At 38.3% G+C, this 57,671-nt stretch carries 54 protein-coding genes, 5 tRNA genes and 1 pseudogene (1 of these 60 running past the window's edge); 26 read left to right on the top strand and 34 right to left on the bottom strand.

The features are described 5' to 3' along the window. A protein-coding gene (locus tag AC1M9K_RS06685) for a GNAT family acetyltransferase (protein ID WP_179999046.1) crosses the window boundary here: on the top strand, window positions 1-223 show its 3' portion. It extends 200 nt beyond the left edge of the window; 223 of the gene's 423 nt are visible here — the last part of the coding sequence; the start codon falls outside the window, past its left edge; it ends in the stop codon at window positions 221-223. A 6-nt stretch (window positions 224-229) separates the two neighbouring features. On the opposite strand, the gene AC1M9K_RS06680 is transcribed toward AC1M9K_RS06685, so the two are convergent. The 4 genes from AC1M9K_RS06680 to AC1M9K_RS06665 form a co-directional block, all read right to left on the bottom strand. Next, entirely contained in the window at window positions 230-1,006 is a 777-nt protein-coding gene (locus tag AC1M9K_RS06680) for a class I SAM-dependent methyltransferase (protein WP_481588833.1), read from the bottom strand. Window positions 1,007-1,138: 132 nt separating this feature from the next. Continuing rightward, a tRNA-Phe gene (locus AC1M9K_RS06675) sits at window positions 1,139-1,214 on the bottom strand. 135 nt (window positions 1,215-1,349) lie between these two features. Then, a tRNA-Phe gene (locus tag AC1M9K_RS06670) sits at window positions 1,350-1,425 on the bottom strand. A gap of 172 nt (window positions 1,426-1,597) precedes the next feature. Next, a complete protein-coding gene (locus tag AC1M9K_RS06665; protein WP_481588832.1) occupies window positions 1,598-1,975 on the bottom strand; it encodes a GNAT family N-acetyltransferase in 378 nt (125 codons plus the stop codon). Between the two features lie 93 nt (window positions 1,976-2,068). Here AC1M9K_RS06665 and hisB point away from each other — a divergent pair, with 93 nt between their 5' ends. Both hisB and hisH read left to right on the top strand, forming a co-directional pair. Continuing rightward, window positions 2,069-2,662: an imidazoleglycerol-phosphate dehydratase HisB gene (hisB, locus tag AC1M9K_RS06660; protein WP_035267557.1), complete on the top strand. Its 594-nt coding sequence runs from the start codon at window positions 2,069-2,071 to the stop codon at window positions 2,660-2,662. Next, window positions 2,662-3,279 (top strand): imidazole glycerol phosphate synthase subunit HisH, encoded by a 618-nt coding sequence (hisH, locus tag AC1M9K_RS06655; RefSeq protein ID WP_035267559.1) that lies wholly within the window; start codon window positions 2,662-2,664, stop codon window positions 3,277-3,279. Before hisB ends, hisH begins: the two co-directional genes overlap by 1 nt. A 50-nt stretch (window positions 3,280-3,329) precedes the next feature. Here the strand turns inward: hisH and AC1M9K_RS06650 are convergent, their stop codons facing one another. Next, entirely contained in the window at window positions 3,330-3,758 is a 429-nt protein-coding gene (locus AC1M9K_RS06650) for a helix-turn-helix domain-containing protein (protein ID WP_228133253.1), read from the bottom strand. A 556-nt stretch (window positions 3,759-4,314) separates the two neighbouring features. Between AC1M9K_RS06650 and AC1M9K_RS06645 the strand changes: the two genes are divergently transcribed. From AC1M9K_RS06645 to AC1M9K_RS06635, 3 genes are all read left to right on the top strand, one after another. Beyond that, entirely contained in the window at window positions 4,315-5,076 is a 762-nt protein-coding gene (locus AC1M9K_RS06645) for a hypothetical protein (RefSeq protein ID WP_179999052.1), read from the top strand. A gap of 129 nt (window positions 5,077-5,205) precedes the next feature. Beyond that, on the top strand, window positions 5,206-5,937 hold the full coding sequence (gene hisA, locus AC1M9K_RS06640; RefSeq protein ID WP_035267561.1) for a 1-(5-phosphoribosyl)-5-[(5-phosphoribosylamino)methylideneamino]imidazole-4-carboxamide isomerase: 732 nt from the start codon (window positions 5,206-5,208) through the stop codon (window positions 5,935-5,937). A 52-nt stretch (window positions 5,938-5,989) separates the two neighbouring features. Further along, a complete protein-coding gene (locus AC1M9K_RS06635; protein WP_481588831.1) occupies window positions 5,990-6,877 on the top strand; it encodes a DMT family transporter in 888 nt (295 codons plus the stop codon). A gap of 2 nt (window positions 6,878-6,879) precedes the next feature. Here the strand turns inward: AC1M9K_RS06635 and AC1M9K_RS06630 are convergent, their stop codons facing one another. From AC1M9K_RS06630 to AC1M9K_RS06615, 4 genes are read right to left on the bottom strand one after another with little or no spacing between them, the layout of a single operon-like run. Next, window positions 6,880-7,194 carry an antibiotic biosynthesis monooxygenase family protein gene (locus AC1M9K_RS06630; RefSeq protein ID WP_481588830.1) on the bottom strand — a complete coding sequence of 105 codons (315 nt, stop codon included), beginning with the start codon at window positions 7,192-7,194 and terminating at the stop codon, window positions 6,880-6,882. Window positions 7,195-7,220: 26 nt separating this feature from the next. After that, on the bottom strand, window positions 7,221-7,613 hold the full coding sequence (locus tag AC1M9K_RS06625; protein ID WP_481588829.1) for a DUF4870 family protein: 393 nt from the start codon (window positions 7,611-7,613) through the stop codon (window positions 7,221-7,223). 29 nt (window positions 7,614-7,642) lie between these two features. Continuing rightward, entirely contained in the window at window positions 7,643-8,266 is a 624-nt protein-coding gene (locus AC1M9K_RS06620; RefSeq protein ID WP_481588828.1) for a DUF1294 domain-containing protein, read from the bottom strand. 24 nt (window positions 8,267-8,290) lie between these two features. Next, window positions 8,291-9,241, bottom strand: coding sequence for a homoserine kinase (locus AC1M9K_RS06615; protein WP_481588827.1), 951 nt, complete (start codon window positions 9,239-9,241; stop codon window positions 8,291-8,293). Between the two features lie 114 nt (window positions 9,242-9,355). Here AC1M9K_RS06615 and hisF point away from each other — a divergent pair, with 114 nt between their 5' ends. Beyond that, the gene (hisF, locus tag AC1M9K_RS06610) at window positions 9,356-10,114 is read left to right on the top strand and encodes an imidazole glycerol phosphate synthase subunit HisF (protein ID WP_035267573.1); all 759 of its coding nucleotides are present in this window, start codon (window positions 9,356-9,358) and stop codon (window positions 10,112-10,114) included. A gap of 268 nt (window positions 10,115-10,382) precedes the next feature. Here hisF and AC1M9K_RS06605 read toward each other — a convergent pair whose 3' ends face one another. Next, a complete protein-coding gene (locus AC1M9K_RS06605; protein ID WP_180028773.1) occupies window positions 10,383-11,018 on the bottom strand; it encodes a sterol desaturase family protein in 636 nt (211 codons plus the stop codon). A 199-nt stretch (window positions 11,019-11,217) separates the two neighbouring features. Between AC1M9K_RS06605 and AC1M9K_RS06600 the strand changes: the two genes are divergently transcribed. Beyond that, the gene (locus AC1M9K_RS06600) at window positions 11,218-12,225 is read left to right on the top strand and encodes an AraC family transcriptional regulator (RefSeq protein WP_035267577.1); all 1,008 of its coding nucleotides are present in this window, start codon (window positions 11,218-11,220) and stop codon (window positions 12,223-12,225) included. A 42-nt stretch (window positions 12,226-12,267) separates the two neighbouring features. Here the strand turns inward: AC1M9K_RS06600 and AC1M9K_RS06595 are convergent, their stop codons facing one another. Both AC1M9K_RS06595 and AC1M9K_RS06590 read right to left on the bottom strand, forming a co-directional pair. Beyond that, the gene (locus AC1M9K_RS06595; protein ID WP_179999072.1) at window positions 12,268-12,513 is read right to left on the bottom strand and encodes a hypothetical protein; all 246 of its coding nucleotides are present in this window, start codon (window positions 12,511-12,513) and stop codon (window positions 12,268-12,270) included. A gap of 72 nt (window positions 12,514-12,585) precedes the next feature. Continuing rightward, complete coding sequence (locus AC1M9K_RS06590; protein ID WP_481588826.1) at window positions 12,586-13,629, bottom strand: DNA/RNA non-specific endonuclease; 1,044 nt, start codon at window positions 13,627-13,629, stop codon at window positions 12,586-12,588. A gap of 300 nt (window positions 13,630-13,929) precedes the next feature. On the opposite strand from AC1M9K_RS06590, the gene AC1M9K_RS06585 reads away from it, so the two are divergent. After that, complete coding sequence (locus AC1M9K_RS06585) at window positions 13,930-14,292, top strand: hypothetical protein (protein ID WP_228133254.1); 363 nt, start codon at window positions 13,930-13,932, stop codon at window positions 14,290-14,292. A 70-nt stretch (window positions 14,293-14,362) separates the two neighbouring features. Here AC1M9K_RS06585 and AC1M9K_RS06580 read toward each other — a convergent pair whose 3' ends face one another. Next, the gene (locus tag AC1M9K_RS06580; protein ID WP_481588825.1) at window positions 14,363-16,243 is read right to left on the bottom strand and encodes a potassium transporter Kup; all 1,881 of its coding nucleotides are present in this window, start codon (window positions 16,241-16,243) and stop codon (window positions 14,363-14,365) included. Between the two features lie 123 nt (window positions 16,244-16,366). Between AC1M9K_RS06580 and AC1M9K_RS06575 the strand changes: the two genes are divergently transcribed. From AC1M9K_RS06575 to AC1M9K_RS06565, 3 genes are all read left to right on the top strand, one after another. Beyond that, a tRNA-Ser gene (locus AC1M9K_RS06575) sits at window positions 16,367-16,457 on the top strand. A 206-nt stretch (window positions 16,458-16,663) separates the two neighbouring features. Continuing rightward, a complete protein-coding gene (locus tag AC1M9K_RS06570; protein WP_035267585.1) occupies window positions 16,664-16,891 on the top strand; it encodes a hypothetical protein in 228 nt (75 codons plus the stop codon). A gap of 177 nt (window positions 16,892-17,068) precedes the next feature. Further along, window positions 17,069-17,144 (top strand) — tRNA-Thr (locus AC1M9K_RS06565). 49 nt (window positions 17,145-17,193) lie between these two features. On the opposite strand, the gene AC1M9K_RS06560 is transcribed toward AC1M9K_RS06565, so the two are convergent. The 3 genes from AC1M9K_RS06560 to AC1M9K_RS06550 form a co-directional block, all read right to left on the bottom strand. After that, a complete protein-coding gene (locus AC1M9K_RS06560; protein ID WP_481588824.1) occupies window positions 17,194-18,033 on the bottom strand; it encodes a class I SAM-dependent methyltransferase in 840 nt (279 codons plus the stop codon). 8 nt (window positions 18,034-18,041) lie between these two features. Further along, complete coding sequence (locus AC1M9K_RS06555; RefSeq protein ID WP_035267588.1) at window positions 18,042-19,340, bottom strand: FAD-dependent oxidoreductase; 1,299 nt, start codon at window positions 19,338-19,340, stop codon at window positions 18,042-18,044. 448 nt (window positions 19,341-19,788) lie between these two features. Continuing rightward, window positions 19,789-20,658: a pirin family protein gene (locus AC1M9K_RS06550; RefSeq protein WP_481588823.1), complete on the bottom strand. Its 870-nt coding sequence runs from the start codon at window positions 20,656-20,658 to the stop codon at window positions 19,789-19,791. 300 nt (window positions 20,659-20,958) lie between these two features. On the opposite strand from AC1M9K_RS06550, the gene ycaC reads away from it, so the two are divergent. Together ycaC and AC1M9K_RS06540 are read left to right on the top strand one after the other, a co-directional pair. Next, window positions 20,959-21,585 carry an isochorismate family cysteine hydrolase YcaC gene (gene ycaC, locus AC1M9K_RS06545; protein WP_035267592.1) on the top strand — a complete coding sequence of 209 codons (627 nt, stop codon included), beginning with the start codon at window positions 20,959-20,961 and terminating at the stop codon, window positions 21,583-21,585. A 122-nt stretch (window positions 21,586-21,707) separates the two neighbouring features. Continuing rightward, window positions 21,708-22,631 carry a LysR substrate-binding domain-containing protein gene (locus AC1M9K_RS06540; protein ID WP_035267593.1) on the top strand — a complete coding sequence of 308 codons (924 nt, stop codon included), beginning with the start codon at window positions 21,708-21,710 and terminating at the stop codon, window positions 22,629-22,631. Window positions 22,632-22,676: 45 nt separating this feature from the next. Here AC1M9K_RS06540 and ahpC read toward each other — a convergent pair whose 3' ends face one another. From ahpC to gigD, 7 genes and pseudogenes are all read right to left on the bottom strand, one after another. After that, on the bottom strand, window positions 22,677-23,240 hold the full coding sequence (gene ahpC / locus AC1M9K_RS06535) for an alkyl hydroperoxide reductase subunit C (protein WP_035267594.1): 564 nt from the start codon (window positions 23,238-23,240) through the stop codon (window positions 22,677-22,679). Window positions 23,241-23,657: 417 nt separating this feature from the next. Further along, on the bottom strand, window positions 23,658-24,152 hold the full coding sequence (locus AC1M9K_RS06530; RefSeq protein WP_035267597.1) for a flavin reductase family protein: 495 nt from the start codon (window positions 24,150-24,152) through the stop codon (window positions 23,658-23,660). A gap of 112 nt (window positions 24,153-24,264) precedes the next feature. After that, a pseudogene (locus AC1M9K_RS06525) lies at window positions 24,265-24,698 on the bottom strand (uroporphyrinogen decarboxylase/cobalamine-independent methonine synthase family protein); the annotation flags it as partial. A gap of 365 nt (window positions 24,699-25,063) precedes the next feature. Beyond that, complete coding sequence (locus tag AC1M9K_RS06520) at window positions 25,064-25,285, bottom strand: hypothetical protein (RefSeq protein ID WP_035267598.1); 222 nt, start codon at window positions 25,283-25,285, stop codon at window positions 25,064-25,066. A 542-nt stretch (window positions 25,286-25,827) separates the two neighbouring features. Then, on the bottom strand, window positions 25,828-26,040 hold the full coding sequence (locus AC1M9K_RS06515) for a cold-shock protein (RefSeq protein ID WP_035267602.1): 213 nt from the start codon (window positions 26,038-26,040) through the stop codon (window positions 25,828-25,830). A gap of 233 nt (window positions 26,041-26,273) precedes the next feature. Beyond that, window positions 26,274-26,350: transfer RNA gene (locus AC1M9K_RS06510), tRNA-Met, on the bottom strand. Between the two features lie 514 nt (window positions 26,351-26,864). After that, on the bottom strand, window positions 26,865-27,317 hold the full coding sequence (gene gigD, locus AC1M9K_RS06505) for an Lrp/AsnC family transcriptional regulator GigD (protein WP_092766480.1): 453 nt from the start codon (window positions 27,315-27,317) through the stop codon (window positions 26,865-26,867). A gap of 141 nt (window positions 27,318-27,458) precedes the next feature. On the opposite strand from gigD, the gene kynU reads away from it, so the two are divergent. The 4 genes from kynU (at window position 27,459) to AC1M9K_RS06485 (ending at window position 32,146) form a co-directional block, all read left to right on the top strand. Then, window positions 27,459-28,712 (top strand): kynureninase, encoded by a 1,254-nt coding sequence (gene kynU, locus AC1M9K_RS06500; RefSeq protein WP_481588822.1) that lies wholly within the window; start codon window positions 27,459-27,461, stop codon window positions 28,710-28,712. Window positions 28,713-28,752: 40 nt separating this feature from the next. Beyond that, on the top strand, window positions 28,753-30,153 hold the full coding sequence (locus AC1M9K_RS06495) for an amino acid permease (RefSeq protein WP_180028467.1): 1,401 nt from the start codon (window positions 28,753-28,755) through the stop codon (window positions 30,151-30,153). Window positions 30,154-30,167: 14 nt separating this feature from the next. Continuing rightward, on the top strand, window positions 30,168-30,920 hold the full coding sequence (locus AC1M9K_RS06490) for an alpha/beta hydrolase (RefSeq protein ID WP_180028498.1): 753 nt from the start codon (window positions 30,168-30,170) through the stop codon (window positions 30,918-30,920). 113 nt (window positions 30,921-31,033) lie between these two features. Beyond that, on the top strand, window positions 31,034-32,146 hold the full coding sequence (locus AC1M9K_RS06485; protein ID WP_228143081.1) for a porin: 1,113 nt from the start codon (window positions 31,034-31,036) through the stop codon (window positions 32,144-32,146). Window positions 32,147-32,268: 122 nt separating this feature from the next. Here AC1M9K_RS06485 and AC1M9K_RS06480 read toward each other — a convergent pair whose 3' ends face one another. From AC1M9K_RS06480 to AC1M9K_RS06465, 4 genes are all read right to left on the bottom strand, one after another. After that, the gene (locus AC1M9K_RS06480; RefSeq protein ID WP_481588821.1) at window positions 32,269-32,673 is read right to left on the bottom strand and encodes a hypothetical protein; all 405 of its coding nucleotides are present in this window, start codon (window positions 32,671-32,673) and stop codon (window positions 32,269-32,271) included. Between the two features lie 157 nt (window positions 32,674-32,830). After that, complete coding sequence (gene ssb / locus AC1M9K_RS06475; protein ID WP_092766486.1) at window positions 32,831-33,406, bottom strand: single-stranded DNA-binding protein; 576 nt, start codon at window positions 33,404-33,406, stop codon at window positions 32,831-32,833. 51 nt (window positions 33,407-33,457) lie between these two features. Further along, window positions 33,458-34,822 carry an MFS transporter gene (locus AC1M9K_RS06470; protein ID WP_035265762.1) on the bottom strand — a complete coding sequence of 455 codons (1,365 nt, stop codon included), beginning with the start codon at window positions 34,820-34,822 and terminating at the stop codon, window positions 33,458-33,460. Between the two features lie 173 nt (window positions 34,823-34,995). Beyond that, window positions 34,996-36,081, bottom strand: a complete 1,086-nt coding sequence (locus AC1M9K_RS06465) for a DUF475 domain-containing protein (RefSeq protein ID WP_481588820.1) — start codon at window positions 36,079-36,081, stop codon at window positions 34,996-34,998. Between the two features lie 317 nt (window positions 36,082-36,398). On the opposite strand from AC1M9K_RS06465, the gene tenA reads away from it, so the two are divergent. The 5 genes from tenA to AC1M9K_RS06440 all read left to right on the top strand — a co-directional run bounded on the left by tenA (window position 36,399) and on the right by AC1M9K_RS06440 (window position 41,698). Beyond that, a complete protein-coding gene (gene tenA, locus AC1M9K_RS06460) occupies window positions 36,399-37,073 on the top strand; it encodes a thiaminase II (RefSeq protein WP_035265765.1) in 675 nt (224 codons plus the stop codon). 172 nt (window positions 37,074-37,245) lie between these two features. Beyond that, window positions 37,246-37,617 (top strand): hypothetical protein, encoded by a 372-nt coding sequence (locus tag AC1M9K_RS06455; protein ID WP_180028470.1) that lies wholly within the window; start codon window positions 37,246-37,248, stop codon window positions 37,615-37,617. A 255-nt stretch (window positions 37,618-37,872) separates the two neighbouring features. Further along, a complete protein-coding gene (gene uvrA / locus AC1M9K_RS06450; protein ID WP_481588819.1) occupies window positions 37,873-40,704 on the top strand; it encodes an excinuclease ABC subunit UvrA in 2,832 nt (943 codons plus the stop codon). 51 nt (window positions 40,705-40,755) lie between these two features. Continuing rightward, window positions 40,756-41,274, top strand: coding sequence for a hypothetical protein (locus tag AC1M9K_RS06445; RefSeq protein ID WP_481588818.1), 519 nt, complete (start codon window positions 40,756-40,758; stop codon window positions 41,272-41,274). After that, entirely contained in the window at window positions 41,264-41,698 is a 435-nt protein-coding gene (locus AC1M9K_RS06440) for a hypothetical protein (RefSeq protein ID WP_481588817.1), read from the top strand. The genes AC1M9K_RS06445 and AC1M9K_RS06440 overlap by 11 nt, the downstream gene beginning before the upstream one ends. A 104-nt stretch (window positions 41,699-41,802) precedes the next feature. Here AC1M9K_RS06440 and AC1M9K_RS06435 read toward each other — a convergent pair whose 3' ends face one another. Continuing rightward, window positions 41,803-43,509, bottom strand: a complete 1,707-nt coding sequence (locus AC1M9K_RS06435; RefSeq protein WP_481588816.1) for a GGDEF domain-containing protein — start codon at window positions 43,507-43,509, stop codon at window positions 41,803-41,805. A 487-nt stretch (window positions 43,510-43,996) separates the two neighbouring features. Then, window positions 43,997-44,890, bottom strand: a complete 894-nt coding sequence (blaOXA, locus tag AC1M9K_RS06430) for a class D beta-lactamase (RefSeq protein WP_481588815.1) — start codon at window positions 44,888-44,890, stop codon at window positions 43,997-43,999. Between the two features lie 820 nt (window positions 44,891-45,710). On the opposite strand from blaOXA, the gene omp33-36 reads away from it, so the two are divergent. Beyond that, window positions 45,711-46,646, top strand: a complete 936-nt coding sequence (omp33-36, locus tag AC1M9K_RS06425; protein ID WP_180028475.1) for a porin Omp33-36 — start codon at window positions 45,711-45,713, stop codon at window positions 46,644-46,646. 63 nt (window positions 46,647-46,709) lie between these two features. Here the strand turns inward: omp33-36 and betT are convergent, their stop codons facing one another. The 4 genes from betT to AC1M9K_RS06405 form a co-directional block, all read right to left on the bottom strand. Then, window positions 46,710-48,680, bottom strand: coding sequence for a choline BCCT transporter BetT (gene betT / locus AC1M9K_RS06420; protein WP_481588814.1), 1,971 nt, complete (start codon window positions 48,678-48,680; stop codon window positions 46,710-46,712). A 226-nt stretch (window positions 48,681-48,906) separates the two neighbouring features. Continuing rightward, window positions 48,907-49,596: an ion channel gene (locus tag AC1M9K_RS06415; protein WP_481588813.1), complete on the bottom strand. Its 690-nt coding sequence runs from the start codon at window positions 49,594-49,596 to the stop codon at window positions 48,907-48,909. Window positions 49,597-49,731: 135 nt separating this feature from the next. After that, entirely contained in the window at window positions 49,732-51,438 is a 1,707-nt protein-coding gene (locus tag AC1M9K_RS06410) for a cation acetate symporter (protein ID WP_180028478.1), read from the bottom strand. Between the two features lies 1 nt (window position 51,439). Beyond that, window positions 51,440-51,772: a DUF485 domain-containing protein gene (locus AC1M9K_RS06405; RefSeq protein WP_035265779.1), complete on the bottom strand. Its 333-nt coding sequence runs from the start codon at window positions 51,770-51,772 to the stop codon at window positions 51,440-51,442. A 183-nt stretch (window positions 51,773-51,955) separates the two neighbouring features. Between AC1M9K_RS06405 and AC1M9K_RS06400 the strand changes: the two genes are divergently transcribed. Then, window positions 51,956-55,447 carry a hybrid sensor histidine kinase/response regulator gene (locus AC1M9K_RS06400; RefSeq protein WP_481588812.1) on the top strand — a complete coding sequence of 1,164 codons (3,492 nt, stop codon included), beginning with the start codon at window positions 51,956-51,958 and terminating at the stop codon, window positions 55,445-55,447. Between the two features lie 425 nt (window positions 55,448-55,872). Then, the gene (locus AC1M9K_RS06395) at window positions 55,873-56,640 is read left to right on the top strand and encodes a hypothetical protein (protein ID WP_035265786.1); all 768 of its coding nucleotides are present in this window, start codon (window positions 55,873-55,875) and stop codon (window positions 56,638-56,640) included. Between the two features lie 61 nt (window positions 56,641-56,701). Here AC1M9K_RS06395 and AC1M9K_RS06390 read toward each other — a convergent pair whose 3' ends face one another. Continuing rightward, entirely contained in the window at window positions 56,702-57,352 is a 651-nt protein-coding gene (locus AC1M9K_RS06390) for a response regulator (protein WP_035265788.1), read from the bottom strand. Window positions 57,353-57,671 lie beyond the last annotated feature (319 nt).

Genomic DNA, 57,671 nt, shown 5'->3' with positions numbered 1-57,671 from the left:
CGGGTGGATCAATTACCTCGCGGTACATCCCAATCATCAACGGAATGGTGTTGCTACAGCGTTGATTCAACATTTGGAAAAAAGATTGATTGCACTTGGTTGTCCAGAAGTTCAGCTTTTAGTGCAAAAAGAATTTATTGATATTCAAAACTTTTATGAACAATTGGGATATGACGAAAAAGAAGTTGTATGCCTTGCTAAAAGACTCATTCACGACCATTAAGAAATTTTATAAAACAGGAGCATTTATCAATTTACCGATCCGTAAAAATATTGGGAATCGAATATTAAATTTATGACCGGTATCATTATTCAAAGTTAAGGCATATTGGCTCATCTGATTTAAGATTTGTGTCGCCTGATTATTGGCTTGCGTATTTTGTTTAAGATATTTCTTTAAAGCTGACCATGTATTTAAATAATCAATCAATTGATCAATCCGCCATTTACAATGCATGTGCTGCTCACAGGTCGGGATTTCTTCAAAAGGAAATGGAATCGTTTGATATTTCAGATCAATATAGTGACGCTCACTCTCCCAATATGTTTTCAATACTTGGTGATATAGCTTTTCAATACAGCTTTGAAGCTCCTCATTCTCCACTTCAATAAGCCCATATCCAATCACTGCAAAGACACCCTGGGGCTTCAGTGTTCGATAGACCTCTTGAAAAAATAACTCGAAGTCAAACCAATGAATGGCTTGGGCAACTGTAATCAGGTCAAAACATTGTGCTTTAAAATTGCTATGTTCAGCATTATCAATTCGGTAAATTACATTATCTATTGCTGGGGCTTGCTGAAGTTGTGATGCGCTTATATCCGTTGCAATGACTTGATTAAAATGCGGAGCCAATAAGCGGGTGAATTGTCCTGAACCTGCCCCGCAATCCCAAGCCATTTCATAGTTCTGAACATATTTGAAGATTTCGTCAATCACACTTTGTGGATAACTTGGACGAGCTTGTTGATAAAGCTCACTTTGATCAGAAAATAGGTCTTTCATTTTTTATTCTGAATTTGATCGAGGAATCAACCTTAGCACATCAAAAAAAATGGATGATGAATGACTTCGATTCATTTTGTATTATTTTATAAGCAAAAAAAATCCTCAACATTGTTGAGGATTTTTCGAATATGGTGGCGAGACCCAGGATCGAACTGGGGACACACGGATTTTCAATCCGTTGCTCTACCAACTGAGCTATCACGCCGATGGGGTGTATTAAGCCGTAACTGAGCTCAATAGTCAATAAAAATCATGCATTTTTTATTTGTTCGAGTAAATTTTACCCAAAAAAAATCTCTGATGGGATCAGAGATTGAAAATACAAATTCTTAAAAGAATATGGTGGCGAGACCCAGGATCGAACTGGGGACACACGGATTTTCAATCCGTTGCTCTACCAACTGAGCTATCACGCCGATGTCGCGTATTAAACAGTTTCATCTCGATATAGTCAAGCAAGTTTTTGGGATATTTAAACAAATGGATGTTTTTACAACAACATTTAGATTATTCGATGTAAATACATACAAATCCAATAAAAAAAGCCAGTATTGACTGACTTTTAATATTTAAAATCGAACAATAGTTTTAAATTTTTTCCAAACTACTTAAACAACGATGTATTGCACCACATCCAGGCTCAAAATGATTAACGCCTTTCTCTTCTTCCATTCGACATGCTTCACTCACTAAGCGCTCTGCGACACCACGTCCACGGTTAGCCGGATGAACTACGATATTTTCAAGCGTTCGACTTTCACCTTGTCCAGTTGACCAAATGGCCCCAATGATCTTTGTATTAAATTCTGCCGTGTAAAGTAAGGTATACTGAGTTAAGTTTTGCTCAAGTTGTTCAATGGCATCTTGTCCGTCACTAAATTCTGGACTGGTGTCATATAAGCGCTCAAGCTGTTCACGAACTTCAACATTATCAAGCGAAGTTATTGCATGTACGGTTATAGGCATTGATTAACCCTCCTGAGCAATCTAATATGCTGTCACTTTCGTGACATCGAAAATCTACATTCATCATTTTTAACGTTTTTGAGGAACGTGTCTATGACGCAACGTATCAGTGAAGTGGTAAGAAACACAAACGAAACCAAAATTCGTGTTCGCGTGAATCTTGATGGTACTGGTCAAGGCACCCTCAATACAGGTGTTCCATTTTTAGACCATATGATCGACCAAATCAAGCGTCATGGTTTATTTGATATCGATATTCATTGCGACGGCGATTTAGAAATTGATGATCACCATACAGTAGAAGACTGTGGTATTACCCTTGGTCAGGCATTTGCACAGGCTTTAGGTGACAAAAAAGGTTTACGTCGCTATGGTCACTTCTATGCACCACTTGATGAGTCCTTGAGTCGTGTCGTTGTTGACCTATCAGGCCGCCCTGGCTTATGGATGGACATTCCATTTACGCGCGCGCGCATTGGTACTTTTGATGTCGACCTATTCTCTGAGTTTTTCCAAGGCTTTGTGAATCACGCATTAATGACACTCCACATAGACAATTTGAAAGGTAAAAATAGCCATCACCAAATTGAAAGTGTATTTAAAGCATTTGCACGAGCACTTCGTATGGCTTGTGAAGTAGATCCACGTGCAGAAAATACTGTAGCTTCAACCAAAGGTACTTTGTAATGACCCGTATTGCCCTTCTTGATTATGGCATGGGAAATCTTCACTCAGCAGCAAAAGCACTTGAGCATGTTGGTGCAACCGTTGATGTGACCAATGATCCTAAGCTGATTGCTCAAGCAGATAAAATTGTGTTCCCAGGCGTTGGTGCAATGCGTGATTGCATGCAAGGTATGCACGAGGCTGGCATTGACGAGGTTGTACGCAATGCCGTTTTCAACAAGCCTGTCCTTGCGATTTGTGTCGGCATGCAAGCTCTGCTGCAACACTCTGAAGAAAATGGTGGTGCAGATGCATTAGGCATTTTTGATGGTGCTGTTAAACGCTTTCCAGATATTGAAGGTTTAAAAGTTCCCCATATGGGTTGGAATCAGGTACACCAAGCAGATCCAAGCCATCCAATGTGGAACAACATTGATCAAGATGCTCGTTTCTATTTCGTACATAGTTTCTATGTTGAACCGAAACAATCTGAGATCATTGCTGCGACATGTAACTACGGTTTGGAATTCTGCACCGCAATCCATAAAGATAATTTGTTTGCTACGCAGTTCCATCCAGAAAAAAGTCATACAGCTGGCTTACAGTTGTTGAAAAATTTTGTAGAGTGGAAAATTTAAAGCCATAATAAAGCTCACTGTTTTCAGTGAGCTTTTTTTCAGACTTTACTCTAAATATCTTTTACGACAAAGCCACCTTCAATTGGCTCAACAGTTACTTTAATTTCTGCTTTTAGATTCAGCGCAGCATAACGACTTTTAAGTTCTGAAATTAATTGTTCTGGCGTTGCATCTTTTAAAGCCAACTCATCCTTCAAAGGATACTGTTTAAAACTTTCTGATTTTTTACCATCTTTAGCGTCTGAAACCCATCGTTCTGCAGCACTCAGTACTTTCGCTAATTCAACTAGATGTTGAGCATTGGCAGGAGTTGACTCTTGCACCCATTTCGACAGCGTTTCCTTAGAGACTCCCAATGCATTCACCACATCAGTCGGTTTAATGTTTTTCTCTTTGATCAATTTTCTAAGTTTTTTAGCACCTTCGCTAAATAAATCATCTTCTTGAACTGCCATCGCTTCTGTCCAAATCTTATTCACTGTCTGCAGTTTCAATTTAACATTAAGCCTATGCAGTTGAGTCTAATATTGCCAAACAAATCAGATGAAATTGAAATTATTTTCAATATAGATAATTCACAAATAAAAGTGTGATCTAATTTTTCTCATTACTCAGTTTGAATTAAAAAGAAAAATAAATTGACCCAATGATTAATTGTTAACTTATGTAAAGACAATGAGCACCAATTTTAATCATTAAAAAAATACACAAAATTCACAAAATCAATCAACGAATCGAACAAGTTGGCATTTTAGGTATTTACACCATGCTACTCGATAATATTCATGCATTATAAGTGTACATTTATTCTATCAAGCACCAAATTAAACCACAATAAATAATTGATTTTGTTAACATTTTTAAACATTACCCTTGTGTTGTATTAAGTTGCTGTTTTTACGGCATATCTTCAAAATTATTCCACTTATATTGTTTTTTTTCGATTTGTCTGAAATTTTTTTCTTTGTTAATTATGAACTTGCTGAAACAACAAAGATCCAACACTAACCACATATATTTTGGAGCAATCTGCACATGTTTAAACTTTTTACTGGAAAAATCAGTGGCGTTCTAAGCCTTGCTTTACAGGGAATTACGAAAGCAGTTGGTTTTATTCTAGAAACCGTAACGACAGTTGTAGATACCGTTGTTGACACAGTAGGGACGCTGACCAAACCATTAACGGATAAGTTAACAGAATTGCCACTGATCGGAGATACAGTGGAATCGGTACTCAATCTTGAAAATAATTTACTAGGAAATTTAAGCGGAGGCTTACACGCTATCGCTGATGATTTTTCGAAGGGAGATCTATTAGGGGGCATTAATACTGCATTGAATGGCACTACTGCAACTGTAGGCCAAACCATCAAAGATGTTTCAAATGTTGTAGGTGAAGTCGCTGGTTTAGCCGATCCCGTGACCGACCTGCTAAGCCAAGTGCCAGGTTTAGGTGCTGTCGTAGATGTTGTCGGAGAAACCTCTTCAAATCTTTTGGGATTCGTGAGTGAAACGGGAGATTATGTCGCAAGTACCAAACCTCTTGATCTCGTGACTGGTCTCATTGATGATCCTTTAGGCAGTGTCACAGGAACATTAGGAGATGTCTCAGGAACATTAGATAATTTACTGGATGATTTAGCACCTGTTACAGATGCTCTGTCATCGATTCCTGTCGTGGGTGATCTTGTAGGATTCACGGGAGAGATCACAAATGCTTTAGGTGCAATCCCAACCAGTATCACACCAACTAGCTTTGATCTAATCTCTAACTTAGATACAACACCATACATTTAATTCAAAGTTCGTCTAAAAAACCGTCAACATTGTTCTGACGGTTTTTTTTCATTGTTACTTCGCTCATTTGATGTTTCTTTGCTAAGATTGCTGCGAATAAACTCCAGAATACTGGCAAGGAGCGAAAGCATGCTGATTATCCCTGCAATTGACCTTAAAGATGGTAAATGTGTCCGTTTAAAACAAGGTCGTATGGAAGACGATACCGTTTTCTCTGATGATCCTGTGGCAACAGCACAACATTGGGTAGACGCTGGCGCTCGCCGTTTACATTTAGTTGATCTAAATGGTGCTTTCGCTGGTACACCTATTCACAAACCTGTTGTGGAAGCGATTGCAAAAGCACAACCTGAACTGCCAATTCAAATTGGTGGTGGCATCCGTTCTCTTGAAACCATCGAACACTACTTAGATGCAGGTGTATCATTCGTCATTATTGGTACAAAAGCAGTCAAAGAACCTGAGTTTGTTGAGGAAGCTTGTAGAAAATTCGCAGGCCACATCATTGTCGGTATTGATGCAATCAATGGCATGGTCGCCACTGATGGCTGGGCAAATGTAACTGACGTAAAAGCAACTGATTTAGCTAAACGCTTTGCAGATGCTGGTGTATCTAGTATCGTGTATACCGATATTGCACGTGATGGCATGATGCAAGGTGTGAATATCGAACAAACAGTTAATCTTGCGACTTATTCAGGTTTACCTGTGATCGCTTCAGGCGGTGTGACCAATCTAGACGACGTTCGCAACTTAAAAGGTCAGCCTGGTATTTTAGGTGCGATTACTGGTCGTGCAATTTATGAAGGCACTTTAAATCTTCGTGAAGCTCAATTATTACTTGATGAACAAGCGCTCTAATAGCGCATGTTTCTAAAGAGGTCTTAGGACCTCTTTTTCTTACTTAAAAAATATGTTGAATTTATCTCCTACCCTCAAAACCAAAACACCACAACTTGCCCTTATTGCAATTACGATGATTTGGGGTGCCAGTTTCATAACAGTCAAATATGGATTGAACTTCAGCACACCAGTTCTTTTCGTTGCCTTTCGATTTGCAGCAGCTGCGCTGGCTGTTGGTCTCATCTCACTTCAATATTGTAAAAATTTTAGTGCCAAAGATATTTGGGCAGGATTTTGCATTGGAACAGTGATTGCAATTGGCTATGGAACGCAAACCATTGGCTTACAGACCATCACCAGTAGCGAGTCTGCCTTTTTGACAGCACTTTATGTGCCGTTGGTTCCCATCTTATTGTGGTTGCTCTTTAAAAAAAGGCCACATGTTATGACATGGATAGGGGCAGGACTCGCCTTTGTAGGTTTAGTTTTCTTAACAGGCAATGGGTTTGGTGCTATTCGGCTTGAATTTGGTCAGATCATTACCTTGATAGGATCAATTGCGATTGCACTTGAAATTATTCTCATTAGTTACTTTGCACCTCGAGTCAATTTACGCCGAGTGACGATATTACAACTCATTTTTGCATCGTTAATTTGTTTTCTAATGGCACCATTGGTGGGTGAAACACAACTCCCTGAGTTTAACTGGATCTTCGTTGCGATTATTGGAGGATTAGGACTTGCAAGTGCAATCATTCAGTTAGTCATGAACTGGGCTCAACGCGTGGTTGATCCTTCACAGGCTGCCATTATTTATTCTGGCGAACCTGTTTGGGCGGCTTTGATTGGGAGATTAGCAGGTGAGCGTTTAGCTATGCTCTCAATTTTAGGTGGCGTGTTGGTTGTGCTCGGTGTAATTACCAGTGAGTGGAGACCAAAATTTAAGAAGAAAGAATAAGCTTATTGGGGCTCTTTTAGCTTTAACATCATACATGGTTGAAAATACTGTACTTCAGGCATAGGCGCATAAAAGGGATACAAGAGTTCCTTCCATTTTAAATACGCCTCTGACTGCCTAAAACCTTCCGTATGATCTTCAAGTTTGTTCCAGTAAATCAGTAAAATATAAGCATGTTCATTATTCGTATTTTTAATCAGCTGAACCGCATTTAGCCCCTTAATTGGTGAAATAATGTCTTTAGCTAATTTAAAAGCATTTTCGAATGCCTCACTCTGGTTCATTTTGATATTTAAATGAACATGCTCAATAATCATGACACCACCCCATTCATGAGTTTTAATTATTGATACATTGGCTCGTTATCATTGACCTTAATAATTCCTTTGATCGCACGATAAACAATCCAAACCCATGACAAACCAATCACTGCGATACAGAATGTTGTTGCACCCAGTGCTACACCAGCAAAGGCATTAGGATTGTCACCCGTGAAGAATAAGAACAAAAACGGCAGGAACGCGATGATATTCCAAATTAAATACCACCAAAAAGTACGAATTTGCCAAGTAAAATGACTTTCAAAAATTGAGCCCTGTACCTTTGATCGTTTCCAATAGTTAATAATTAGCGCAATAACCGCCAAAATACCTGCTGAAAAAATAGCGATGATATACAGGATGTAAAGTAAAATCGTTAAGCTGCGGTTTGGATTTTGATCAGCTGTATAATTCATAAAGTCACCTTTTTAATTTTTTTGAGGCTTTATAATTTCAAACCATTAAATGGTGAAATTATCCATAAAATAATCAGTATATTAAACGCTATAGTACAGAAATAAATTTTTCGAAATGGTTGTTTTTGTGTTTTATGACGCAAGCGTTGCTGAGCAAGCCAAGCACTCGGCCATCCACCTAATAGAGAAACCACATGTAATGTATTTTCTGGTACACGTTGACTCCCCTGTTGAGCCGCCGCTTTATCGTGTGCATATAAGCCATAGGTGATCAGGTTCATCAATAAAATGACCAACATCACCATCATACTCAATAGCCCTAATAGGACTAATGTAGCAAGCGTTAAGATATAAGCAATAATCGCCACTTGCATCGGTTGCATTTTTTGTTGAGTAACTGGTGAATGACGCGGCTTCGTTTTTACTTTTTTTGCCTGAGTCGCTTTTAAGTATGCTACTTGTTTCGCTTTAAATCGACCTTGACCATCCAATTGAACGATATACTCCAAAGCACAACCTGGAATCGGTCTTGGGCCTGGTTTGGCAAAATCTTTAATGTGAAGGAAAACGCGATCTTTGGATGAATCATTGGGTTGAATAAATCCATAGCCTTTTTCATCAAACCATTCAACTAGACGACCTTGATCACGCATATTTCCCCCTGATTTTTTAAATTTTTAAGCTGTGACAAATTTTAATCGTTCAACCAGCATATTGCGCATTTCTAAAGGATTTTTTTGCAAAATATCCTCGCCAACACGCCCCATTTCTTTGTTCTTTTGAGCCACTAGCAAACGCATCATCCAGAAACGCCCAGCTGCCATCGCTAAATAGAGTTCTAGACATGATTTTTCATCACTGGTCATTTCACGTACACTTTGATAAGCCTCCAAGAATGCTAAGGCCTTTTCCTCATTCAAACGAACACTTGGATATTCCGTACAGAAATCATTCATCGTAATGGCGATATCAAACAAAAGTTCATCTTTATTCAACTCATAAAAATCGAGTATCCCTTTTAAAGTAGCCCCTTCAAATAAAGTGTTATCTCTAAATAGGTCAGAATGGATAAAACCTCGTGGACGATCAGGGTACATTGCGGTAAGAGCGTCATATAAACCTAACAAACTATTTAATAATACTTGATCGGCTGGATTTAACGTAGGTCGAAGCTGCTGAGCCACACTTAACCAATAATCATGATTACGATACTCTGCGCGCTCTAAGGGAAAGTTATCGAGAGCCACATGTATTTGAGCCTGTGCAATAGCAATGGACTGAACCTGTTCAAGTGATGAAGGCATAGGATGCTTGCCACGCATTCTAGGCGCAATTTGTGCAGGTTTATTTTTTAAGATCTGAATCGAACGTCCTGAATGTTTCAAAGGTACAGGCACAGGCAGACCTGCATGACCCAGATGCTCAAGTACAGGGACGAGTTCACCTGCGCCTTGCTTATCCATATCTTCAAAAATTGTTAAAACAAATTCGGTTTGATCTGCACAAACTAGAAAATAGTTCGTATTTTGAATACCTCCTTGAATCGGAATCAGGTCAATCACCTCTAATCCATAAGGCGTAGCAAAATCCTGAACTTCCTTTAAAGTCAAAGTGGTATAAACCGACATAAAAAAACCTGCGAAAAAACTTACATTATTTTGATAGAATACCTGCTCCGACTACCAAGGTGTAGCACCAAAGTCTGTAAGTTTCATAATCGGCTGTTATTTTTGGAAAAAATTATGCTTGCTAAACGTATTATTCCTTGCCTCGACGTAGATAACGGTCGAGTTGTAAAAGGTGTTCAATTCCTTGATATTCGTGATGCAGGCGACCCAGTTGAAGTAGCACGTCGTTATAACGAACAAGGTGCAGATGAGATTACTTTTCTCGATATCACTGCAACATCTAATGGGCGTGACACCACTTACCGTACGGTTGAGCGTATGGCTGAAACTGTATTTGTACCACTGACCGTAGGTGGCGGTGTTCGTAAAGTTGAAGATATTCGTTTATTGCTTAACGCTGGTGCAGACAAAGTCAGTATTAACTCAGCTGCTGTCTTTAATCCTGAATTCGTTCAAGAAGCCTCTCAACGTTTTGGTGCACAATGTATTGTAGTTGCGATTGATGCAAAAAAAACGGGTGAAAATAAGTGGGAAATTTTCACACATGGTGGTCGCAAACCAACGGGTATCGATGCGATTGAATGGTCTGTGAAAATGGCAGAATACGGCGCAGGCGAATTGCTCATTACGTCAATGGATGCAGATGGTACAAAAGCTGGTTATGACTTAGCATTGATGCGTCAAATTAATGATCGTGTAACGATTCCAACGATTGCTTCAGGCGGTGTGGGTAATCTTCAACATCTAGCAGACGGTATTTTACAAGGGGGGGCTGATGCGGTGCTTGCAGCCTCTATCTTCCACTTTGGTCAACACACCATCCCGGAAGCAAAACAATATTTAGCTGAACAAGGCATTGAAATGCGTCTTTAATCAGGCCCATAAAAAAGAGGCAAATGCCTCTTTTTTTTTTGCAAAAAAAAAGAGCCCGAAGGCTCTAAAAACCAAGAAAAAACAGCGCTTGGTTCGTTATGCAAAGCGATAAACTGGAGAGTTCTACCATCAGATTTTCATTCTCCGATTTATTCATCTCATATCATAAATGACAGATCTGCACGAAATCTTGACAAAAGCTACATATTTTATTGACCAATCATGACAAACCAGATGTCAATTCAGCCAATTCCATATCTAATCTGACTTACTCCACTATAGCCAAAGCTTTTTTTGAAATATCGGAGCGCGCTGCTTTCTGCTCAACCCACTTTGCGGGGAAATATTGTTCAACAATATGATTGACTCGTTTTGAAATAAAAGACGGTAACTGCACCCCTAAAGGGTTATCTTCCTTCAAATCTGGCGTTGAAATGACACGTGTCCCTAAAATGTAATCAAACCAAGGCTTAGTGACACACCAATTTGCATCTTGATTGGCGTTCATATGGTGGTCATAATGCCAAGGAATTTTCTTTTTTGCCCAATGAGGTTCGAGGTGAGCTCTGCGATGCGTGTAGTAGTAGTTACAAGCACTATAAAGCACGGATAAACTCATGCCTTTCGAGATTGGATAAAATGCTGTTCCAAATACAGCAGCAACAATCCCCAATGATACGATTTCATTTTTTGTTCGCCAATTTGAGATTCCCTCTACATAACCCTCATCATGGAAATCTTGTGTTCTAACTTCACGGTGATGTGCCCAATGAGATTCCATATTTTTAGGCACAGGACTAAACCTCGCTTTACCCGGACGGTGTACACCATGTAGAACATATTTATGCGCGACCCATTCAAATCCATTGGCAATGATTAAGCCTGCAACAAAACCTTTAATCATGTTCAAAATCCCTGTTTCTTTTCTTTCAATATATCTAACTCAAGCTCTCAACCATTGACGCAAGATAAAATTTTCATTGACAAATCACGACATATTTTTCAATGTCGTATGGTAGAAAAAGCGCTTGTATGGCACTGTAAAAACAGGCTTAATAACTCATCGTGATTTCAATTGATAAAACAAGAAAAGTATTAATCACATGCAGCAGATAAAGGATTATTCAGGCTCGGTTCATGGTGGACTTGGACATCTCTTACATAATTATTGTGAAGAGAGCGGTCTCCCTATTTCTGCAAAATTGGCAAGTATTCAGCAAGCCGAACGCTTTGACTTTAGCATTTGGCGTGAAATATTAAATGAAATTTATGAAGTACACCCACAACCTGCGTTAGGGTTAGAAATTGCTCAATGGGTCAAACCGCAACATTTAGGCATTATCGCGTATATCGCTTTATCATGCGATAACCTAGCAGAAGCACTCACCCGTTATCATGAATATCATCGTTTAATTTATGATGGTACACCTCTCGCCGTTGATCTGGAGCAAGGCGTATTTAGCGTACGTTGGGAAGATTTGCCAATGCATTTGTCGACACAAATCACGGATGAAATTGCGATGGCATTATTGGTTGAATTTCTAAAACGTTATGCGGGTATTGAGCATTTACATATTCAAGAAATTCACTTTCGCTTTCCAGCACCAAAAAATATTGCGATTTATGAGCGTTTTTTTCAGAGCAAAGTAAAATTCTCTCAGCCTCATGTCAAGCTTACTTTTCCAAGCCAGCTCCTACAAGCACCGATTAAACAAGCTGATCAAACTTTACAAAAACTCCTGATGCAACAAGCTCAAGATTTGTTAAGTCGACTCCCCAACAACACACAAATCGATGAGCGGTTACAGCAAGCCATTCTGATTGGAATCCAAAGACACAATTATCAAATTCAAACTGTCGCAGAACAAGTGGGAATGTCAGTCAGACAACTTCAGCGCCATTTACAAAATCAAGGTGATACCTATCAGCAGCGCGTTCAAGAAGTTCGCAAACTTCTAGCGATTCAATATTTACAAGATCCTTATCTCAGCTTACACGAGATTTCGTTATTGCTCAGTTATTCTGAACAAAGTGCATTCCAACGCGCATTTCGTCAGTGGATGAAGATGACACCCCAACAGTGGCGTATTCAACATCATATTCGCACTTGATGATTGTGAATTTAAGTCTTCAGTCTAAAGATGATTGATGAATCACAAGAAAGGATTTTCTATTTCATTCTCAGCCGTCGTTTCTATTTTTTCTGCTAAATTTTTTTGATCTTCTAAGTAGATGACCATTGCATCTAAATATTGTTTTAACGCTTTCGCAGCGGCTAAACCGGCTTGATCTTTGGTGATTTGCAAGTTGCCATAAATACTCACACGATCAAGATCGTTTTCAAGCGTCAAGTCATGAATGGAATGTGACTCAGTCCCATTTTCAAAAGGCTTAAACATGGCAAATCTCTTTAAGTTTATAAATATCAATCCCTGAAGATAAATGAATCTTCAGGGCGAATTCGAGCTTTTTTATTTAAGGATTTGTAATAAATATTGCAACAACGCTTGAACCAACTCTTTCACGATTGCATCTTGTGCTTGTTCATCGATCTTAGCCTCTTGATTCGTTGCGGTTGTATTGACAGGTACGCTTTGACTACTAAACTCTTTTTGCAGCGCTTTGAGTTGATCTGTTGAGATATCAACTGCACATTGGCTTTCGGCATCCCAGTGCGAATACTCTATCGCTTTTTGGGCTTTGACCTGATTGGCTTTTAATGGCAATTTATAAGTATTACGCTTTTGCTCAGATGTAAGTTGAGGAAACAGATTCATGCCAAGCACTTCTTCTAACTGGCATACACTGACCACTTGCATCTGTAGTGAATTATTGTTGGGAGCGTAATATGCGCCAATAGCACCTGTTTTAGGTATATATACGGCTTTAAACACCGCTGTTGGAACAATAACACCGCGTCCAATGGTTTTCAATTTTTTGCCACTATATACAGGCCCGGTAATCACATACACATCATGTTTCTGCTTCGTAACGATTGCACGTGTCGCTTCCTCAATTTCTCGCCAGATTTGTTGGTTATTCTGCGGAGCTTGAGGAACCATATTGGCTAAAGAAAAACTGTCGTACTGTGCAGCTTTATTTGGCATATCAGCATTTGGAGCCATATGACCACGGTCATATCCCGACCCACGATAATCTGATAATAATGCTCGATGCTTTTCTGCTACACGAGTCTCCTCATGGAAACTGTCTTCTCTTTTTATTTTTTGGCTCAGCCGATCTGGATTCAGATATTCAGCTACCCATAATGGTGTTTTTGAGACACCAGAATACATAGTGGTGAATCCATTAAAGCATAATGGGTAGCGATCTTTATTTAAGCTCTCTTTGATTAAATAAGGTGGCTCTTGGCGATAAAATTGATTTAGACAAGCTGTATTATTAACCGAACCTGAAAATGGCAGATATGAAGACAACTTTTCTTGACCGAAAGCAATTGCAAAGCTTCCTGCTGCAACAATACCTAATACAGCTTTTACCACAATATTATTCAAACTCAGATTACCTATTCATTCCGTGTTCAACTTCTGGCCCAATGCGTGGGCTTTATTCAAAACCGGCCACAGCTTAACAAGCTATGAATTTGAAGTACATCAAGTGAATTTTCAAGTGAATAAAGGATCTTCGCATTCCGTTCAAATATCACTCAAAATAAGTAACAAATTGTTGTTTTTATAGAATAGTTTTTTAATACTCTTTAAGGTTTTACGTGTATTTGATTGAATTACATCAATTACTTGTGAGATGGTATAAAAGTTATTTAGTAAATTAAAAGAATTGAAAGTGAGGACACTATGAAATTAGCACATACTTCTTTGACAGCATTAGTAATGGGTTTATCTTTAGCAAGTGCAAGTGCATTTGCTGAGCCACCAGTTCAAGCTGGCGAAACTTTGGAAAGCCTTTCTAAAGCTAAAGTCGTAACAACAGTGAATGGTCAGCCTGGTACTTTACAAGAAGTATTAGCTAATGGTCAGATGAAAGTTATTTCTGAAGGTGCTACAACACAAGCGCCTGCTGATGCGAAAGCGCCTATTGGAAACTTACCACCTGCTGAAGCAGAAGAAACTGCTCCTCAAGCACAAACTGCAGTTCCAGCTCAACCTGAAGTAAATGCAACTGAAGAAGCCCCTGTAGAAGCACCAGCGGCTGAGTAAGGTATTAGACTTAATAAAAAAACCGCCTTGAGGCGGTTTTTTTATATCCAAAATTTTAGCAAACGCTTACTCAGATTTCGATCTGGCTTCCCATTTCGACTACGCGATTTGGTGGAATTAAATAGAAATCACTCACAGGACTGGTATTCCGCTGCATTGATATAAATAATTTTTCACGCCATGGCGCCATTCCTTCTCCCACGGTATGAATCAGACGATCACGTGAAATAAAGAAACTAATTTGCATCATATCAAATTCAAAATTTAACTGCTCATATGCCGCTTTCAGCGCAACTGGAATGTTGGGTTGGTCTTTAAACCCATAATATACAAAAATCCTAAAGAATCGATTATCCATCTTTTCTACACGAATTCTCTCAATATCAGGTACATATGGTACATCTTTAGTAATGACCGTAATCATCATATTACGTTCGTGTAGAACCTTATTATGCTTAATATTGTGCAACATCGCATGTGGAACGATATTAGGTGTTCCTGTGAGGAAAATTGCATCCCCAGGAACGATCAGCGTTTCATCACTCATCTTGACACTTTGAATAAAGAGATCAATAGGTAACGCATCAGACTCAAGCTTATTAAGTACGATTTGACGGCCATCTTTCCACGTCATTAAAACGGTAAATACAATTGCACCAATCAAGATCGGCACCCATCCACCACCAACAATTTTTAAAGAAGTCGAAGCAACAAAAATGAGGTCGATGATCAATAAAGGCACAGCAAAAAGGGCTACTTTCCAAACAGGCCAGCGCCAAACGCCATAAGCTAAAATCGAAATTAAAATCGTACCACACAGCATAGTCATGGTCACTGCTACACCATAGGCACTGGCAAGATTCGCACTATTTTCAAATAATAAAATGAGAATAATGACTGAAATAAATAATACCCAGTTGATGAATGGGACATAGATTTGTCCTTGTTCAATATCAGAGGTGTGTTGCACGGTTAAACGCGGTAAATAGCGTAATTGGATCGCTTGATTGACCATTGAGAATACACCCGTAATCACCGCTTGTGAGGCAATCACAGCAGCAGCGGTTGCAAGACCAATCATTGGAAATAAAGCCCAATCAGGGACCAACAGGTAAAATGGGTTCTCAATTGCATTTGGGTCTCGTAAAAGTAGAGCACCTTGACCCGCATAGTTAAAAACTAGACTTGGCAATACAATCACAAACCAAGCAAGCTTAATGGGCATGCGACCAAAATGTCCCATATCTGCATATAGTGCTTCACCCCCCGTCATCGTTAAAATGACGGCACCCATCGTGAGGAATGCAACAAAAGGTTGGTTGATGATAAAGCCAAACGCCCAGTGCGGACTGATCATTGCCAACACGAACGGTGTTTGCATAACACTCCGTAAGCCTAATAGTCCAATAGATGCAAACCACAATAATGTGATTGGTCCAAAGAACTTACCCATGGTCGCCGTGCCGTGGCGCTGAATTAAAAACAGTGCTGTTAAAATACCGACGGCCAATGGTAATAACCATTGATTAAACATCGGAGTCGCAATACTTAAACCTTCAATCGCAGATAAAATAGAAATTGCTGGGGTAATAATGCCATCACCAAAAAACAGTGATGCACCGATAAAGCCCAAGGCAATGAGATAAATTTTGCGCTGATCTGCAATACGAGTTGAACGTAGATTTAAGGCAAGAAGCGACATAATACCGCCTTCACCATTGTTATCTGCCTTCATAATGACTGAGACATATTTAAAGCTGATGGTGAGCATCATGCACCAGAAAATGAGCGACAAAATGCCCAGAACGGTTGCCTCAGTAATTGCAATATGAGCCGTAAGGAAGCATTGACGCAATGCATACAGAGGACTGGTTCCAATGTCACCAAACACCACCCCTAATGCTGCCAATGTTACCGCAGGAAGTGCGGCTTTTTTTGCAGTGCTTTGCATATTTTAGTCTTCATGCATTCGACAGAATTTTTCGGCAATCATATCACTGGCTAAAAACTTTTTCTTTAAATCAATTGTTTCAACTTGGCATCTGCTTTTTTTTTAGTTATCATCGCACGCCTTGGTGAAGTGTCCGAGTGGCTGAAGGAGCACGCCTGGAAAGTGTGTATACGTTAATAGCGTATCGAGGGTTCGAATCCCTCTTTCACCGCCAGAATTTAAAAAACCGAATCATGAGATTCGGTTTTTTTTCGCCTAAAACTTCGCTTTTGGCACGTATCTCGCTTCATTTTACTGTCATCAACATCATGTTAAGTTAATAAAAACAATACTTAAGGAGCTGAACAACCTAACAACGTTATTCAAATAGATGATTTTTGCACACCTATAAAATAGAGAACCTGCTATTCCGGAGATAATATGAATAACAGCGCCAACTATGTAAAACAAATTAAAAATGCAAAACGTGGTGGCTACACACCCACTATCGCTAAAGATGTGAATAAACACAAAATTCAAAAAGCGCTAAGATTAATTGAGCAATGGAGAAAATTAGCACAAGAGTTAAAACCTCAAATGCAATTTGATATGGCTTATACTCTTGAAGAGTGTGCACAAGACCTTGATCGTATTCTAAAAAACAAATAGCTGATCCTATAAAATTTTCTCAAGATGCCTGTACACGCTATGACGGGCATCACTATAAAATGAGGAGAAAAGACGATCAAAAATAAAGCAAAAACAATTCATCCTGCTCAATTTTAATTAATCGATTAATTTTTGACTTGCGTTTTAGTGAAAAAACGCTATTATTCTCTCCACGTTGCCGGCATAGCTCAGTTGGTAGAGCAACTGACTTGTAATCAGTAGGTCCACAGTTCGAATCCGTGTGCCGGCACCATTTTATACTTAGCCTCGCTTTTTAGTGAGGCTTTGTTGTTTTTGATGATTTATTTTTTACTTGCACTCACTTGTACATATCGTACGATTCCCTCTTGATAAAGTTTCGCACACAACTTTGCTGTCATCTTAATTTTTGCCAAATCTAAAACGTGATACGAATGAGCTTGGATGTTCTTTTTAAAAATATCACTCTGAATATACGTTGCAAATCCTGCAAATACCTCGCGACTCAAATCTTGAATATGTATATCTCTAAAGCCCGCTTGCGCTAAGATTGATTGCATTTCATCGAATGAGTGCAAATGGTTCAGTTGAACGTCAGCTGCTTTTAATAATAATTTAACTTTCAATTGCGCTAGAGGACTCAAAGTATAGAACTTTGAATTCAAAGCAAGATAATGAAATGCTAAGCGTCCTTTTGAATTCAAAACCCCATCTATAGAACGAAGAAATAAATTCAAATTACTGTGATAAGCAGCATCGATGCAAATTGCCGCATCAAATTTAAATTCAAATGATCTAGATTCTAAATTTAAAAATGTTCCCTGCGAGATCCGATTGACATGAGGTAAAAACTTACGCGTATGATTTACATAATATTCTTGTAATTCAATTCCTTCCAAGTATTCGATTTGAAATTTTTCTTTCCATAAAATTAAGCTAGCACCTTGCCCACAACCTAAATCAATTAATTTATCTTTTGAATTTAAATCGATAGATTGAGCAAGGGTTATTGCGAGTAACTCGCAGGCTTGTGGATAATTCAGCTGGTCAGTTTTCCACAGACCTAAATTACTCCAAGCACAATTACGGTAATCCCCCAATAAAGCTGCATTGATCGCATATTTATGTCGAGGTGCTTTCATCCATGCTTGGAGCTTCTTCATTCAATCCCTTAATATCCTAACTCTGGTGCAACCTGTACCTTAGGCTTTAAACCTAAAAATGGTAACGGCGCATCAAGTAATTTTGCTATATCCATTGCTGAAGTCACCGCTGACTCCAAAATTGGCAATCCATCACATGACCAAGAACCACAATAAAATACTTTGCGACCTTGTTGTTGGTGACGAGCACTCAACTCATGGGTTAGTGGTAAAGTATGACGGTCTACAACAGCTCTAGTGAGCTTCACTTTATGTATTACTTTTTTAGGATCAATCTCAATTACTGGATTCCAAGTTTGAAAAACAGGAGATTTACCCACTAATGTTGGCTCAATCGAATTCAGCCAAACAGTGAAATGCTGTTTAGTAAATTTACGATCCATCATATAACTCAATACGCACCAATCTTTACGCTTCACAGGCATTACCACTGAATCAGTATGAATGACCAGCTCACCATCAACAAACTTAAATTGTTTGAGAAGTGCAATATCATCCGCAAACTGTTCAGCATCTAAAAACTCATGAACTTTTGTTGTTGGTGTCGCGACTATCACACGATCAAATAAGTCAGATTCACCTGCTTCATTTTCCACATAGACTAAATCACCCTGCTCTTGTACACGAGTAATGGGCTGCCCACTTCTTAAATCGATATCTTCCAGCAATTTATCTACGAAAGCTGGAGTCCCACCTTGAATTCGAAGAAGTGCATCTCCATCCGTCAGTTGGCGTAAGAAAATCAACAATGGTTTCGCTGGCCATTCACCAATGGTTTTTGCATCACATGTACAAATGGTAAATAGGACAGGCATGACTGCCCCATTCCAAAATACTTCTTCTATTTGGTTATATTTAACGAACTCATCTAAAGTGATATCTTGATTTTTAGATTTAAAAAACTGCTTCAATGCAGATCTAAGTTGTAACATCCCTTTCACTAAACGGATGCCATATTGCTTTAATCCTTTTCGATTATTAATGATTGGAAAGTTGCCTATGCGTGAACGTGATGTTGTCAACCAAGTATCGATTTTATCTTCAAATAACCAGCTACATGACATATAGGTACGTACTGGAAAAGTATTGAGACCCAAATGTGTGGCAAGACTCAATGTATTTTTCCAGAGCATTGGATTCATGACACGTAATGGCGAATCAATAATCCCACCTTCATACTCAAGACTATAACTATCCATACCACGCCCTGGAAGCGCCTCGAAAACTGTGATCTGGTGACCAGCATCCTTGAGAATTCTCGCAGTTGCCAACCCTGCCATACCACTTCCAATCACTGCAATTTTCAAAATTATGATCCAAGCATTAAAAATTTTTTTAATTATGCGATAGAACACTTTGAAACTTGCTATTAAAAACTTCCAGATTTTATTTGTTTTTGATTAATTTTTAATCAAATAAATTTGCGTAAAATTCTTGCTACACTATTCGTCATACGCTAAATATTTAATACACTTGTATTTTTTAAGAAATCAAAAAAAATGTTTAAAAACAAAATAGATATTTTCACCAATAATTTAATTTTTTAGTTTACAGCTTAAAAAAAATGCATTATCATTGTTTTGAAAATGAGAACTACATCACATTAATAAGAAGCACAAATAGAATGTGATCTAGAAAATAAATATAAATTACAGCGTATAAGGACCTCTGTTGTGTGGGATAGAGGTCCTTTATTTTTTTAAAATGATGATCACAAAAAAAGCGGAAATGATATTTCCGCTTTTCTCGTTCCAATTAACGTGCAATTTCACCAAATTTACCATTATTGAAATCATGAAAAGCTTGAATGATTTCTTCTTTGGTGTTCATGACGAATGGTCCATGCCCTTGAATTGGCTCATTTAGTGGCTCACCTGTAAGCACTAAAAATTGTGTATCTTTATATGCTTGCAATTGAATTGCTGCCTCACCATCACGAGCAAACATCACAATTGAACTGTCTAGAACTTTTCGAGTCCCATTAATTACGAGTTCACCATTCAACACTACAACCAATACGTTGTGATCTACAGGAACATGTATGAATGTTTCATACTCAGCTTTAAGCTGACCATCCCACACATTTATTGGAGTAAATGTTTCAGCAGGACCATAATGACCACCAAACTCACCCGCAATTACACGGATGTGACCAGCATCATCATCCATGGTAATTGTTGGAATATCATGAGATGTGATCGCTTGATAACGTGGTTGAGTCATTTTATCTTTGGCTGGTAGATTGACCCAAAGCTGTGCCATTTCAAGAATTCCACCTTTTTGAGCAAATTCAGGAGAATGAAACTCTTCGTGAACCAATCCGGCCCCAGCAGTCATCCATTGCACATCTCCTGCCTCAATAACACCACCACCACCACTGGAATCCTTATGTGCTAAACCACCTTGGTAGGCGATAGTCACTGTTTCAAATCCGCGATGAGGATGAGATCCGACACCTAACTGACGTGTCGTTGGCTCAAAGTGATGTGGTGCACCGTAATCTAATAACAAAAAAGGACTAAGTGCTTGACCTAAGCGATCATAAGAAAATAAGTTACGCACTGGCAGACCATCACCAACCCAATGTGTATGTTGGTTACGATAAACCCCAATTACTCTTTTCATCTTTTACTCCTATATTCGATAGGATGAACATGCGCTCATTTTAGACTTTGCACAGAAAATAAAAAGAGCTTTACTGCCACACAGATTCCTATTTTTATGATTATAATAATCTAAATTAATTCATATATGTGACTATTCACTGAAATTTGAAATTCATGATTACAATATTCCTATTAATAAGACTAATTATCCTAGAAATGGTCACAAATTTATCTCATTTTCAGTCTAATATAACTAGTGACTGAATACGAGTTCATTGATACGTATTCACACTTACTAACATCATAGAGGCTAATAATAATGGGCAAACCTTACGTTCGTTTAGATAAAGATAATGCAGTAGTGCTTTTAGTCGATCACCAAACAGGTCTTCTTTCTCTTGTACGTGATATCGATCCTGATAAGTTTAAAAACAATGTTTTAGCACTCGCAGCAGCAGCAAAATACTTTAACTTGCCGACAATTTTAACAACAAGTTTTGAAGATGGTCCTAATGGTCCACTCGTTCCAGAATTAGTTGAAATGTTCCCTGATGCTCCATATATCGCGCGTCCAGGTCAAATCAATGCTTGGGATAACGAAGATTTTGTAAATGCTGTTAAAGCGACAGGTAAAAAACAACTGATCATCGCTGGTGTTGTGACTGAAGTATGTGTTGCATTCCCTACACTTTCAGCTCTTGCTGAAGACTTTGATGTATTCGTGATTACTGATGCATCTGGTACATTCAACCAAATTACGCGCGATGCTGCATGGAACCGCATGTCTCAAGCAGGTGCTCAACTTATGACATGGTTTGGTGCTGCAGGTGAGTTACATCGTGACTGGCGTAATGATATCGAAGGTTTAGGTGCTTTATTCGGTGAGCATATTCCTGACTATAAAAACTTAATGGTTAGCTATGTAAAGAACACCACTAAAAAATAATATTTAATAAAAGCGACCTTTGGGTCGCTTTTTTTTACCATATTCAAAACCCAAGATGATTTCTTGAACGGCTTAGTTTAACCTATGCTTAAACTTTATCGGATCAGGCGTCGAGGTGAAAATTGCATTCATTTGATGACTATTACTATTTTTATTTGGTCGTTAAATACGGCGGTTTCAGTGCTGCTAGTGACGCGTCAAATATAACTAAATCAAAGCTTAGTCGACGTATTTTAGAACTCGAAGCAAAATTTAATGTCACACTCATTCAACGTTCTACTCGCCATTTCAAAGTAACGCCTTTAGGTCAAGAATTTTTTCAAGAATGTGAAAAAGTAATCAACCAAGTTGATTGCGCTCATAATGTTTTACTTAAACAGAAAAGTGAACCTCAGGGTCTAGTTAAAATTAGTTGCCCACCCGTAATGATGCGTTATCAAATTCGCTCTTTACTCAATGATTTTTTGAAGCGCTATCCAAAAGTTCAAGTCGAGATGGAATTAACCAGCCGACGCGTAGATGTATTGCACGATGATATTGACTTGGCGATCAGAACTAATTTTTCTGCCAATGAAGACTCCACCATCGTGGTTCGTGATGTCATCAAAACCACTCATTGTTTAGTGGCAACCCCTGAGCTTTTACAGGGTCGCGTTTTAGAATATCCAACTGAAATCAATGATTTTCCAACAATTGTTTTAGGAACTCAAAAAACACACTATCAATGGAATTTGCACCGAATTGAAGGGCATGATCTCATTGAAATTCCATTACAACCACGTATTAAAAGTAATGATTTGGCTGGTGTGTATTATTCAGTGATGGATGGATTAGGTATTGCAGATCTACCTTATCTTACAGTGCAAAAGGATTTGGCAGCAGGACGGCTTATACACATCTTACCTGACTGGTGCTCAAATATAGGGACTGTGCAACTCGTTTATGCATCACGTAAAGGACAACGACTCGTGATGGAAAAACTCATCGACCACTTGGTTGAAGGTTTACGACAAGCAGCACAAAATCAAGAAGGTTATGCCTCTTAATAAAAAACCAGCACATCGTGCTGGTTCTTTACTTTTCAACTTAATTTAGATCTTACCTACAAGATCGATTGATGGTGCAAGTGTAGCATCACCTTCTTTCCATTTCGCAGGACATACTTCGCCTGGGTGGGCATGAACATATTGAGCCGCTTTCACTTTGCGAAGAAGTTCTTGAGCATCACGACCAATACCACCTGCATTAATCTCTACAATTTGAATTTTTCCTTCAGGATCAATTACAAATGTACCACGATCTGCCAAACCTTCAGATTCAATCAATACATCAAAGTTTTTAGACAATGTCCACGTTGGGTCACCAATAAGTGGATACTGAATTTTACCAATCACATCTGAAGTATCATGCCAAGCTTTATGTGTGAAATGAGTATCTGTAGATACACCATAAATTTCTACACCTAACTTTTGGAATTCAGCATAGTTATCAGCAAGATCGCCTAATTCTGTTGGACATACAAATGTAAAATCTGCAGGATAGAAAAAGACAACAGACCATTTACCTTTAAAATCTTGCTCAGAAACTTCAATGAACTCACCATTTTGATAAGCAGTTGCATTGAATGGTTTGACTTCAGTATTGATTAAACTCATGTGTTTTCCTCTATTTCTTTGTGAGAGTGTTGCTTCGTTGAAATAGAGAATACAAAAGATGATTGGATTGGTAAAACCGAAAGTATTTATAAAAACAATCGAATTTCCAGATTTAAAAGTTAATATATTTCTTTAAGAGAATAAATTAAATATAAAACACTGATTTTTTAAAACTTATTTAATTGGTTTCAAATTTTTGAAAATAATACTTTTCTTTTTTCATCCCAAAGAGAAAGATCATTCACTCTGTATGACCATAAACGATTCGAGTAATATCCATTGGGTTTAACCTCACACTATGAAAGCTCACTGTTCGAGGCTTACGATTCACCATCTTTCCCAAGATCATTAATCAAACGCTGATCTATTTCTATAATCATTATAAGAAACGATTGAAAATCTTGCTGCTCTAGCTCATTAAACTTCCTCTTCTGCACTCACCTGATGATAAGATCGATTAAAATAGACAAGACTTTCCTCTTGCGAGCTTTGTTGAATGGCTACAACTCGGCAAATAAAAATACTGTGTGTGCCCACTCGTTGAATTTGCTCAATCTCACAATCAAAACTGACTAAAGCGTCCTTTAAGACCGGGCAACCTGTTTTCAATTTACCCCATTGGGCTAATCCAAAACGTTGTTCTGCACTTAATTGACTCGATGCAAAAGCATTTGAAAGAGACTCATGTTGAGAACTGAGCACATTGACAGATAAAACTTTGTTCTCAATAAAATACTGATGAGATCGGGATGATTGATTCATACACACCAAAAGCGTAGCAGGTGAATCAGTAACGCTACATACAGCAGAAGCCGTGAAACCATGCTGTCCTGTTTCACCAGCTGTTGTAATAATATTGACTGCAGTGGTTAATAAAGACATTGCGTTTCTGTAGTCTGAAGCTTCAACCATTTTTCTCTTCTCAAATATAAATTGCTAAACTCGTGCGAACCTAGGATATAGGTGATTGCACAGATGATCCATCTTGAATGTAGAAAATAAACTCAGCTAAAGCACTAACTTCTTAGTTTAAGATCGCTGAACCCATACTTAAGGCTTCAAGTTTGTCACGTCCCACGTGACGAGACAGTGGTATCATTCCACAGTGGGTTGAAGGGTATAGCTTATCAGCATCGACAAATTGCAAAACTTTACGCAAAGTGTTCACCATTTCGTCAAGTGTTTCAATTTGATTGGTTGCCACATCGATTACACCGATCATGACTTTCTTCCACGAATCAGTTCAATAAGATCCATGGATATATGTGAGTTTTGCACTCTAGAGAAATGATGCCCCAACTTAGATTTTTGTAGTATCGGGAGTGACGTTTCAAAAGGACACCGTTCATTACTCAAAGTTTGTTTCCCATTTTTATTATCTTTCATAGAATTACTTTTACAAATATGTATGGCGGTTTCACATTTCAAATTTTCAAGCGCTAGCTCAAGAATAGCAATTCTCTAGACAAATCAAAATTAACTTTGTATCAAATTACTCAAGGTCATCAATAGAAATAAATCAAGTAGCGATCTAACGTCGCTCGAATTACGAGTCTAAAAGCTCTATGATGAACTGTGCTCAGATTTTTCACGGTATATTTACTTAAGACCAATCAAAATAATTCGATCAATAAACCTATCATGACTACCTAAAAAAAGAGCCTAGATAGTGAATCTAGGCTTCTCTTATTTTTATGCTGGGATACTTGCTACTATATCCTCTCGAGACCAGAGTCTGTGATTTTGTATCGCTTTCTTAAATTTATCTTGATGATCTTTAAAGGTTTTACTACTAAAAATAGCATCATTTATGAAAAATATTTTTAAATCATAATCTTATATAGATTATTAAATCCCAAGAAAAAAGATCGGCCATCTAAGTTTATTTCAAATACTTCACCTGATTCGACTTCAACTTGTTTAGAAACTTCTACAAGAATTTGCCCTCTCATCGTATTTTGAACTTTATGAAATGGGATAATGTTAATTCGAATGGTTTCACCATTCACTGCTTTTGCTGTAGTCCAGCCATTAGAGATATTCATTTTCACTTACTCATTAATGAGCTCATGTAAAATTAAAAATAATATTAAATATTTAAATCGAGAGTATGGATTCTGATATCGAAGAGGCTCAAGCCTATAATTCAAATTACAATTTTACATTAGCATGTATTTAATTATAAAAAGCCCACAATGAGATTGTGGACTTCTAAGATCGGCATGGTGCGAGTTCATGCTCTGCGTTAACTGTTTAGACATCATAGATATTAAAATCTATAAATTGAGAATACGCAATTCTAAGTTCTATCTAAACACTTCCGTTTCGCTTACGGATTCGATCAACAACGATTATACCATAAAAAATACTTTATGGTTTAATTTTAATATTTAAATGAGCTGATAAATTTTACCAGTATTTAAACTATGAAAATTTAAATCAAAACTAGGTCTTATATTTTCATTATTAACAGTGATAAATTTAATATTTATTTGAGATAAGTTCGAAGCATGCTGCGAAGTATTAAATGTACCTATCACTGCATATTTAACTTCAAACTGATCTTTCACCTCAATTAATGAGGTGTTCATGAAATAGCTACAATATCACTTGCTTGTAAGCCACGCTGACCTTGTTGCACAACAAATTGAACTCGCTGTCCTTCGACTAGATTCTTGAAACCATTTGCTCGAATTTCACTAAAATGAGCAAATACATCTTGACCATTATCTACAGCGATAAATCCGAAACCCTTAGTTTCGTTGAACCACTTAACAGTACCAGTTGTTAAATTAGACATCATTTATTTCCTATATTATGTAATGAATAATTAGAAAATAATTTTGAAGATAGACTTTTAATAGAATGAAAGATGTAATTAATATCAGATCAAAATAAAATTAGTAAACAATAAAATTATAATTCTAGAAAACCAATATAACACATATTTAATTGATTTAATTTTCTTTAATAAAAAAACCTAACTACAGATCGACCGCAATTAGGTTGTAAACTTTTAAATTAGTTTTTAATTGGTAGCGGGAGCTGGATTTGAACCAACGACCTTCGGGTTATGAGCCCGACGAGCTACCAGACTGCTCCATCCCGCATCAACAAGTGCATTTGTACGCTAATTTGAGATATATAGCAATCTAAATAATTTATTTTTATCAAAAACTATAAAATCATTATCGTTACTAGATAAATTATTCAGATAATTCTGTTTTAAATTTTTGATGTAAAGACCTATACAAATTGAGTTTAAATTTTTCATTATTTAGTAATAATGTCGACTCTTCAGCCCAAGTAGCCTTTCCCACATCTAAACCAGAATGATTCAATGCCCAATCAGATATATACCCATAGATAAAAGAGTTATCAGCAAAGACCCATTTTACGATCTTATTTTGTTCATTCAGAAACACCTTATATGTAGGTAATGAACCAAAAAAACTAAATTTAGTGTATATATATTTGTAATGTTCGTTCATAGAATTATTTTAAAAAAAAGATGGACCATAATAGCAGTTTTATGTGTTTTAACTCATAAAAAAACATCGCTTGTAAAATCAATTCGAGGTTGATTTTAAAATACGGATTCACTTTTCATAAAAAAATTAATGATCACATGAAGGTCTTCTCGATCACTTTTTCAAGAATAATTTTAGAATTAATGTTGGCTATACCTTTAATTTTGTTTAACTTATTAATAATAAACTGGGAAAACCCATTTAAATCTTTGGTGGCCACAAAGAGAACGTAATTCGAATCCCCTGTAATTATAAAAGCATTGATCACTTCATCAAAATTACGAATCTGGCTCAGAAAATGCTGATGATCTGATTCGGTCAGCTGATTGAGTTTAATTTCGACAATCGCCTCAACCTGAATACCCAATTTTTCATAATTAATTTTTGCTTGGTATTTTTCGATGACTCCATTGTTTTCTAAAATTTTGACACGTCGATGGCATGCTGAAGCAGAAAGATTCACTAAATCTGCCAATTCCTGATGACTTAGTCGTGCATTTTGTTGTAATAGTCTTAAAATTTTATGATCAATGAGGTCTAAATTCATTCCTAAATATCATCCTGATTTTTTATATTTAATTCGAATACTATCCAGTTTTCATGCAATTTCAAGCATAATTATCGGATAAATACTAAAAATTACCGTGATAAAATCGAATGAAATAACACGGACCGAGTCAGGATAAAAATGATTACCTTAGATCAATGCAAAGCATGGGATGCTGAAGACGAACTGAAACATTTAAAAAATGAATTTGCTATACCTGAGAATACTATCTATCTAGATGGAAATTCCCTTGGTGCACGCCCTAAATCTGCTTTAACACGTGCTCAAGAAGTGGTGAGCCAAGAGTGGGGGGAAGATCTCATCAATAGCTGGAACAAAGCGGATTGGTGGGGATTATCGACTCGGTTAGGTGATAAGGTGGCTCAGCTCATTGGGGCAAATCCAGGCGAAACGGTGATCTCTGATTCAACCACACTCAACTTATTTAAAGCACTCTCTGCTGCTGTCAAAATCCAAGCTGAAATCGCTCCTGAACGTAAAGTGATTATTGCGGAAAAGGACGTCTTCCCGACTGACCTCTATATTATTGAAGGTTATATTGACCTTGTTCAAAAAGGCTACCAACTGGTTTTAATCGAACATCCTGATGAATTAGAAACCACTCTGAAAGCCCATCAAACGGCAGTTGTGGTGTTGTCACATATCAATTACCGCTCAGGCTATTTCTATGACATGGAACAAGTCAACCAAACGATTCATCAATATAACGCTTTGGTCATCTGGGATCTATGCCACTCTGCAGGCGCTGTTCCAATCGATTTAAACAAGACCCAAAGTGATTTTGCCGTAAGTTGCACATATAAATACCTTAATGGTGGACCAGGTTCTCCTGCCCTCATCTGGGTAAATGCAAAACACCAAAATAAATTTTGGCAACCTCTTTCAGGATGGTGGGGTCATCAACGTCCTTTCGATATGGCTGATCACTACGAGCCAGCTCAAGGCATTCGTCGTTTTTTATGTGGCACACAAAGTATTTTGTCCATGAGTTTGATCGAATGTGGTTTAGATGTGTTCTTAAAAACTGACATGCAAAAGATCCGAGAAAAATCTCTAAATTTAACAGATCTCTTTATTCAATTGGTTGAACAGGAATGTGCTGAATTTGGTTTTGAGTTAATTACACCAATCGATCATTTACAGCGTGGTAGTCATGTGAGTTATTGCCATGAACACGGTTATGCCATTGTCCAAGCGCTTGTTGCACGTGGTGTGATTGGAGATTACCGAGAGCCAGCCGTGCTCAGATTTGGGGTCACACCTTTGTACCTAAGCCATGAAGACATTTGGCATGCTGTTCAACATCTTAAACAAGTGATGCTGAATGAAGAATGGAAAAATGAAAAATATTCGGTGCGAGGTCAAGTAACTTAATTCAGTTACTCACTTTACATCACCATGGCCAGGAGGGCTTATGAGTAACTTCGATAAAATTCAAACACGCGAAGCAGGATTACATAAAAAATTAACCGCTAAACAAATGGGCATGATTGCAATAGGCGGTGCCATTGGCACCGGTCTATTCATGGGTAGTAAATTTGCCATTAGTTTTGCAGGACCTGCTGTCATTCTAAGCTATGCGATCGGCGGATTAATTGCTTTTGCACTAATGGCTTGCTTGGCAGAAATGACTGTACAACACCCCACTTCAGGCTCGTTTGGTGCTTACGCTGAACATTATATCAACCCACTTTCTGGTTTCTTAGTTCGTTATAGCTACTGGGCATGTATCGTATTGGCTGTAGGCACTGAAATTACCGCCGTGGCTGACTATATGAAACTTTGGTTTCCTCATGTCGGTTCAGGTATTTGGATCGTGTTTTTTTCAACCGTACTTCTCGCAGTAAATGCTTATAGTGTCAAAGCATTTGGCTTAGTTGAATATTGGTTTTCGACGATCAAAGTGTTTGCCATCATTGTGTTTATTCTGTTGGCAATAGGTATTTTGACGCAAGATCCAAATCCTCATCAAGCGCTAACTCACAATCTCACTGCACATGATGGCTTTATGCCAAATGGATTTAAAGGTGTTTGGATTGGTGTCATTATTTCTATTTTTAGTTATCTCAGTATCGAAATGATCGCGGTTGCTGCAGGTGAAGCCAATGATCCTGAAAAAGCAGTTAAATACGCTTTCAAAAGCACTGCGATTCGCTTATTTCTATTTTATTTACTATCGCTGAGTTTAATTGTCACTCTCGTTCCATGGACTCAATTGATAGCACCAGGTGCAACCAGTCCTTTCGTGTCTGTTATGCAAATTGTCGGCATTCCTTTTGCTGATCATATTTTAAACTTCATTGTGATTGTGGCAGCACTGTCCGCAATGAACAGCATGTTATATATCTCAACGCGTATGTTATTCAGTTTGTCACGTTCAGGAGATGCACCGAAACTGTTTGGTAAAATTCGTAAAAATGGGGTGCCCATCAATGCCTTGCTACTTTCGGCAACAGGTATTGCCGTGGCGAGTATTGTATATAGCATTAATCCCGAATCAGCATTTCCAATCATGATTGCACTGTCCATGTTTGGAGCTTTATTTACTTGGGGGGCGATCTTTGCCACACACTACTTCTTTAGAAAGAACTTAGCAAAAAATAATATCCACCTCAAATACAGCATTCCTGGTAGTCGTTATATTTCCTTTATTGGTTTGTTTGCCATTCTTGCAATCACGCTTACCACATGGTTTACGCAAGAATTTAAATCAACTCTCCAGTTTGGCGTGCCTTTTATCGTGATGTTAATCATTTTCTATCAAATGAAGAAATCATCCTTAAAGCATCAATTAACTGAAAATGAACAAGCCTAGTAAAGGAGCTGTAAATCATGCTCTATGACAACTCGCAAACTGTGACGGATGAAAATCAGATCTTATCTGATTTTCAAAAAATGAGCCAAGCGACTTATAAGCAACACCACCATATTGCCGATTTACAGTACGACTTTCAGCGAAGATCTACACTTGATTTTTTCCCCACACCTGTTGCCACCAATACTACTGTTATTTTTATACATGGTGGTTATTGGCAATGGTGTGAAAAAAGGGATTTTGCCTTTGTTGCTGAATTTGTTTTAAAGCAAAATGCTCAATGTGTGTTGGTTGAATATGATTTAGCGCCTCAAAGTAGTTTAAATCTGATTAATCTACAAATTCGCAAAGCGCTCGATTATATCCACAAACAAACTTGGATCAGCCCCAATGTCATTGTGGTTGGACATTCTGCTGGTGCCCATTTGGCTGCTTTAAATTTAGATCATCCCTTGATTTGTTCAGCGGTATTACTCAGTGGGATCTATGACCTAAAACCGATTCAAGAAACGCATTTAAACAAGGCTTTAAATTTATCTGAGCTAGACATTAAAAACTTAAGTCCAGTTGAACATTCTACGCACTTTGCTAAGCCCTGTACGATTGTGTATGGACTCGATGAGTTACCAGAACTGAGATGGCAAAGCCAAAAATATTATCAATTTCGGCAGCAACTAGAGCCTGAATTCACGCATCTCTTGAGTTTTGCAGACACCAACCACTATTCCATTTTGGAACGATATTTTAAATCGATAATGACCACCTAATTTCTACTCAGCTTTAATCAGCTGAATCACCAGCTTAATTCATATCTAGTCACACGGATGTTACTATGTCAAAACCATGCTTTTACAAGCTATTGCTTTCCTGCACCTTTATTTTGTCAAATCTTACATTTGCCGAGATAACACTCATTGATGAACAGCAAATTGTGAGTGAATCCGATCGTTTAAAACTCACCACGTCTGGTAGTATTCGTCTACAAGCCTTAAATTTCGATCATTACGATCAATCTAACGAAAATCAGAAATATCGCAGAGATGGTTATAGCTCAAATAGCCGTATGTATGCCAATGCTGATTATGCATGGAATGAACGTTTGCATTTAATTGCAGGCTATCAAAACTATATCAATCTTCCCAAGATGCTGGATTGGGACGGTCATTACCGTTCCTCTGATGAAAACATCACCACCGAACAGGCGTATATTGGTCTGCGTGATTCAGCATACGGTACCGTTAAATTTGGAAAAATCTATAGTATTTATTACGACATTGTAGGTGCCAAAACTGACCTATGGAATTACTCAACCTTGGCTCAGCCCCAAACGTGGAGCCCTGTCGCTTATACAGATGGTACGCAAGCAGCTCATAAAACTTTACGTTATGAGCTCAAAACGGATAAAGCAAACTTATATGCCAGCTATTTGTTCAAGGATAGTACGACGGTCGCAGATACGGATGTGCAATATCAACGTAAAAATGGTGCCGAATTGGCAGTTGATGTGCATTTAAATAAAAATTTAAGTTGGGCGACCTCATGGAAGTACAACGATGCTAGTCTGAACAATCAACAAGATAAACATGATTTAAAGCAAGAAATTTGGGCAAGTTCATTATTTTATTTTGATGGAAAATGGATGCTTAGCTTTGGCGCTGGTTGGTATAAAAATCTAGTTCCAAATTTTGATGCTTACAGTGAATCGAGCGATTTTCAACTTCAATCATTGCTGAATACTGAGGCTTATGGCGTTGAATTTTATGCGGGACAGCACTTCAAGATTGAAGAATACGGTATCAAATTCATTCAGCCCTATATCATGGGAAATCAACTTGAATATACCAGTGGCTCAGAGTTTAAACGCCGTGATCTCGGTGTTGGTATAGCAGCTAGATTTAACCATGGTTTTGGATTTGATTATGAACGTTTATATACACATGATACGTTCCAAACCCCAGATATGCATTTATTCCGTTTACGTTATGAATGGTAAATTCTAATTTTAGGTTAACTATCCTTCAAAGCCTTGTTATTTAAAAAGGCTTTGAAGGATCACTCATGGATTCGCATCAAATCTCAATAAGTTGTAGCGTTATACAAAGTCTTTAATAAATTTTATTTAATGCATAACATTTCAATTAACTTAATATTTTTAGAAAGTTGCATTGACATGGGTTCAAAATAAATCGTATCGAATGAATTATTATCATCTACGGCTTTACCTTGCGGCGTAAAACGCTGGCTTTTGACATAGGCTCTGGCTTTATTTTGACAATCAATTTGATGAACGGCTTGTATGTAGCCCTTGGGTTTGATGTTTAATGAGGGTACGCCATGTTCATACACATATTTATAGTCAATTTCAAAAATATGCGAGGCTTGATCGAGTGATTTAATGGTCGTTTTATCAATATATGACCAGCCCCCATCATCCCGATCAAACATGGTCCATTGTGGTGATTGTGCTAAGCTCATGCTGCTACACAGCACACAAGTTAATAATATAATCCCGTCTTTCATTCAACTATCCCTAATTCAACTATGAACAAACGTTTTACTATATCACCATAAAAACAAAAAACCCTTTGTTATACAAAGGGTTTTTAACTATTTAATTTTAAATATATTTAAAACGATTACACTTCAAATAAATTAACAAATTAATTAGGTATATGATTCAGAACGGTAAATCATCATCTAAATCAGATGGTGCTGTCGCCATTGGCTTCGGCGCTGGTTGATTTTGTGGCTTTTGGAAGCCTTGGTTAACGTTGTTATTACCATAACCAGCTTGGTTACCATAACCGCTACCTTGATTATTATTGTTATAACCACCTTGGTTGCCATAACCACCGCCTTGGTTGTTATTAAAACGTGGTTGATTATAACCTTCACCACCATTTTCACTTTGCTGACGATTATTAGAATCTAACATCTGCATTTGTTCGCCACGAATTTCAGTCGTGTAACGTTCTTGACCATTTTGGTCTGTCCACTGACGGGTACGTAAAGAGCCCTCAATATAAACTTTTGAACCTTTACGTAAATATTGCTGTGCAATTTCACCTAAACGATTATGTAAGACGATACGGTGCCATTCTGTTTGTTCTTTGCGTTCACCAGAGTTTTTATCTGTCCAAGATTCACTTGTCGCAATTGAAAACTGCGTTAATGAACCACCATTGGGAAATGTTTTTGTCTCAGGATCTTTACCTAAAGTACCAACTAAAATAACTTTATTCACGCCGCGCATGTGCTCTAATCTTCCTATTCGATTCTATGTTTTACTTTATAAGAGTTATGATTAAATGGCTACCTCTTTACCCAACAAGTGCGTTAAATGTTGTCGCGCAGTGTCATCTAGCTGCTGCTTATCAACTTTGACATAGACCACTTGTTGATCAGTCATCACCACGACCTCTTCAATACCACGAATTGCCAGTAACTGAGAAGTCCATTCATCTGTTTCTTGGACTTTGGGCAAACTCAAAATCAGTGATGATAAATAACGTGGCTGCTTTAATCCAAAACTAATCAACAGCCAAAGAATGGCAATTCCTGTCAATACCCCCCAGCCTAGAGCAGTGTTATTTAACATCAGCAATTGCCCACCCAGTATACCGCCAAAAAAAGCACCTAAGAATTGACCACTGGCATTCACACCCATTGCTGTCGCTTTGGATTGGATAGGTGCTGCCTTCGATAACCAAGATGGCAGTAGTGCTTCCATCACATTAAAGGCAATAAAGAAAAGACCTAAACCAAGCAACAAAATGTATTTCGATTCAAATCCAAAAATCATCACGATCAAACCGGCGATGATCCCAGCAATCGCAGTCAGAAAAATACCTCGCATTTTTCGATATTTTTCAGCAAGAATGATACTAGGAAAAGCAAAAAATAAACTGATTACCAATAAGGGAAGATAGATCAAACCATGCTGAGCTAAAGGAATATCTGCAAAGTCAATCAATTGAGAAGGCACATAGATGAACATCGCCGTCAGCAATAAATGCAAAGCAAACACAGAAACATGTAAGCGATTTAAATCGCCCATTTTCAAAACTTGTTTTAGCTGAGTGAGATAACCTTGCTGAAAATTTTTATGATGACGTGTTGTTTTGGGAACAAGAAATAGCATTGCAATGGCAAGTAATCCCATGAGTGTGGTCACCCAGAATAAGCCTGAAATACCCACCACGCTGGTCAACCATGGCCCTAAACTAAATGCAATAACGAAAGAGAGACCAATACTCATCCCCATCATTGCCATCGCCTTCATACGATTTTCTTCACGCGTAACATCTGCCAATAACGCCATGACGACAGCAGAGACAGCTCCACCCCCAGCTATTGCACGCCCTATAATCACACCATAGATTGTGTCTGACATTGCTGCGATTGCACCACCCAAGGCAAACAACAATAAACCCAATACGATCAGCGGCTTTCGGCTATAACGGTCTGCAATCAAACTAAAAGGAATTTGTAGTATTGCCTGAGTCAAACCATACACACCTACGGCCAAACCAATCAAAGCAGGTGTTGCATATTCATAAGCCTGTCCCGCAACAGAAAAGACCGGGACAATCATAAACAGACCTAACATTCGCAATGCAAAAATGCTGCTCAATGCAAATGTGGAACGGCGTTCTAAGGCATTCATCATAAAATTTAGGTAATCGCGTGATTTCTATGTCTACTTTGATTATAGAATATTCGGCTGATGAACAGGCATGAATTTTATTTGAAATAAAGATCAACACCATCTGTTTTCCCTAGGGCAAAAGCCTTAAGCCAAAAAAAGCACAGCTTGTGCTGTGCTTTTTTCGATGTGTTCATCTAGCCTTGTAGCGCTTGACGCTTCTTATATTGAATAGATGCAATCACTGCCCAAACAATAAATGCTACACCAATCAGACCTGTAACCACTTCAGGAACATGTACGCCTGTACCACTCGCAATCATAATGAAAGCCAATGCACCAATTGCATAGTGCGCACCATGTTCTAAATAGATGTAAGCATCTAAAGTGCCTTTCTCAACGAGATAGATGGTAATAGAACGAACAAAGATAGCACCAATCGCAAGACCTAACATAATCACCACAACATCTGAGGTAATCGCAAAAGCACCAATCACACCATCAAAACTAAATGATGCATCCAATACTTCTAAATACAAGAACCCGCCGATACCTGCTTTGACTACGCCTGTTGGCACACCATTACCATCGTGACCAATTGCATTACCATTTTCATCAATTTCAGGCTCACCACCCAGCAAATGGCTCAGTACTTGTACCCCAATATAAATGACGATGCCCCAAATACCCGCCATAGTCACGACTAAGCGTTTAGCTTCATCAACATTAGCAGCCATGATCAGTAAAGCCACTAAAGCAACAAATACAGATAGTGCAGGTACAGATGCCAATTTCGCTAAACGACGCTCAATCCATTTGAACCAATGCGTGTCTTTACCATCATCCAAGAAAAAGTTAAGGAATACCATCAATAAGAATGCACCACCAAATGCTGCAATTTCAGGATGATGATTCATCAGTCGTGCCGAATATTCTTTAGGGTCATTTAATGCCAAATCGACAACTTCCATCATGCCCATATCCGCTGTGACCGCGACGATCACAATTGGGAAGATTAAACGCATACCAAATACTGCAATGAGAATACCCACAGTCAGGAAAAGCATTTTCCAAAAGTGATCCCAATGACGAAGCACTGAAGCATTCACGACAGCATTATCAAAAGAAAGTGAAACTTCCATCACAGCTAAAATTGCAGTGATGGTCAGTACGGTGAACATGGTCTTGAGGCCAGCTTCTGGACCATGGGTATAACCCCAATAGGCAGACAGCGCAAGACACACGATCGTGAATACGATTGAGAAACCAAAATGTTTCCACATAATCTAGCGACCTTATAAAAAATGAGGTGAATCAATAAAAATTTTACAAAACATAAACTTAGAGTTTTTATATGACGATTATTAAACGAAGTCTGTGCTTAGTGATTTGTAAAAATTCTAAAAATTGAATGTCTGATTTCTAGCGCTAAAAGACACTCAATTAAACTGTGCTAATTATGACGAGTTTTCAAAATTTATCCAAAGTTCTTCGTATGATTTTTTTGTTGAAGATGATGTATCGCTCAAGCTAGTTTTGTAACGACAAATTGATATGATCTTAGCTGATACCTAGAGATGATTTTATTCAGGATGGATTTATGCGTTTTTCAGAAGCCGTTTGGCAACGAAACTACGATTTATATCAAAAAACATTAGCACTCCCTTTTAACCAAGAACTGGCGCTTGGAACACTGAATCAAGAAGCTTTTTGCCATTACGTCATTCAGGATGCGCATTATTTGGTTGCCTATGGTCGAGCATTGGCTATTTGTGGTGCTAAAGCATATGACTCCGATGCCATTATTCAATTTACGCAAGGTGCTAATGAAGCAATTGTGGTTGAGCGTGAACTGCACAATGGTTTTATGCACGAATTTGGCATCACTAAAGCTGATTTTGAAAATACACCTTTGACTGCTGCTTGCCATCATTACACCTCATTTCTGACAGCTACTGCATGGTCAGAGAGTTATCCTGTCGTTTTAGCTTCATTACTGCCGTGCTATTGGATTTATGCGGAAGTGGGCAAAGACATTCTTAAACGTAATATTGCAAATAATCCTTATCAAGCGTGGATTGACACTTATGCTGGCGAGCATTTCAACGAAGAAGTACGAAAAGTCATTGAAATTATTGACCGTGTTGCGGCAGAAAGCGATCAACATACCATTGAAAAAATGCATCAAGCTTACACACGGGGAGCTGAACTCGAATATTTATTCTGGGATAGTGCCTATCATCAACGTCAATGGTTAAGCCTAGATCACTCATGATGCTATTACCTGCATAACCAAATTAAAGGTCGGTGATCTAAACTGCATTGCCGACTTTCAGGCTCATTTCGATTTAAATGGATTTAAGACTGGATTTTAAAGCAAACTTCAAGCACAATTATTATTGATAATAATTCTCATTATCATAAATAAAATTTACTTGAGGTTTTCTATGCAACATTCACTGGGAACAGAAGCAATCCGTGCATATTTCACTTTACAATGCTGTTGGTTAAATAATGAAGAAGTTTATTTAGAAAAAGGATGTACACACTGTGGATCTGCTGCCACATATCTCATTTATTTTACCAATCATCATATTCAAAATTTAATGCTCGACTTCATTGCACAATACTCTTGTTCAAGCTCTATACGTTTTGATTTTCTAGATTTACAACATTTCGAAGCCGAATATAACGATTTTCTTCAACACTTAGAAAAAGAAGTAAATTTTTACGCACGTCAACATCATGCTATTGAAAGACATATATGTTTTGAACAGGTGGACTCTATTTTCGAACGTCACTATTCACGTGCTTGCTGATCAATATTCACCCGAAATTCACTTATATTTAACATCCTATGGCTCATCATGACATCAAATTTGCGAATTGATTATGTCTTGTTCATCTATTTAAAATCAGATTACAGGAGCTCTCAAAGCACTTTACATTGGACTTTTGCTGTTCAATGAAATTTTACCGACATAATTTGTCGTGTTTTATTTTTCATTTGTGCTTGAACAAAATTAAATCGCTATCATATATCACCTTCACTCAGCATATTTTCGAGATGTTTTATGAGCCAAAGTCATATCCGTATTCGAGGCGCACGCACCCATAACTTAAAAAATGTGAACCTTGATATTCCACGCGATAAGTTCGTGGTGATTACGGGACTTTCAGGTTCAGGTAAATCTTCACTGGCTTTCGACACCTTATATGCAGAAGGTCAACGTCGCTATGTGGAATCTTTATCTGCCTATGCACGCCAATTCCTGTCACAAATGGAAAAACCTGAAGTCGATTCGATTGAAGGTTTAAGCCCAGCTATTGCCATCGAGCAGAAATCAACCAGTCATAACCCACGTTCAACGGTCGGTACGATTACTGAAATTTATGACTATTTACGTTTGTTGTATGCTCGAGTGGGTACACCCTACTGCCCTGAGCATGACTTACCGATGGTGGCACAAACCGTGTCGGAAATGGTTGATGCGGTTAAAGCACTTGAAGAAGGTACTGCTTTATTGTTACTTGCTCCTGTTGTACGTGAGCGCAAAGGTGAATACACCAATTTATTTGAGCAATTACAAAGCCAAGGTTTCGTCCGTGCACGTGTAGACGGTGAAATTATGGAAATTGATCCACCGCCTGAACTGGATAAGAAGAAAAAACATACCATTGAAGTCGTGGTCGACCGTTTTAAAGTCCGCGATGACCTAGGCAACCGTATTGCAGAAAGTTTTGAAACCGCACTGCGTTTAGGTGGCGATATTGCGATTTTGTCATGGATGAAAGGCGAACAATCTGATCGTGTGTTTTCAGCAAAACACTCTTGTCCTGAATGTGACCGTGCCGTTGCCGAATTAGAACCTCGTCTGTTTTCTTTTAACAACCCATTTGGTGCTTGCCCAGTCTGTGATGGTTTAGGGACACGCAGCCATTTTAGTTCTGACAAACTCATTCCAAACCCTGAAGTCAGCATTAGCCAAGGGGCAATTCGTGGTTGGGATCGTCAGCGTCCATACTATTACAGCATGATTGAAAAAGTCGCTGCACATTTCGACTTTTCTCTTGATACGCCGTGGAATGAACTTGATGCGGAAACCAAAAAGAAATTCCTTTACGGTACAGGCAAAGAAAAAATTGATTTAAGCTATATCGATGAACGTGGTCGCCGTCATAACCGTGTGATGGCTTTCGAAGGGGTTTTACCACATTTAGAACGTCGTTACCGTGAAACTGAATCAAACTATGTACGTGATGATTTAGCTCAGTATTTATCGAATGCTGCATGTGACGCTTGTGGCGGTTCACGTCTCAATGAAATTTCACGTCATGTGCGTGTCAAAGACAAAACCATTGCCGAAATCACCAAAATGTCGATTGGCGATGCCGAAAGCTACTATCAAGATCTCAATCTTGAAGGCGCCAAAGGTGAAATTGCCGATAAGATTTTTAAAGAAATTCGTGAGCGTTTGCACTTCCTTGTATCAGTCGGCTTGAACTATTTAAGTCTATCTCGTTCAGCCGAAACCTTATCAGGGGGTGAAGCACAGCGTATCCGTTTGGCTTCGCAAATTGGTGCAGGTCTTATGGGCGTCATGTACGTGCTGGATGAACCATCAATTGGCTTGCATCAACGTGATAATGACCGTTTGCTTGAGACTTTGGTTCGTTTACGTGATCTCGGTAACACTGTCTTAGTGGTAGAGCATGATGAAGATGCCATTCGCGCAGCCGATCATATTATTGATATTGGTCCTGGTGCAGGTGTGCATGGTGGTCATGTCATTGCCGAGGGGACTTATGATGAATTGGCAGCCAATGAGGATTCTCTGACCGGCAAATACCTTTCAGGTAAGTTAAAAATTGAGGTGCCGAAAACGCGTGTACAACCACCTAAACCTGATGAGCAAATTAAGCTGATGGGTGCATGTGGTCACAACTTAAAGAATGTTGATCTCACCATTCCTTTAGGTGTTATGACCTGTGTGACGGGTGTATCGGGTTCAGGTAAATCGACTTTAATTAACCGTACTTTATTGCCACTTGCTGCAACACAATTGAATGGTGCAACGACGTTAACGGCAGAAAAATTTGATTCGATTGATGGCTTACAATTCCTCGATAAAGTCGTGGATATTGACCAAAGCCCAATTGGACGTACACCGCGCTCAAACCCTGCAACCTATACAGGTTTGTTTACGCCAATTCGTGAACTCTTTGCTCAAACCCCAGAAGCCAAAGCACGTGGGTATGCCGCAGGTCGTTTCTCGTTTAACGTGAAAGGTGGTCGCTGTGAGGCTTGTGAAGGCGACGGTATGATTAAAGTGGCGATGCATTTCTTACCGGATATGTATGTGCCATGCGATGCCTGCCACGGCAAGCGTTATAACCGTGAAACCTTGGAAGTCGGCTATAAAGGCAAAAACATTTCTGACGTACTCGAGATGACCGTTGAAGATGCAATGCATTTCTTTGATGCGATTCCTGTCATTCACCGTCGCTTAGAAACATTAAATCAGGTTGGTTTGGGCTATATTCGTTTAGGTCAATCTGCAACTACCCTTTCAGGTGGTGAAGCGCAACGTGTGAAATTGGCGCGTGAACTTGCGAAACGTGATACGGGTAAAACCTTATATGTGCTTGATGAACCTACTACAGGTTTGCATTTCCACGATATTGCGAAGTTACTCGATATTCTTCATGAGCTACGCAATAAAGGTAATACCATTGTGGTGATTGAGCATAATTTAGATGTCATTAAAACTGCCGACTGGATTGTGGACTTAGGGCCTGAAGGCGGTGCAGGTGGCGGTATGATTATTGCGGAAGGTACGCCTGAAGAAGTAGCAAGAAATAAGGTTTCACATACTGCAAGGTTCTTAAAGCCGATGTTGAAATAATGCATGAATTCAGATACAAAGAAATAAAATAATTTTTTCTTTGTATCTGATATGCCAGATAATTTTTTTAATTGGATTACTGTTGTTGGTGTAATTGCCACATGTATTGGTACTATTGTAGCTATTGTACAAGCAAAAAAAGCTTCAAAAGCTTCAAAAGCTTCCGAAGTGTCTGCAAACCAATCAGAACAATATGCAGAAGCTTCTAAAAAATCGGCTGACAGTGCAAGAAAAATTTTGAAGGATACTATTAACAGAAGGGAACTAGATCGCCATTCTCAAAAATTAAGAGAAATTCGGGATGTATTATCTAGATATACACGTAATTATAACCCTAGAGGATCGAAGTTAGATAAGGATATAGATGCATTGAATCGATTACTTAATGAATTTTCAGGCGAAACTATTTTCACAACTTATCAAAAACAAATCGATTTAATCCTATCATCTGTGCATCGACTAGATTTAAAAAAAGATCCAATAAGCATTGAAATCGATATTCGTGGGGTTGTTACTAAGACAAATCAGCTTTTACGCAATATAGATGGAGCCATAAAAGATGGTGAGTAACGAAGATATTTTAAAAGCCCTATATGAGAATAGAAAACTTAATATCACTCTCAATTTTAGAGTTCATGGTGAAAAATTAGGTTTTTCTCCATCATATATATACGCTATTGCGAATGATATATTCCCATTTTTCCAAAATGAAATTACAAATGATCCATTTGTGCATTGCTATTCAATAAGCTCTCAACAAATTAGTGAAGTCGTAAACTTTATTGATGACGAATGGCTTAAAGATAATTTATATGATTTCTATACTTTAGAAGATAAATTTGGCGGCAAAGATAATAGAGCAAACTTAATTAGAATTCTTAGATATACTTACTTAGATAACAGATTTGATGACAAACTTTGGGAAAAATTAGTCTCATGGGCTCCTGTAGAAGCAAACTCTTTGAATAGACCTCTAGATGATTGGGAAATATAAACTCTTACCAGTAATTATTACGTTGCTACGAAATAATCAAGATCAAAACTAGAATCACAATACAAAGAAGGCGACATCACAGTCGCCTTTTCATCTAAATATCATTAGTTCGAAACTGTATTACGCCCCTGTGCTTTCGCTCTAAATAATGCTTGGTCTGCCTTAGCAAATAATGCTTTCCAAGAATCAGCACCTACCGCAACCCCCACACTGATCGAAACCGTAAATGATTGACCTTGCTCATCTGTAAATTGTAAATCACCAATACCCTTACGCATCTTTTCTGCAGCACGTAACCCATGTTCAAGGTCTAAATTTTCAATCAACACCAAAAATTCATCACCACCAAAGCGTACGACCAAATCCGTAGAACGAACATTATGACTTAAACAATTTGCCACCTGCTGAATGACTTGATCCCCTGCCACATGACCATATTGATCATTAACCTGTTTAAAATAATCAATATCTACAATCATCAAACACGTTTGCGTAAACTTATTGGGCTGAGCTTCCATAAGTTTGGTATAGGCTTCTAAAGCAAAACGATTTGAAACACCTGTTAATTTATCAGTATTGGCAATATTCTTTAATTCAAATTCAAACTCATCACGTTGATGCAACATTTTCTGAAGTTTTTGCATCGCTTCATGTAATGAATGTACTTGCTTCTGCTGATCTTCTATAAAATGACTATCGACCAAAGCATTGGCATACGACAATTCAACTAATTTATCTCTCACCATAATAAGCGGCGAAATAACTTTACGTTGAACATAGATCATCGTAAATAAAGCAGCCAATAGTGAAATTAAAGAGACAATCAATGTGAGTATAAAGTTGAGTTGATTCGCGTCTTTTTCTGACTTTGCGATTTCAACGCTCTTATTGAGCAAATAGTCTTGTAAATCGATAACTGTTAAGAATTTACCAGATACAGCTACACTTAATTCAGTCCCTGATAAAAAATAAGGTTGTCCCTTTCGGCTTTCATCAATTAATCGCATGATGATAGGTAAACCCTGATCAATAAACTGAGTTTTCACTTCTTTGTGTAAGCGAGCGAATTCAGCTGTACGATGGCGTTCGGGTTGGATGGTATTCACTAAATCCCACAAATAGCGAACTTGTTTTTGCGTTTGTAATGCACGTGCAATATTGTCACTTGGTAACGGCTGCTGAAATGTCACATGTGCAGTTACATTTGAAGCAACACGTCCAGCCTGATCTCGCAAATCAGCCAACACCAAAATCATGGTGTAATAATGCCCCATCGAACTATCTTTACTTTTAGACTGCATTACCAGTTTCTTCAGTAAATCATGACTGCTATCCCACGCATTAAACATTGTAAGAATAGCTTGATCTAAAGCTTCAGGCGTACGCTCTGCAAATGGCAACGAAATATAGTGATCGACTTGTTTACGACCTTCCGCTAATTTTGGATTTAGGTATTGAGCGACGTACTCTTCTAACCCATCATATCCAGACTGATCTAATCGATGAATCGAGACCTTAATTTGTTCATCTACTCCCGCGCGATACTCAATAAGCGCTTGTTTATTTTTTTCAAACTCTTCTTGTGAACTCGACATTGCCATGTTCGCAGGGCCACGCTCGCGTGAAATACGATTCGCTAGAGCAGCAACGGCACGAAGATTTTCTATTTCAATCAATGCTGTTTGTGATTTCTGATATTCGCGATAATGGCTAATGACCAATGGGATTGAAATACAAAGGATAGATAAGACGATAATCATCACGAACACAAATAGGCGGCGACCAATTTGCTCGGAATGTGATTTTAACATCCAAACTACCTCTAAAATAAAAGACCGTATAAAGCGGTGAGATTTATAAAATTTCTTTGAACTTAATTATATTTTACAATATAACCATGCTTAAAAAGCACTTAAAGCACAAGTTTTTATTTAAGAAACAATGTGATAAATATCACACTATTGTAATGCCGTAAATTTTTTTTGTTCAATATTTAAATTATTTTTCCACCAATATACAAATGACATATTTGGCAGTATTTACTTTTTTTGAATTAAAATCAGATGATTATTTTGATCACTTAATCAGCATCGAAAAAATAGATCATGCGCATAATTTTTAATCATTATACAAACCTCATCCTTTAAACCATAATGCTTACATTGCAAAGACACTGATTCATATCAGATTTGCTTAATGAATTTTGTTCTACCCTCGGATGTTTCTCCCACATACAGAACATCCTTTTTCAGCCCAGCCATCCCAATCGGCTGGGTTTTTTTATCTTTTATATGACTTTTAACGTAAATAATGAAATAAACCAAGTCGATCTAAAATATCTAAAGTGATTTCCTTCCGTTGCTGAATTTTATCACCATTTTTCATTTCTAAATTTAATGCAAAGGCAGTGACTTGACCGCTGGCTTGTTCTACAAAACCCACATACCAGCCCACCTGAGGCTCAATATCCATTCCCCAACCACTTTTGGCATATAGCTTATTCGCACCACGTGATTCGACATACATCATGTCTCTTACATCTTGTTGTACATCTCTACGAAACGGCAATGACAACTGTGCCAATCTATAAACAAATTTAACTTGTTGATCAGGTGTAATCTCTAGAGGACCTTTTAACCAAAACTGATCTATCTCATCCCCGACTTTTGCATTTCCATACTGAATTCGAATTAATTCCTGTTGCATCAATGTTGGTCCAATACGGTGTGCTAAGGCTTGATACACAGGTACAACAGATGATTGTAAGGCCTCACCAAGCGTAAAATCACGTTGCCAACTATCAAATGAACGCTTATTTCCATCCCATTTAAACACTTCATACCGAGTTGATTTTTGATGTTCTAATCCAATCAAAGCATTCACTATTTTAAAAGTGGATGCAGGGATAAAGTTTTCTTTTGCTCTTGTTCGATCAGAACCGTAAGTTTTAACGTGTTTGCCATCATAGGTGAGAAATACACCTTGAATATTTTGCTGATTAAATAGGGTCTCAATATGATGCTGATTCTTTGATTCACTGCTATTCAGCATTGAATCGTCTTTTAAATCGTATGCTTTTGTTCTCGGATTAATATGATCTAAGGCCTGGCAGGCAGATAAAAAAACAGACGTTAAAACAAGTGCAACAACGTAGATTCCTTTCAATTCAATGTTCCAATTTGACCAATGCATTTAATTCAATTTTGACAGATTATTTCCAATTTTTTTGTCTATTTTTAACACTTTTTTTAAAAATAATATTTACATGTGCAATATGCTGGTGCATAATGCCCCACATTAGGGCGAGATAGAAATATACCTCAGCAGAATTTCTGTATTTCCCTCAAGTTTTGGCGAAAAAACCTAGTTTTCTATGAAAACTAGGTTTTTTTTTGCTCAATATTGATAAAGAATACACCCAATTATGCACTATAATAGTGCAATAAATATAAGTTAAAAAAAACCCAGCCTTGGGGAAAGCTGGGTATATAAGAGAAATAACCACTATAATATTTAGTAAATCTAAAAGGTAAAACTCAATTTATTTAAATATAAAAAAAAACTTAGTTAACGAGCATGTAATTATGTGAAAATTAACTTAAATTGCAAACATCGTAACCCTTTGAAATTCCGGATCGACCTAACACTTTACAACCAAGTAGGTGAAAAAAGTCACATTATTTATTTTCAAATGAGTTAAAATTAAACGAAAATCTTAAATTTCATGTAAATTAACATTTTCTTTATACGTTTTATCCGATTCTAATAATCTTTTTTTTGTATAATTTCGATGCAATTTTTTTAGCTTAATCGACCTTGAAAATCTCCTTATCACATTGTTATTTTTGAATAAAATGTTCAAAAATTCATGTTCTTAATCTTCTTGTATAAAGACATAACACACAAAATAAATTTAGACCAGCAGGCTATTACCTTAAAGATCATTGACTTAATACATTGTTACAATACAATATTTACTGCATATTCATTCGACATTTATTTGGTAACTATTATGAAAAAAATTAGTTTAGCCACTGCTTTATTAGTAGCAATGACTGGGGCACACGCATATCAAGTTGAAGTACAAGGCGCTGCTGAATACTTTGATGACTCATTGAACAATGATAACTATACTGGTTCTGTTCAAGGTACTTACTACTTCAAGAATGTAGACTCAACTAAAGGTCCTTTAGCTGAAGCGGCTTTCTTAAATCAAGCATCTAATGTTTCTGTTGCTTATAACTTCGGTGAATATTCTGCTGATATTAAAGCTGCTAATCAGAAAGTTGAAGCTCAGCAACATAACTATGGTGCAAAAGCTGAAGCTTATATCCCAACTAAACTTATTCCTTTATATGCAAGCGCGTCATATAGCCACTCAAAAACTGATGCTAAAAATGACTTCACTGCAAACAACCCATTAAACCACCCACAAGTTGCTAAATTAGCAGATGGTAACGGCGATCGTTATGCTTTAGAACTTGGTGCAATGTTACTTCCAAACTTCTTAGTTGCTGTAGGTTATACAAGCGTTGCTGATCAATACTCTTTTGATGTCTTTAAAGCAATCAACAACGGCAGCGTATTCTCAGCACTTGAAACAGGTACTATTGCTGAAGATCAAGATGCGATCACAGCTCGTACTAAATATGTAGGCGGCATCACTGATACAAATATGTCTGTTGGCTTTGAAGCTGGTTTAGTATACGGTGAAGATACACTTTACCAATTAAAATCTGACCTTTACTTCAATCCACAGTTAAGCGCAGGCGTTTCTTATACTGAATCAAGCTTTAATGACACTCCAAGCTCAGCTATCGGTGCTAACGTAAACTACTTCATCACTCCAGCTGTAGCTGTTGGTGCAAGTTATGTAAATGCTAACGCTGAAAATGGTTCTAGCCGTGATACTGAAACTGTTGGCTTAAATGCTAAATTCCGTTTCTAATAAATTATTAGATACAGAATCAAAAAAGGACGCATAATGCGTCCTTTTTTTATCAGTCACTAGTTACTCAGGGCTACGAATTACACTTAAGAAATGTAAATGTCTTTCATATTGATCAATGACATCTTGAATTAAGTCTTCTTGTGTCCAGTCCATCACATCATAGGCCTGTCCACCCTCTCTTAAAAAGACTTCTGCTTGATAATAGTCCTGCTCAGTCACCATTGTGTCTGGCATAAAGCTTGGTGGCGTTGTTCTTTGTGACATCACTTGATATACAAAATTCAACTCGTCATGATGATCTACCCTCAACTCTACCCCTTCACCCAATCGATTTACACTAACCTTAAACTGTCTTCTCTTGAACTCTTTCTGCACTTGCTCTAATGCTTGAGATACTTGAGATTCAATAAATACATCAACCTCTTCCTTAGAATGAGGATAGTGCATAATCAATCCTAAGCGTTTTTGCCAACTCCGTGGTTGATGAATTGCTCGAGGTGTAATTCTCGCCTCTTGCAGAGCATTCATTTTAATTAAATCTACTTTTAAGGCTTTGAGTAATCCCCAACAAATAAAAAGCATAATGACGGAGAATGGCAACGCACTCATGATGGTCGCAGATTGTAAAGCACCAAGCCCACCGACCAATAATAATACAATTGCCAATACCGCCATAAGCACCGTCCAAAAGAGTCGTTGCCATGTCGGTGAACCTTCACCTTTAGCCGTCAAATAGTCTGTAACTAATGCACCTGAATCCGCTGAAGTGACAAAGAATAAAATAACCAGCGATGTTGCTACTACACTCATGATTGAAGCGAGTGGTAAGCTATTTAAAAATTCGAATAATGCAACCGAAGAATCCTTCTGTACTGCTAGCATCAGTGCTTCATTGCCTTCTTGCATAATACTGGAGAGCGCAGCATTCCCCATAAAGCCCATCCAAATGAGTGTGAATCCAGTAGGAATCAACATAACCCCAACAATAAACTCTCGAATGGTTCTTCCATGTGACACACGTGCGATAAACATCCCGACAAATGGTGACCATGAGATCCACCATGCCCAATACATAATCGTCCAACCACCAATCCAACCATTGGGTTGATAAGCATATAAATTAAATGTCATGGTAAAGAGATTAGAAACATACTGACCCATGTTCTGAATTGTGGTTTGCAAAAGATAAATGGTAGAACTCGCGAAGAATACAAAGAGCAATAAACTTATTGCCAATACCAAATTCAACTCAGACAACCGTTTAATTCCTTTTTCTAAACCTAGAAAAACGGACAGTGATGCCAATGAACTGACGATAATGATCAGTATCACTTGAGTACTTGCTGATTGAGGAATATCAAATAAATAATTCAAGCCTGAGTTAATTTGCGTTACACCAAAACCCAACGTTGTCGCCACACCAAATACTGTTCCAATCGTGGCAAATGTGTCTACTGCATCCCCCATGGGACCATGAATTTTTTTTCCAATGATCGGATAAAGCGCGGAACGTACTTTTAAAGGTAATTGATGTCGATAAGCAAAATAGGCCAAGGACAATCCAATCAATGCATAGATTCCCCATGCATGAAGTCCCCAGTGGAAGAAAGTCACTCGCATCGCTTGCTGCGCTGCCATAACCGTTTCTCCATCACCGACTGGCGGAGAGACATAATGCATTACAGGTTCTGCTACCCCAAAAAACATCAAGCCAATCCCCATACCTGCGGTAAAGAGCATTGCAAACCAAGAGCTATTACTGTAACTCGGTTGGCTATGATCTGGACCGAGCCTGATTTTGCCGTAGTCAGAAATTGCGATATAAGCCAGCACGATCAGAAATATGGCAACTGCTAAAACATAAAACCAACTAAAAGAATCCGTAATCCATTGGTTCAGTTGCTGAGTAACTAATTCAAAACCATGAGGAGATAACACCACAGTGGCCAAAAATACAAAAATAATGAGTACCGTGCTGATAAAAACACGTGGATTCACATTTGAATACCATGAAGGATGCTGAGAAGACATAATTCCCCTATATATTTATTTTTCGGTGAAACGCTTCAAACTGGATAAAACGCTATATGAAATGAGATCATTTATCCTCAACCTCATACAAAGCCGAGTTAGTTTCATCAAAGACGGCATAGAAAAATCGGCTCAATATAGAGCATCGGAGACTGTTTTTTGATCTAAGTACTTATTATTCATGATTTTGCAGATGAATGCCGTTAGCAAGATGTAACGTTCTGTTTTAATCATCCTGATGCTTTGGCAAATGAGCAATGTATTGCAATGCAATTAAACGCGAAACAATCAAAGCCAGATACATGACTCCACTAAACATTTGAATCATGGCAATCAGTCTCGCTAGCGGACTCAAGGGCATAATATCTGAAAGACCTGTTGCCGACTGAATACTAAAACTAAGAAACAACAAATCTAACCAACTATGTTGAACAGATTGTTCAGGCGTTATGCTAAAACTCAGTGGGTCATATAGCTGGCAGATGCTATATAAAAATGCGAAACTCCATGCAATTAAAGTAAAAACAGCTGCTGCCGCAAATAATTCATCTTTGGTCAAATAGCGGTCTTCGAACATATATCGAACCAAACCATAAGCCGCTGTCGTATACGCGATAACTTCAAATACATGCGCTGTAATTTGAATATAGGCTTGATGATATCCAATCAGAATCAAGAAAGAAAAAATGAGAGCTCCTAATACCCCAAATAAACCTACAGCACTAAAAATTGGGGTCATTTTGATGACTTTAGCAATAATGAGAAGGACTAAAGCACCGAGAATCCAAGTCATGGAGCGATAAGCCAAATCATGACTTGATACCACTGCGAGGAATAAAATCAGCAGCTGTAAAATCAGTAGACAAGCGGATGGTAAACGTACGAGATCACGTATCGCGCGGCATATTAAACTCATCTAAACTCCAACTATTTTTATTGTTTTGTTTGAATGAAAGCATAGCGGACAGTTGATAGATTGTATGTCATTTAAAATAGAAATTTGGTAAAGAAAAAGCCCCTTAAAGGGGCTTTTTATCATGATCAGTATGGTTTAGTGGTCTGACGCACCAGAAATACCAATACCTGTTTGTGAACGTACAAACTGTGCATCAAATGCTTTACGTTCTGCTTGCGCTTGTGCAGAATTGTCTGTCACAGAGAACAACCAGCAGAAGAAGAATGCTAAAGGCATCGCAAATAATGCAGGACCGTTATATGGATTAATTGGTGTATCAGAAATACCAAGCGTATCTACCCAAACTGCTTTAGAAAGTACGATGAGTACAACCGCTAAAACTAATCCAACAACACCACCGGCAACTGCACCACGCGTTGTTAAACCTTTCCAGAACATTGAAAGTACAAGCACTGGGAAGTTTGCACATGCAGCAACAGAGAATGCTAAACCTACCATGAAGGCAACGTTTTGTTTCTCGAACAAGATACCCAAGATCATCGCAAAGATCGCAAGACCTAAAGTCGCGATTTTAGACATACGAAGTTCAGATTCAGGTGTAGTTTGTCCTTTTTTCAATACGTTCGCATATAAGTCATGTGAAATTGCTGAAGCACCTGACAACGTTAAACCTGCAACAACTGCGAGAATCGTGGCAAATGCAACCGCTGAAATGAAGCCCATGAACAAGTCACCGCCTAAAGCATCAGACAAGTGAACCGCAGCCATGTTATTACCACCAACAAGCTCTAGCTTGCCAGTTACTGCCATTTTCGCAATATCAAGGAATTGTGGGTTGTTCGATACATAGAGAATCGCACCGAAACCAATGATGAAAGTTAAAAGATAGAAGTAACCGATAAAGCCTGTTGCAACAACAACTGATTTACGTGCTTCTTTCGCATCTTTTACTGTGAAGAAACGCATGAGGATATGTGGTAAACCAGCTGTACCAAACATCAATGCTAAACCAAGAGAAATCGCATCAATTGGGTTTGATGCCAGACTACCTGGTCCCATGATTTTGGTTGCATCATCTAAGGTTAAATCATGTACTTTAGAGAAGACTTGAATCGATTGCTCGAACATATTGGTGAAGCTAAAGCCAACGCCTTTCATCACCATAAATGCCATGAAGGTAGCACCTGACAACAACATCACTGCCTTAATGATTTGCACCCATGTTGTCGCTAACATACCGCCAAACATAACGTATGCCATCATAAGCAGACCGACGATGACGACAGCAATGTTATAGTTCAAGCCAAACAGAAGCTTGATCAACTGACCAGCGCCGACCATTTGGGCAATCAAGTAGAATGCAACAACAACAAGAGAGCTTAACGCTGCCAGTGTGCGTACAGGTTTTTCTTGTAAACGGAATGATACAACGTCAGATAAATTGTATTTACCCAAGTTACGCAAACGCTCTGCTATCAAGAAAAGTACGATAGGCCAACCTACCATGAAACCAAGTGAATAGAGTAAGCCATCGAAACCTGACAGGAAAACCATCGCAGAAATACCAAGGAACGATGCTGCGGACATATAGTCACCAGCAATGGCTAAACCATTTTGGAAACCAGAAATTCCACCGCCTGCGGTATAGAAATCTTTGGTGTTTGTGGTTTGTTTAGCTGCCCATTTGGTAATCCCCAGCGTTGCACCGACGAAAATCAAGAACATGATAATCGCAGGCCAATTTGTTGCTTGTTGTTCTGCTGCACCTAAATCAGGACCTGCGAATGCCAATCCAGATAACATTGCAGTCCCTGCAAATGTGAGTAAAGAATTCCATTTCATCTTAGTGTAGTCCCTTCTCGTGAGTGATGGCTTCAACTTCGCGCATAGCTTCTTCGTTTAATTGATCGAGCTTATTGTTGGCAATGTACGAATACACACCACATAACAAGAAAGACAGCACGATGATGCCTAATCCTAGAGGGATACCCCAAGTGGTTACACCACCTGAAAGCGATGACAATAAAAATTCTTTGTTATAGCCAACTAAAAGCATAAAACCAACGTAGACAAACAGCATAATGCCTGTCAATGTCCAGCTCAGTGTGCTTTTCTTTTTGACCATTTCTTTGAATTTGGGATTCTGTAGAATTTGCTCTACTTGTCTCTCATCCATAAACAAGACTCCATATGAGACCCAACCGTAGGTCATTTTTTTTATTTAAATTATTCCGATTTTTAAATTAGCAAGATTTTGCATTGGTTGTAATTTAGACTTTGGTCGCTAAATTTTGATCAATTTGAACGTGACAGTTCATGGATGCGTTATCATTACACGAGATTCTCAAGTGTAAGTCCTATGAACAGTTGGTTGATTATTGGGGTACTCGCCCTCTACATCCTCATCCTTTTTATTTGCGCCTTTTTTGGTGAAAAACATGCCAGTCGGCTCAGCCCACGTGGACGCATGTTATTGTTTAGTTTGACCTTAGGCGTGTACTGTTCGTCTTGGACATTCTACGGCGCAACGGGTGCTGCTGTTCGTGAAGGGATCATTTTCCTTCCAATCTACTTAGGCCCACTTCTGTTTGTCTGGTTTGGTTATGATATTTGGCGTCGCTTAGGTCGGGTACGTCAGCACCATGCTATTTCCTCAATTGCTGACTTTGTGGCAGCACGTTATGGCAAAAGCGGACCTCTCGCCTCACTCGTCACCATTTTAGCCGTGATCGCCATCATTCCTTATCTTGCCTTACAACTGAGAGCCATTGCACTCAGTGCATCCGTGATGTTGCAACAAGATTCAGAAGTGATGAATCTGACCACCAATGGTGTTCTTGCACTTACAGGGGTTCTCGCAATTTTGGCTATGATGTTTGGTACACGTCAGATTGCCAACACCGAACAGCATGGCGGTTTAATGCTGGCAGTCGCTTTTGAATCCTTTGTTAAATTATTTGCACTCCTCTGTGTCGCTTTTTTCTTTTTATTTGAACGCCCCGAAAACCTCATTCAAGTTTCCGCAGACGTATCCAAAACCTTCCATGAAATTCAACTGATGGGCGTGCCAGATACCTTTTGGATTCAAACACTTTTAGCAGCATTAGCGATTATATGTTTGCCACGCCAGTTTCATGTTGCTGTAGTTGAATTACGTGATGAAAAACATATTCGTGGTGCGCGCAGATGGTTTGCCGCTTACATCATTTTAACCGTTGTCGCGATTATTCCGATTGCAAGTTGGGCACTTCATGCTGCACCAGAATACATGGCAGTCCCTGATGTTGCCGTGCTGTCACTGCCTTTGAGCTATAACCAAGAATGGCTGACGCTCTTAGCATTCCTTGGAGGATTTTCGGCTTCAACTGGTATGCTTTTAGTCTCTTCAGTCGCACTCTCAATCATGCTCAGTAACGACTTGATTATGCCTGCGCTATGGCGCTTGGGTTGGATTTCTCGTCATGACAAGCGTTTACCTCGAATGCTGAAATTCACACGTCGCGTATGTATTTTGGCGGTCATGCTACTTGGATTCTTATTCTTCCATTTCTTTAATGACATTGATCAGCTGTCAGTATTTGGTCTTTTGGCATTTAGTGCTGTTGCACAGTTTGCACCTGCACTTATTGGGGGGTTGTACTGGCGTGGTGGAAGTAAACAAGGGGTCTATGCAGGTCTCATCGTTGGTTTTGTGATGTGGAGTTACACACTGCTCTTACCAACAATTTTAAGAAGTTTACCAGATGAATATTATCAATTTACTTATTCGTTTCTGATGTTTGGCCCTCTGGGATTTGACTTATTAAAGCCTGAAGCATTACTTGGTTTTGAATCATTTGCGCCATTAACACATGGTGTAATTTGGTCACTTGGCTTAAATATCGTGCTCTACATCTGGATCTCACGAATTTATCGTCCAAGTATTGCTGAGCAAATACAGGCAGAAAGTTTCTTCTATTACGAAACAAAACCCCTACAAACGCAACAAACCTCAAATGAAGTTAATTATTTACATCATGATGTCGCACGATTAAAAGTGGGTGACCTGATCACGCTTGCCAAACGGATTACGGGTGAAGGTCCGACCATGCATGCGTTTAATCAATTCTGCTTATCCAATAATGTGATATTAAACGAAAACAGCAGTGCCAATGGGATGTGGTGGCGTTTCACTGAACAATATCTTGCTGGCACAATTGGAGCTGCATCGGCACGTACCCTACTCACTACAGCCATGGTTAACAATGGATTAGCACTTGGACAGGTCGCTAATATTCTAGACCAAGCATCACAATGGCAACGCTTTAACCAAAATCTAATTATGACCATGATCGACCACATGACCCAAGGGGTAAGTGTTGTCGATGAAAACATGTGTTTAGTCGCATGGAATAATCAATATCTCGTTTTATTCGATTATCCAAAAGATTTGGTATATGTGGGCTGCCCGATTGCAGACTTGATCCGATACAACGCAGAGCGCGGTGAATGTGGACCTGGTTCCGTTGAAGAGCACGTACGTAAACGTATTCATTGGATGAAAGTAGGTAGCGCTCATGAGTTTGAACGTATTCGTAAAGATGGTCGTGTTATCCAAATGCGAGGAAATCCAATCGAAGGCGGTGGCTTCGTGACGACATTTGCTGATATTACGGCATTCCGAGAAACTGAAGCACTACTTGAAGGACGCGTTCAAGATCGCACTCAACAACTTGCCAATGCCTTGGCAGAACAACAATTGGCACGTGAACAAGCTGACAAAGCCAATATGTCAAAAAGTCGATTCATTGCTGCAGCAAGTCATGATTTACTTCAACCTATGCACGCTGCACGGTTATTCAGTACGGCATTAGAACAAAGCATTCAAAATGAAGAAGATGCTAAAACGCTACAGCAACTCGATCGTGCCTTACATGGTGCAGAGAGTATGCTTTCTGCATTATTAGACATTGCACGTTTAGAAGGTGGAACAATACAACCTAAACGACAAGCCTATCCATTACATGACCTATTGAGTGACTTAGAACTACAATTTAAATCAATTGCAGCACAACGAGCGATCTCCTTCCGAGTGCATGACGTGAAGTTCTGGATTGATACAGATCCTCAATGGATTCGCCGTATTATTCAAAACTTTGTCAGTAATGCCCTAAGATACACAGCAAAAGGTCGTGTAATTGTTGGGGTGTTACGTTCAGCAGAAAGAGCAAACCATATTCGTATTGGTGTTTGGGATACTGGTCCAGGGATTGCTGAACAACAACGTATTAAACTCTTCCAAGAGTTTGAACGTTGTGGACATACCTCGCCATGGGGTGAACAAGGTTTAGGTCTTGGACTCGCCATCGTTCAGAGAATGACCAGCATGTTGGGTTATCCTGTGCATGTGTATTCGGAGTTAGGTAAGGGTTCATGTTTTATGATTGAAGTCCCACTCATCGATGCACCGAAGATTGTGGCTGCACCAGTTCAAGCCACACCATTAAAATCTGCAGCGTATAAAATTTTATGTCTAGATAATGATGAAACTATTTTAGAAGGCATGGCAACTTTGCTTACTAAATGGGGTTATCAAGTGTTTAAAGCCACAGAACCTGAACAAGCGCTTGAGATTATTCAACAAGAGAACATTCAAGTTTGGTTGGTCGATCAACACCTGAATTCAAATAAAATAGGATTAGATTTTATTGTAGAACAGCGTCAAGAAAATGTGCCTGTGGCATTGATTACAGCTGATTCAGATCCTGAGCTTCCGCAAAGACTCAAAGAGCTGAATATTGTCCTATTGAAAAAACCTCTCAAACCTGCCTCTCTACGTTCATGGTTATCAGGTTTAAAAATTTCAAAATAAGATTCGAAATAGTCATATTTTGATACATTCATCACCCAGTTTTTTCAAGAAAATCTGGGTGATTTTTATACATATTCACACCGTACTTTACAATGATTGGCAGATCTCAGCTTTAGAGGTGGCAAAAGAGAACAAAATAAAGCTAAAAAGAGCATTGGCAATTGACCAAAAAAATCAAAGTCCGATTTTCTATGGCAAAACACATCAAAAGTTGAAATATCATTTAAAATAAATAGTTACAAGTTTACTAAAATCATGTTTTTAGATGACAAATTTACTCATCAATTAAAAATTAATACTTTAGTCTTATTCTTATTGCAATCAACATAATTCTAAATCTAGCCATCAGCACATCTTCTTTCGATTAAAGAAATCAAAGTGCCTCAAATTTTCTCGAGAATAAAAGTATCAAATGGAGTCTTGCAATGAACATTTCAGAAGCTATGCCACATGGTTTAGATCGTAATCACGAATTTCATCGCCAATATGGTGCCAATGCAATTTTGCCTGAAATCAAGTGGCAAGAAATTTTTCCATCTACATCCTTAAAAAATGTACATGTACGTGCCTTGGAACAGATTTACCAAACTGCAGTACCTTTGGCTTTACAGGTTTTTGAACAATTAAAATTTGATGTATTTACACCAGCAGCTTATCACCCTCAAGGCTTAGGTTTATTTGATAAATTGGCACAACAAGAAAATCAACTTATTCAACGTTTAGCATCAGAATGCCGAGATTTAGATGAACATACGCGTCATCAAGTGTGGAGTATGTTGTTGCGTGGTGGTGCCGTTTTGGTCTTTAAAGCTTGGCTTGGTAAAGTGAAAACTGGTGAAAATACGCTTGATACCACGCAGTTTGATGAAATTTCAGATTTACTCTTTATCAAAACACCGCCGCTTGCACTCGCAGAACAATTAGGCATCGATGCATATGCAGATTTCGATCATATTTTTCTCATGTATGGCAATGAGGTGTTTTTAGATCGTTTTAATGGACTTGAAACGGCTGCACTCTTTGTTGATCTGAAAGTTTATGATGCCGCTTTTTTAAGTCTTAGAGATGATCGCGTTGCAGAATATTTAAAACGCAAGGGCTATGTAACACAAGATCAAATTGATGAACTTCAATGTGCACTCAATCCTCTATATTGTAATGAGTTGACACCTAAACAGGACTGTTTAGCCTAAAGTAGATACACATCGAAAAAAAGACCTTTGATTAGGTCTTTTTTTCAAATCTAAGAATCAATTAAACACGTTTTTCTTCGATGTTTAATGCATTAATCGCTAATACAGCCTGAGTACGATTTTGAACGCCTAATTTACGGAAAATCGCGGTCACATGCGCTTTAATCGTTGCTTCAGAAACATCAAGTTCGTATGCGATCTGTTTATTCAACAAACCTTCCGCAACCATCATTAACACTCGGAATTGTTGTGGTGTTAGAGATTGAATACGTTCTGCTAAAGCTGTTTCATCTGCAGCACGTGGATCAAAGTTTAAATTCGCAGGCAGATTTGGCGGTAACCACATATCCCCTTCTAATACCTGACGAATCGCTTCACCAATGTGACTTGGATGCGCTGATTTTGGAATATAGCCCATTGCACCATGTGCAATCGAGCGTTGAATAATTGAAACTTCTTCATGCGCCGATACGACAATAATTGGTAACGATGGATACTGTGCACGCACATGCACCAACGCTGAGAAGCCTGATGCACCTGGAAGATTCAAATCTAAAAGTACTAAATCTGGTTCAGGACCTTTTTCTAAACGTTCATAAAATTCATTAACAGCAGCTGTTTCATGGATTTGGGCTTGCGGTAAGCTGTAACGAACTGCTTGAATTAAAGCATGACGAAACAGTGGATGATCATCAACGATTAAAATATTCATAAGCGAGGCGAGAGATCTCAAACACAATCAATATACTAACTGTGCTATAGCTGTTAAGGATATATAAATATTAACGAATTTTTGCAGAAAATGTCGGGCTAAATCTTACAAACGCGATTTTTTTATGTAATTTTGAAAATTCGATAAGCACATCACTTTTAAATATAAAATTTATTCAAATACTGAAATAGCTTATTCATAATCATAAATATAAGTTTATTCAGTTATTTATCACTAATTTATATCTCAAGAAGATTAAATTCCCGCTATATACGCAAAAATGATATTTATTATTATTTTGCTTATTTTACAGAATAAG

Source organism: Acinetobacter sp. 24-47-67 (assembly GCF_056779735.1).
The sequence above is the reverse complement of the archived record's forward strand: the minus strand, read 5'-3'. Positions and strand labels throughout refer to the sequence as shown.

Bases quoted from the DNA above. Each gene is read 5' to 3' on its own strand.
- AC1M9K_RS06410 (WP_180028478.1), bottom strand. From the start codon at position 51,438: ATGAAATGGAATTCTTTACTCACATTTGCAGGGACTGCAATGTTATCT.
- AC1M9K_RS06435 (WP_481588816.1), bottom strand. From the start codon at position 43,509: ATGTTAAAATCACATTCCGAGCAAATTGGTCGCCGCCTATTTGTGTTC.
- AC1M9K_RS06560 (WP_481588824.1), bottom strand. From the start codon at position 18,033: ATGAAGAAGCTCCAAGCATGGATGAAAGCACCTCGACATAAATATGCG.
- AC1M9K_RS06400 (WP_481588812.1), top strand. From the start codon at position 51,956: ATGAACAGTTGGTTGATTATTGGGGTACTCGCCCTCTACATCCTCATC.
- AC1M9K_RS06405 (WP_035265779.1), bottom strand. From the start codon at position 51,772: ATGGATGAGAGACAAGTAGAGCAAATTCTACAGAATCCCAAATTCAAA.
- AC1M9K_RS06635 (WP_481588831.1), top strand. From the start codon at position 5,990: ATGTTGAATTTATCTCCTACCCTCAAAACCAAAACACCACAACTTGCC.
- AC1M9K_RS06580 (WP_481588825.1), bottom strand. From the start codon at position 16,243: ATGCAAAGCACTGCAAAAAAAGCCGCACTTCCTGCGGTAACATTGGCA.
- tenA (WP_035265765.1), top strand. From the start codon at position 36,399: ATGCGTTTTTCAGAAGCCGTTTGGCAACGAAACTACGATTTATATCAA.
- hisH (WP_035267559.1), top strand. From the start codon at position 2,662: ATGACCCGTATTGCCCTTCTTGATTATGGCATGGGAAATCTTCACTCA.
- AC1M9K_RS06605 (WP_180028773.1), bottom strand. From the start codon at position 11,018: ATGATTAAAGGTTTTGTTGCAGGCTTAATCATTGCCAATGGATTTGAA.
- AC1M9K_RS06395 (WP_035265786.1), top strand. From the start codon at position 55,873: ATGAACATTTCAGAAGCTATGCCACATGGTTTAGATCGTAATCACGAA.
- AC1M9K_RS06520 (WP_035267598.1), bottom strand. From the start codon at position 25,285: ATGAATATCTCTAATGGCTGGACTACAGCAAAAGCAGTGAATGGTGAA.
- gigD (WP_092766480.1), bottom strand. From the start codon at position 27,317: ATGAATTTAGACCTCATTGATCATAAAATTTTAAGACTATTACAACAA.
- AC1M9K_RS06470 (WP_035265762.1), bottom strand. From the start codon at position 34,822: ATGATGAATGCCTTAGAACGCCGTTCCACATTTGCATTGAGCAGCATT.
- ycaC (WP_035267592.1), top strand. From the start codon at position 20,959: ATGGGCAAACCTTACGTTCGTTTAGATAAAGATAATGCAGTAGTGCTT.
- kynU (WP_481588822.1), top strand. From the start codon at position 27,459: ATGATTACCTTAGATCAATGCAAAGCATGGGATGCTGAAGACGAACTG.
- blaOXA (WP_481588815.1), bottom strand. From the start codon at position 44,890: ATGCATTGGTCAAATTGGAACATTGAATTGAAAGGAATCTACGTTGTT.
- AC1M9K_RS06550 (WP_481588823.1), bottom strand. From the start codon at position 20,658: ATGAAAAGAGTAATTGGGGTTTATCGTAACCAACATACACATTGGGTT.
- betT (WP_481588814.1), bottom strand. From the start codon at position 48,680: ATGTCTTCTCAGCATCCTTCATGGTATTCAAATGTGAATCCACGTGTT.
- omp33-36 (WP_180028475.1), top strand. From the start codon at position 45,711: ATGAAAAAAATTAGTTTAGCCACTGCTTTATTAGTAGCAATGACTGGG.
- ssb (WP_092766486.1), bottom strand. From the start codon at position 33,406: ATGCGCGGCGTGAATAAAGTTATTTTAGTTGGTACTTTAGGTAAAGAT.
- AC1M9K_RS06445 (WP_481588818.1), top strand. From the start codon at position 40,756: ATGCCAGATAATTTTTTTAATTGGATTACTGTTGTTGGTGTAATTGCC.
- AC1M9K_RS06465 (WP_481588820.1), bottom strand. From the start codon at position 36,081: ATGTGGAAACATTTTGGTTTCTCAATCGTATTCACGATCGTGTGTCTT.
- AC1M9K_RS06480 (WP_481588821.1), bottom strand. From the start codon at position 32,673: ATGAAAGACGGGATTATATTATTAACTTGTGTGCTGTGTAGCAGCATG.
- AC1M9K_RS06645 (WP_179999052.1), top strand. From the start codon at position 4,315: ATGTTTAAACTTTTTACTGGAAAAATCAGTGGCGTTCTAAGCCTTGCT.
- AC1M9K_RS06415 (WP_481588813.1), bottom strand. From the start codon at position 49,596: ATGAGTTTAATATGCCGCGCGATACGTGATCTCGTACGTTTACCATCC.
- AC1M9K_RS06615 (WP_481588827.1), bottom strand. From the start codon at position 9,241: ATGTCGGTTTATACCACTTTGACTTTAAAGGAAGTTCAGGATTTTGCT.
- AC1M9K_RS06390 (WP_035265788.1), bottom strand. From the start codon at position 57,352: ATGAATATTTTAATCGTTGATGATCATCCACTGTTTCGTCATGCTTTA.
- hisA (WP_035267561.1), top strand. From the start codon at position 5,206: ATGCTGATTATCCCTGCAATTGACCTTAAAGATGGTAAATGTGTCCGT.
- AC1M9K_RS06600 (WP_035267577.1), top strand. From the start codon at position 11,218: ATGCAGCAGATAAAGGATTATTCAGGCTCGGTTCATGGTGGACTTGGA.
- AC1M9K_RS06515 (WP_035267602.1), bottom strand. From the start codon at position 26,040: ATGTCTAATTTAACAACTGGTACTGTTAAGTGGTTCAACGAAACTAAG.
- AC1M9K_RS06455 (WP_180028470.1), top strand. From the start codon at position 37,246: ATGCAACATTCACTGGGAACAGAAGCAATCCGTGCATATTTCACTTTA.
- AC1M9K_RS06585 (WP_228133254.1), top strand. From the start codon at position 13,930: ATGAAATTAGCACATACTTCTTTGACAGCATTAGTAATGGGTTTATCT.
- AC1M9K_RS06630 (WP_481588830.1), bottom strand. From the start codon at position 7,194: ATGATTATTGAGCATGTTCATTTAAATATCAAAATGAACCAGAGTGAG.
- AC1M9K_RS06530 (WP_035267597.1), bottom strand. From the start codon at position 24,152: ATGGTTGAAGCTTCAGACTACAGAAACGCAATGTCTTTATTAACCACT.
- AC1M9K_RS06680 (WP_481588833.1), bottom strand. From the start codon at position 1,006: ATGAAAGACCTATTTTCTGATCAAAGTGAGCTTTATCAACAAGCTCGT.
- AC1M9K_RS06440 (WP_481588817.1), top strand. From the start codon at position 41,264: ATGGTGAGTAACGAAGATATTTTAAAAGCCCTATATGAGAATAGAAAA.
- AC1M9K_RS06570 (WP_035267585.1), top strand. From the start codon at position 16,664: ATGAATAACAGCGCCAACTATGTAAAACAAATTAAAAATGCAAAACGT.
- hisB (WP_035267557.1), top strand. From the start codon at position 2,069: ATGACGCAACGTATCAGTGAAGTGGTAAGAAACACAAACGAAACCAAA.
- AC1M9K_RS06495 (WP_180028467.1), top strand. From the start codon at position 28,753: ATGAGTAACTTCGATAAAATTCAAACACGCGAAGCAGGATTACATAAA.
- uvrA (WP_481588819.1), top strand. From the start codon at position 37,873: ATGAGCCAAAGTCATATCCGTATTCGAGGCGCACGCACCCATAACTTA.
- AC1M9K_RS06625 (WP_481588829.1), bottom strand. From the start codon at position 7,613: ATGAATTATACAGCTGATCAAAATCCAAACCGCAGCTTAACGATTTTA.
- AC1M9K_RS06665 (WP_481588832.1), bottom strand. From the start codon at position 1,975: ATGCCTATAACCGTACATGCAATAACTTCGCTTGATAATGTTGAAGTT.
- AC1M9K_RS06620 (WP_481588828.1), bottom strand. From the start codon at position 8,266: ATGCGTGATCAAGGTCGTCTAGTTGAATGGTTTGATGAAAAAGGCTAT.
- hisF (WP_035267573.1), top strand. From the start codon at position 9,356: ATGCTTGCTAAACGTATTATTCCTTGCCTCGACGTAGATAACGGTCGA.
- ahpC (WP_035267594.1), bottom strand. From the start codon at position 23,240: ATGAGTTTAATCAATACTGAAGTCAAACCATTCAATGCAACTGCTTAT.
- AC1M9K_RS06595 (WP_179999072.1), bottom strand. From the start codon at position 12,513: ATGTTTAAGCCTTTTGAAAATGGGACTGAGTCACATTCCATTCATGAC.